This is a genomic window from Acinetobacter sp. FDAARGOS_724 (assembly GCF_013364475.1).
Classification (GTDB): domain Bacteria; phylum Pseudomonadota; class Gammaproteobacteria; order Pseudomonadales; family Moraxellaceae; genus Acinetobacter; species Acinetobacter variabilis.
The window spans coordinates 1,785,100-1,842,770 of the sequence record NZ_CP054908.1 but is presented as its reverse complement, the minus strand read 5'-3'; the positions used below and the strand labels follow the sequence as shown (position 1 = coordinate 1,842,770).

Annotated in this window: 56 protein-coding genes, 4 tRNA genes and 2 pseudogenes (2 of these 62 only partly in view); 27 read left to right on the top strand and 35 right to left on the bottom strand. The window is 41.6% G+C overall.

What is annotated here, in order from left to right:
- Both proB and cgtA read right to left on the bottom strand, forming a co-directional pair.
- Positions 1-961 carry the 5' portion of a glutamate 5-kinase gene (gene proB / locus FOC32_RS10015; RefSeq protein ID WP_034170044.1) on the bottom strand. It extends 173 nt beyond the left edge of the window, so only the first 961 of its 1,134 coding nucleotides appear in the window; the start codon lies at positions 959-961; its stop codon lies beyond the left edge, outside the window.
- Between the two features lie 27 nt (positions 962-988).
- Entirely contained in the window at positions 989-2,194 is a 1,206-nt protein-coding gene (cgtA, locus tag FOC32_RS10010) for an Obg family GTPase CgtA (protein ID WP_004782712.1), read from the bottom strand.
- 554 nt (positions 2,195-2,748) lie between these two features.
- Here cgtA and FOC32_RS10005 point away from each other — a divergent pair.
- A protein-coding gene (locus tag FOC32_RS10005; RefSeq protein WP_087748731.1) for an IS3-like element ISAba22 family transposase occupies positions 2,749-3,914 on the top strand; the annotation gives its coding sequence in 2 pieces (ribosomal slippage) (positions 2,749-3,007 and positions 3,007-3,914; 1,167 coding nt in all).
- Positions 3,915-3,943: 29 nt separating this feature from the next.
- Here the strand turns inward: FOC32_RS10005 and FOC32_RS17025 are convergent.
- The 6 genes from FOC32_RS17025 to uvrB form a co-directional block, all read right to left on the bottom strand.
- On the bottom strand, positions 3,944-4,465 hold the full coding sequence (locus FOC32_RS17025) for a hypothetical protein (protein WP_228761257.1): 522 nt from the start codon (positions 4,463-4,465) through the stop codon (positions 3,944-3,946).
- Positions 4,466-4,494: 29 nt separating this feature from the next.
- The gene (locus tag FOC32_RS09995) at positions 4,495-4,869 is read right to left on the bottom strand and encodes a winged helix-turn-helix transcriptional regulator (protein ID WP_175967269.1); all 375 of its coding nucleotides are present in this window, start codon (positions 4,867-4,869) and stop codon (positions 4,495-4,497) included.
- 209 nt (positions 4,870-5,078) lie between these two features.
- Positions 5,079-6,536 carry a glyceraldehyde-3-phosphate dehydrogenase gene (locus FOC32_RS09990; protein ID WP_175967267.1) on the bottom strand — a complete coding sequence of 486 codons (1,458 nt, stop codon included), beginning with the start codon at positions 6,534-6,536 and terminating at the stop codon, positions 5,079-5,081.
- 246 nt (positions 6,537-6,782) lie between these two features.
- Positions 6,783-7,715 carry an EamA family transporter RarD gene (gene rarD, locus FOC32_RS09985; RefSeq protein WP_175967265.1) on the bottom strand — a complete coding sequence of 311 codons (933 nt, stop codon included), beginning with the start codon at positions 7,713-7,715 and terminating at the stop codon, positions 6,783-6,785.
- 170 nt (positions 7,716-7,885) lie between these two features.
- On the bottom strand, positions 7,886-8,485 hold the full coding sequence (locus tag FOC32_RS09980; protein ID WP_005234914.1) for a lipocalin family protein: 600 nt from the start codon (positions 8,483-8,485) through the stop codon (positions 7,886-7,888).
- Positions 8,486-8,627: 142 nt separating this feature from the next.
- Positions 8,628-10,649: an excinuclease ABC subunit UvrB gene (uvrB, locus tag FOC32_RS09975; RefSeq protein WP_005234910.1), complete on the bottom strand. Its 2,022-nt coding sequence runs from the start codon at positions 10,647-10,649 to the stop codon at positions 8,628-8,630.
- A 339-nt stretch (positions 10,650-10,988) separates the two neighbouring features.
- On the opposite strand from uvrB, the gene FOC32_RS09970 reads away from it, so the two are divergent.
- On the top strand, positions 10,989-11,777 hold the full coding sequence (locus FOC32_RS09970; RefSeq protein WP_034580895.1) for a hypothetical protein: 789 nt from the start codon (positions 10,989-10,991) through the stop codon (positions 11,775-11,777).
- A gap of 56 nt (positions 11,778-11,833) precedes the next feature.
- On the opposite strand, the gene FOC32_RS09965 is transcribed toward FOC32_RS09970, so the two are convergent.
- Positions 11,834-12,013, bottom strand: coding sequence for a hypothetical protein (locus tag FOC32_RS09965; protein ID WP_005234902.1), 180 nt, complete (start codon positions 12,011-12,013; stop codon positions 11,834-11,836).
- 445 nt (positions 12,014-12,458) lie between these two features.
- Here FOC32_RS09965 and FOC32_RS09960 point away from each other — a divergent pair, with 445 nt between their 5' ends.
- From FOC32_RS09960 to FOC32_RS09945, 5 genes and pseudogenes are all read left to right on the top strand, one after another.
- Complete coding sequence (locus FOC32_RS09960; RefSeq protein WP_005234901.1) at positions 12,459-13,538, top strand: OmpW/AlkL family protein; 1,080 nt, start codon at positions 12,459-12,461, stop codon at positions 13,536-13,538.
- 179 nt (positions 13,539-13,717) lie between these two features.
- Positions 13,718-14,932 carry an MFS transporter gene (locus FOC32_RS09955; RefSeq protein ID WP_034170049.1) on the top strand — a complete coding sequence of 405 codons (1,215 nt, stop codon included), beginning with the start codon at positions 13,718-13,720 and terminating at the stop codon, positions 14,930-14,932.
- A complete protein-coding gene (locus FOC32_RS17125) occupies positions 14,925-15,059 on the top strand; it encodes a hypothetical protein (protein ID WP_034170050.1) in 135 nt (44 codons plus the stop codon). The genes FOC32_RS09955 and FOC32_RS17125 overlap by 8 nt, the downstream gene beginning before the upstream one ends.
- Before the next feature lie 185 nt (positions 15,060-15,244).
- A pseudogene (locus FOC32_RS09950) lies at positions 15,245-16,084 on the top strand (TauD/TfdA dioxygenase family protein).
- A 300-nt stretch (positions 16,085-16,384) separates the two neighbouring features.
- Positions 16,385-16,714: a four-helix bundle copper-binding protein gene (locus FOC32_RS09945; RefSeq protein ID WP_005234894.1), complete on the top strand. Its 330-nt coding sequence runs from the start codon at positions 16,385-16,387 to the stop codon at positions 16,712-16,714.
- Between the two features lie 93 nt (positions 16,715-16,807).
- Here FOC32_RS09945 and FOC32_RS09940 read toward each other — a convergent pair whose 3' ends face one another.
- On the bottom strand, positions 16,808-17,824 hold the full coding sequence (locus tag FOC32_RS09940; protein ID WP_034170051.1) for a 2-keto-3-deoxygluconate permease: 1,017 nt from the start codon (positions 17,822-17,824) through the stop codon (positions 16,808-16,810).
- A 152-nt stretch (positions 17,825-17,976) separates the two neighbouring features.
- Positions 17,977-18,414, bottom strand: coding sequence for a UxaA family hydrolase (locus FOC32_RS09935; protein ID WP_267464250.1), 438 nt, complete (start codon positions 18,412-18,414; stop codon positions 17,977-17,979).
- Between the two features lie 97 nt (positions 18,415-18,511).
- Here FOC32_RS09935 and FOC32_RS09930 point away from each other — a divergent pair, with 97 nt between their 5' ends.
- The gene (locus FOC32_RS09930) at positions 18,512-19,375 is read left to right on the top strand and encodes an IS982 family transposase (RefSeq protein WP_034705383.1); all 864 of its coding nucleotides are present in this window, start codon (positions 18,512-18,514) and stop codon (positions 19,373-19,375) included.
- On the opposite strand, the gene FOC32_RS09925 is transcribed toward FOC32_RS09930, so the two are convergent.
- The gene (locus FOC32_RS09925) at positions 19,372-20,478 is read right to left on the bottom strand and encodes a UxaA family hydrolase (protein WP_228761255.1); all 1,107 of its coding nucleotides are present in this window, start codon (positions 20,476-20,478) and stop codon (positions 19,372-19,374) included. The two genes, FOC32_RS09930 and FOC32_RS09925, sit on opposite strands and share 4 nt — an antisense overlap.
- A gap of 160 nt (positions 20,479-20,638) precedes the next feature.
- Here FOC32_RS09925 and FOC32_RS09920 point away from each other — a divergent pair, with 160 nt between their 5' ends.
- Entirely contained in the window at positions 20,639-21,517 is an 879-nt protein-coding gene (locus tag FOC32_RS09920; RefSeq protein WP_034170052.1) for a LysR substrate-binding domain-containing protein, read from the top strand.
- A 52-nt stretch (positions 21,518-21,569) separates the two neighbouring features.
- Here FOC32_RS09920 and sthA read toward each other — a convergent pair whose 3' ends face one another.
- The gene (gene sthA, locus FOC32_RS09915; RefSeq protein WP_005234884.1) at positions 21,570-22,985 is read right to left on the bottom strand and encodes a Si-specific NAD(P)(+) transhydrogenase; all 1,416 of its coding nucleotides are present in this window, start codon (positions 22,983-22,985) and stop codon (positions 21,570-21,572) included.
- Positions 22,986-23,202: 217 nt separating this feature from the next.
- Here sthA and lipA point away from each other — a divergent pair, with 217 nt between their 5' ends.
- The 3 genes from lipA (at position 23,203) to FOC32_RS09900 (ending at position 27,632) form a co-directional block, all read left to right on the top strand.
- Complete coding sequence (lipA, locus tag FOC32_RS09910; RefSeq protein ID WP_175967264.1) at positions 23,203-24,216, top strand: lipoyl synthase; 1,014 nt, start codon at positions 23,203-23,205, stop codon at positions 24,214-24,216.
- A 351-nt stretch (positions 24,217-24,567) separates the two neighbouring features.
- Positions 24,568-27,072 carry an acyl-CoA dehydrogenase gene (locus FOC32_RS09905; protein ID WP_175967262.1) on the top strand — a complete coding sequence of 835 codons (2,505 nt, stop codon included), beginning with the start codon at positions 24,568-24,570 and terminating at the stop codon, positions 27,070-27,072.
- Positions 27,073-27,239: 167 nt separating this feature from the next.
- Positions 27,240-27,632 carry a carboxymuconolactone decarboxylase family protein gene (locus tag FOC32_RS09900; protein WP_175967261.1) on the top strand — a complete coding sequence of 131 codons (393 nt, stop codon included), beginning with the start codon at positions 27,240-27,242 and terminating at the stop codon, positions 27,630-27,632.
- 120 nt (positions 27,633-27,752) lie between these two features.
- On the opposite strand, the gene FOC32_RS09895 is transcribed toward FOC32_RS09900, so the two are convergent.
- The 9 genes and pseudogenes from FOC32_RS09895 to FOC32_RS09855 form a co-directional block, all read right to left on the bottom strand.
- Positions 27,753-28,628 (bottom strand): NAD(P)-dependent oxidoreductase, encoded by an 876-nt coding sequence (locus tag FOC32_RS09895; protein WP_081402636.1) that lies wholly within the window; start codon positions 28,626-28,628, stop codon positions 27,753-27,755.
- A gap of 15 nt (positions 28,629-28,643) precedes the next feature.
- A complete protein-coding gene (rutG, locus tag FOC32_RS09890; RefSeq protein WP_175967259.1) occupies positions 28,644-30,005 on the bottom strand; it encodes a pyrimidine utilization transport protein G in 1,362 nt (453 codons plus the stop codon).
- 33 nt (positions 30,006-30,038) lie between these two features.
- Positions 30,039-30,521: pseudogene (gene rutF / locus FOC32_RS09885) on the bottom strand (NADH-dependent FMN reductase RutF); the annotation flags it as partial.
- 178 nt (positions 30,522-30,699) lie between these two features.
- Entirely contained in the window at positions 30,700-31,080 is a 381-nt protein-coding gene (gene rutC, locus FOC32_RS09880) for a pyrimidine utilization protein C (RefSeq protein ID WP_004646493.1), read from the bottom strand.
- Positions 31,081-31,112: 32 nt separating this feature from the next.
- Positions 31,113-31,874, bottom strand: a complete 762-nt coding sequence (gene rutB / locus FOC32_RS09875) for a pyrimidine utilization protein B (protein WP_175967255.1) — start codon at positions 31,872-31,874, stop codon at positions 31,113-31,115.
- A complete protein-coding gene (gene rutA, locus FOC32_RS09870) occupies positions 31,871-32,977 on the bottom strand; it encodes a pyrimidine utilization protein A (RefSeq protein ID WP_175967253.1) in 1,107 nt (368 codons plus the stop codon). Before rutA ends, rutB begins: the two co-directional genes overlap by 4 nt.
- 349 nt (positions 32,978-33,326) lie before the next feature.
- Entirely contained in the window at positions 33,327-34,118 is a 792-nt protein-coding gene (gene rutD, locus FOC32_RS09865) for a pyrimidine utilization protein D (RefSeq protein WP_034170059.1), read from the bottom strand.
- 80 nt (positions 34,119-34,198) lie between these two features.
- A complete protein-coding gene (locus tag FOC32_RS09860) occupies positions 34,199-34,456 on the bottom strand; it encodes a hypothetical protein (RefSeq protein WP_004810565.1) in 258 nt (85 codons plus the stop codon).
- 134 nt (positions 34,457-34,590) lie between these two features.
- Positions 34,591-35,772 carry a trypsin-like peptidase domain-containing protein gene (locus FOC32_RS09855; RefSeq protein WP_175967251.1) on the bottom strand — a complete coding sequence of 394 codons (1,182 nt, stop codon included), beginning with the start codon at positions 35,770-35,772 and terminating at the stop codon, positions 34,591-34,593.
- 170 nt (positions 35,773-35,942) lie between these two features.
- On the opposite strand from FOC32_RS09855, the gene FOC32_RS09850 reads away from it, so the two are divergent.
- From FOC32_RS09850 to FOC32_RS09820, 7 genes are all read left to right on the top strand, one after another.
- The gene (locus tag FOC32_RS09850) at positions 35,943-36,701 is read left to right on the top strand and encodes a Nif3-like dinuclear metal center hexameric protein (RefSeq protein ID WP_175967249.1); all 759 of its coding nucleotides are present in this window, start codon (positions 35,943-35,945) and stop codon (positions 36,699-36,701) included.
- Between the two features lie 153 nt (positions 36,702-36,854).
- Positions 36,855-37,481 (top strand): superoxide dismutase, encoded by a 627-nt coding sequence (locus FOC32_RS09845; RefSeq protein ID WP_175967247.1) that lies wholly within the window; start codon positions 36,855-36,857, stop codon positions 37,479-37,481.
- A gap of 148 nt (positions 37,482-37,629) precedes the next feature.
- Positions 37,630-37,705, top strand: a tRNA-Asn gene (locus tag FOC32_RS09840).
- A gap of 6 nt (positions 37,706-37,711) precedes the next feature.
- Positions 37,712-37,787, top strand: a tRNA-Asn gene (locus FOC32_RS09835).
- Positions 37,788-38,064: 277 nt separating this feature from the next.
- Positions 38,065-38,140, top strand: a tRNA-Asn gene (locus FOC32_RS09830).
- Between the two features lie 6 nt (positions 38,141-38,146).
- Positions 38,147-38,222, top strand: a tRNA-Asn gene (locus tag FOC32_RS09825).
- A 62-nt stretch (positions 38,223-38,284) separates the two neighbouring features.
- On the top strand, positions 38,285-38,728 hold the full coding sequence (locus FOC32_RS09820; RefSeq protein ID WP_004782760.1) for a DUF2726 domain-containing protein: 444 nt from the start codon (positions 38,285-38,287) through the stop codon (positions 38,726-38,728).
- Positions 38,729-38,733: 5 nt separating this feature from the next.
- Here FOC32_RS09820 and FOC32_RS09815 read toward each other — a convergent pair whose 3' ends face one another.
- The 6 genes from FOC32_RS09815 to glnA form a co-directional block, all read right to left on the bottom strand.
- Positions 38,734-38,994: a hypothetical protein gene (locus FOC32_RS09815; RefSeq protein ID WP_175967245.1), complete on the bottom strand. Its 261-nt coding sequence runs from the start codon at positions 38,992-38,994 to the stop codon at positions 38,734-38,736.
- A gap of 111 nt (positions 38,995-39,105) precedes the next feature.
- Positions 39,106-40,356: an alpha/beta hydrolase family protein gene (locus tag FOC32_RS09810; protein WP_175967243.1), complete on the bottom strand. Its 1,251-nt coding sequence runs from the start codon at positions 40,354-40,356 to the stop codon at positions 39,106-39,108.
- A 106-nt stretch (positions 40,357-40,462) separates the two neighbouring features.
- Positions 40,463-41,341: a 4-hydroxybenzoate octaprenyltransferase gene (ubiA, locus tag FOC32_RS09805; RefSeq protein ID WP_175967241.1), complete on the bottom strand. Its 879-nt coding sequence runs from the start codon at positions 41,339-41,341 to the stop codon at positions 40,463-40,465.
- A gap of 6 nt (positions 41,342-41,347) precedes the next feature.
- The gene (locus tag FOC32_RS09800; protein WP_175968197.1) at positions 41,348-41,806 is read right to left on the bottom strand and encodes a chorismate--pyruvate lyase family protein; all 459 of its coding nucleotides are present in this window, start codon (positions 41,804-41,806) and stop codon (positions 41,348-41,350) included.
- Between the two features lie 55 nt (positions 41,807-41,861).
- Positions 41,862-42,137, bottom strand: coding sequence for a hypothetical protein (locus FOC32_RS09795; RefSeq protein ID WP_005234859.1), 276 nt, complete (start codon positions 42,135-42,137; stop codon positions 41,862-41,864).
- Positions 42,138-42,223: 86 nt separating this feature from the next.
- Positions 42,224-43,639 carry a type I glutamate--ammonia ligase gene (gene glnA / locus FOC32_RS09790; RefSeq protein WP_171064793.1) on the bottom strand — a complete coding sequence of 472 codons (1,416 nt, stop codon included), beginning with the start codon at positions 43,637-43,639 and terminating at the stop codon, positions 42,224-42,226.
- A gap of 692 nt (positions 43,640-44,331) precedes the next feature.
- Between glnA and FOC32_RS09785 the strand changes: the two genes are divergently transcribed.
- From FOC32_RS09785 to trpC, 4 genes are all read left to right on the top strand, one after another.
- Positions 44,332-45,078, top strand: coding sequence for an IS5 family transposase (locus tag FOC32_RS09785; protein WP_175967239.1), 747 nt, complete (start codon positions 44,332-44,334; stop codon positions 45,076-45,078).
- Between the two features lie 332 nt (positions 45,079-45,410).
- A complete protein-coding gene (locus FOC32_RS09780) occupies positions 45,411-45,995 on the top strand; it encodes an anthranilate synthase component II (protein WP_034171526.1) in 585 nt (194 codons plus the stop codon).
- Between the two features lie 17 nt (positions 45,996-46,012).
- Positions 46,013-47,059, top strand: a complete 1,047-nt coding sequence (gene trpD, locus FOC32_RS09775; RefSeq protein WP_175967237.1) for an anthranilate phosphoribosyltransferase — start codon at positions 46,013-46,015, stop codon at positions 47,057-47,059.
- A gap of 20 nt (positions 47,060-47,079) precedes the next feature.
- Positions 47,080-47,886, top strand: a complete 807-nt coding sequence (gene trpC / locus FOC32_RS09770) for an indole-3-glycerol phosphate synthase TrpC (protein ID WP_175967235.1) — start codon at positions 47,080-47,082, stop codon at positions 47,884-47,886.
- Between the two features lie 62 nt (positions 47,887-47,948).
- Here trpC and FOC32_RS09765 read toward each other — a convergent pair whose 3' ends face one another.
- A complete protein-coding gene (locus tag FOC32_RS09765) occupies positions 47,949-48,389 on the bottom strand; it encodes a GFA family protein (protein WP_175967233.1) in 441 nt (146 codons plus the stop codon).
- Between the two features lie 252 nt (positions 48,390-48,641).
- Between FOC32_RS09765 and FOC32_RS09760 the strand changes: the two genes are divergently transcribed.
- The 3 genes from FOC32_RS09760 to FOC32_RS09750 all read left to right on the top strand — a co-directional run bounded on the left by FOC32_RS09760 (position 48,642) and on the right by FOC32_RS09750 (position 50,391).
- Positions 48,642-49,325 carry a Smr/MutS family protein gene (locus FOC32_RS09760; RefSeq protein ID WP_175967232.1) on the top strand — a complete coding sequence of 228 codons (684 nt, stop codon included), beginning with the start codon at positions 48,642-48,644 and terminating at the stop codon, positions 49,323-49,325.
- 93 nt (positions 49,326-49,418) lie between these two features.
- A complete protein-coding gene (gene folE, locus FOC32_RS09755; protein ID WP_175968195.1) occupies positions 49,419-49,967 on the top strand; it encodes a GTP cyclohydrolase I FolE in 549 nt (182 codons plus the stop codon).
- Positions 49,968-50,031: 64 nt separating this feature from the next.
- On the top strand, positions 50,032-50,391 hold the full coding sequence (locus tag FOC32_RS09750) for a cupin domain-containing protein (RefSeq protein ID WP_104427005.1): 360 nt from the start codon (positions 50,032-50,034) through the stop codon (positions 50,389-50,391).
- Positions 50,392-50,557: 166 nt separating this feature from the next.
- Here the strand turns inward: FOC32_RS09750 and FOC32_RS09745 are convergent, their stop codons facing one another.
- The gene (locus FOC32_RS09745) at positions 50,558-51,304 is read right to left on the bottom strand and encodes an IS5 family transposase (protein ID WP_175967231.1); all 747 of its coding nucleotides are present in this window, start codon (positions 51,302-51,304) and stop codon (positions 50,558-50,560) included.
- A 213-nt stretch (positions 51,305-51,517) separates the two neighbouring features.
- Between FOC32_RS09745 and FOC32_RS09740 the strand changes: the two genes are divergently transcribed.
- Complete coding sequence (locus FOC32_RS09740; RefSeq protein WP_175967230.1) at positions 51,518-52,072, top strand: DUF4385 domain-containing protein; 555 nt, start codon at positions 51,518-51,520, stop codon at positions 52,070-52,072.
- On the opposite strand, the gene FOC32_RS09735 is transcribed toward FOC32_RS09740, so the two are convergent.
- From FOC32_RS09735 to hemE, 5 genes are all read right to left on the bottom strand, one after another.
- Complete coding sequence (locus tag FOC32_RS09735; RefSeq protein ID WP_175967229.1) at positions 52,069-53,466, bottom strand: diguanylate cyclase; 1,398 nt, start codon at positions 53,464-53,466, stop codon at positions 52,069-52,071. The two genes, FOC32_RS09740 and FOC32_RS09735, sit on opposite strands and share 4 nt — an antisense overlap.
- A gap of 204 nt (positions 53,467-53,670) precedes the next feature.
- The gene (locus FOC32_RS09730) at positions 53,671-55,557 is read right to left on the bottom strand and encodes a DUF4105 domain-containing protein (protein WP_175967228.1); all 1,887 of its coding nucleotides are present in this window, start codon (positions 55,555-55,557) and stop codon (positions 53,671-53,673) included.
- A 73-nt stretch (positions 55,558-55,630) separates the two neighbouring features.
- Complete coding sequence (locus tag FOC32_RS09725; RefSeq protein WP_004782788.1) at positions 55,631-56,101, bottom strand: DUF3015 family protein; 471 nt, start codon at positions 56,099-56,101, stop codon at positions 55,631-55,633.
- A gap of 143 nt (positions 56,102-56,244) precedes the next feature.
- The gene (locus tag FOC32_RS09720) at positions 56,245-57,048 is read right to left on the bottom strand and encodes a DUF817 family protein (RefSeq protein ID WP_125278918.1); all 804 of its coding nucleotides are present in this window, start codon (positions 57,046-57,048) and stop codon (positions 56,245-56,247) included.
- A 10-nt stretch (positions 57,049-57,058) separates the two neighbouring features.
- Positions 57,059-57,671 carry the 3' portion of a uroporphyrinogen decarboxylase gene (gene hemE / locus FOC32_RS09715; RefSeq protein ID WP_175967227.1) on the bottom strand. 458 nt of this gene lie beyond the right edge of the window, so only the last 613 of its 1,071 coding nucleotides appear in the window; the start codon falls outside the window, past its right edge; its stop codon occupies positions 57,059-57,061.

Genomic DNA, 57,671 nt, shown 5'->3' with positions numbered 1-57,671 from the left:
CACCACGGTCAAAATGTCCTTCTACCGCTTTGACACCGACAGGCAACAAGCTACGGTGATTTTCTTTGATGGCTTTAACCGCACCATCATCAATCACCAGACGACCTGCAGTTTGCAGATGCGCTGCTAACCATTGCTGATGTGCAGTCATACGATCATCATCAGTGATAAAAAGTGTACCCAACATTTCACCCGCCATCAGGCGCGATAAAACATTGTCACTATCACCACTGGCAATTAATGTCGGACAACCAGACTTGGCAGCCAGACGAGCAGCACGGACTTTGGTCAGCATACCGCCACGACCAAATTTTCCGCCGCCGCCTGCCATATCAAACAGGCTTTCATCCATGGCACGAACGGTATGGAACAGTTTGGCATTCGGATTAGAACGTGGATCCGAGTCGAACATGCCTTCCTGATCGGTCAGGATAATCAGCAGATCTGCATGAACTTGACCTGCGACCATCGCTGCGAGTGTATCGTTATCACCAAAGCGGATTTCATCAGTAGAAACCGTGTCATTTTCATTAATGACTGGAATCACATGCCAGTCAATCAAGTGTTGCAAAGCATCACAAGAGTTGAGATAGCGACGACGGTCTGCCAGATCATCATGAGTCAATAATACCTGAGCGGTTTGAATGCTGTGTTTTTCCAGTACACTTGACCAGGTCTGGATTAAACCCATTTGACCAATGGCAGCACAAGCCTGAAGACTGGGTAGATCGGTGGGTCGATTCTCAAGTTTCATTCGAACCATACCTTCAGCCACAGCTCCGGAAGAAACGAGAATAATCTCGTGTCCGGCATTGTGTAGATCCGCGATTTGTCCCGCCCAATGCGAGATCGCATCTAAATCTAAACCTTGCCCGTTTGCTGTGAGTAAAGATGATCCGATTTTAACAACGATTCGTTTACAACCCTTGAGCTGACGTTGCCCATCTACCACTTCTATCATCTTGTCCTCAGACTTATCTTTAAAAGATTAACGTACGTAATATACTTCTACGTCGCTGTCGTCATCATCTTCATCATCAAAGTCATCGCCACCCAGACGTTGAGCGCGACGCATTTCACGATAAGCTTCTTTCGCAGCAATCGTTTGTTCACGTGTTTCAGCTTCAAGCTGATCACGGAATTCTTTCATCTCTGCTGCGTATTCAGGATCTTCAACTTCGCGTTCGCGTTGCTGCTCGATTTGATCCATCAGGTAATACACCACATCCTTAGTGCCTTCAGCCGTTAAGCCTGAAGTTTTAAAGACAGGACCTTCCCACTGCAATTCTTCAAGAATGTGATTACACCATTCGTCACGAGTATCTACAGCAAGCTGATCGACCTTGTTTAGAACCAATACCACTGGTAATTTTGAAAGTGTTGGGGAGAATTTTTGCAACTCATTCAAAATCGCTTTGGCATTGTAAGCTGGATCTGAACCGTCAATCGGTTGAACATCTACAATGTGAAGCAGAATACGGGTACGTGCCAAATGTTTCAGGAAGCGAATCCCGAGACCTGCACCTTCTGCCGCACCTTCGATCAGACCTGGAATATCCGCCATCACGAATGAACGGTGACGATCCGCATCCACTACACCCAGGTTAGGCACCATGGTTGTGAATGGATAATCCGCCACTTTTGGTTTTGCAGCAGAAACTGCACGGATAAAGGTTGATTTACCTGCGTTTGGCATGCCGAGCAAGCCAACATCAGCCAACACTTTCAGCTCAAGACGGATTTCACGGAATTCGCCTTTGGTACCATGCGTACATTTACGCGGAGAACGGTTGGTTGATGATTTGAAGTGGGTATTACCCAAACCACCTTGGCCGCCATGTGCCACTAATACTTTCTGGCCGTCTTCAACCAGATCTCCAATAATATCGCCAGATTCAGAATCGACGATAGTTGTTCCCACAGGAACTTTTAAAATAACTGATTCGCCACCACGACCAGCACAGTTTGCGCCAGCACCGTTTTTACCACGTTCAGCGCGAAATTTACGGGTATAACGATAATCTACAAGGGTACTCGTGTCGTCGTCAGCCTGAATATAAATGCTGCCGCCACGACCACCATCACCACCATCTGGACCACCAAATGGTACGAACTTTTCACGGCGAAAACTGGCTACGCCATTGCCACCGTCGCCAGCCTCTACGGTAATGACTGCTTCATCAACAAAGCGCATAATGCCAATCCTCTAAAAACTTTAAAAACCGCCTATTCTGCCATATTTTAAAGCATTTCTCGACTATATTTATTGGGCTTTCCATGAAGAAGACCCAATTTAAGATTATTTTATATTATTCAAGCAAAAAGCTGATACAGATTGACGATTTATCAAGAAATTATTGTGAGGAACTTATACAAAATAAAGATCAACAAAATATTTGTACTTGGCTTAGATTTGAGTTAGGTCTTTTCTTATAGTTGAAGTGATTTACTGCTTTAAGCTTAATTTTCTTGATTGTGTTTTACTCTTTGATTGAGTTGATTTTGAAAAAATAACTTATTTGTAATCCAAAAGAAAATTAGAAACTGTCTTATTAAGTTTTATAAAAAACAAGGTTGATGAGATAATTTCTAAGCTCTTGATTCGATTTATTAGCTTCACCTACTGTCATATCAAGATCATTTTCATATTTTAAATAATTAGCTTTAAAGTAAGTATCATCGTGATGTGTGCTGAAAAAACAGGAGGTTTTAACTTGGTAAACTAAACACACTCATCAGGAGTTTACCATGAGCAAGAAATACAAGACTTACACCACAGAATTTAAAGCTGAAGCCATCAAATTAATTGAAGCCAATCAAGGCAATGTCTCGGAAACAGCTAGACAACTTAGCATTTCAATGCAAACTCTTTCAAATTGGAATACCAAAGCAAAGGCTGGAACTTTAGCAGGTACAAAACAGTATTCACCTGATCTAAACGCTCTACTCGAAGAAAATAAAAAACTCAAACAACAGCTCAAAATAGCTGAAATGGAACGTGAATTTTTAAAAAAGGCAGCAGCGTACTTTGCCAAAGAAAGTCAGTAAGGTACGCCTATATGAAACAAAAAAGATATTCATTTCCAATTACCTTAATGGCTCGATTACTTCATGTTTCAGTTTCATGTTTTTATGATTGGCTCAAGAGAGGCGTGAGCAAAAGAACGATTCAACGAAATCAACAGACGATATTGGTGAAAATAGCCCATGAGGAGACAAGGCAGAGCTATGGTTATATTCGATTAACCAAATACTTACAAGCTCAGGGCATAAAAATGAGTATGTACGCTGTACGTCAGATAAAAGCGCTGAACCACCTGTATTGTAAGCGACACAAGCGTTTTAAAAGGACTACGAATAGTGACCATAATCGAGCGATCTATGAAAACCTGCTGGAGCAACAATTCTCAATGACTAGACCAAATCAAGCATGGTCAAGTGATATTACGTACATATGGACTGTTGAAGGATGGCTGTACTTAGCAGCGGTAAAAGACCTTTACACGAAGCAAGTGGTTGGCTATAGCTTAAATGAGCGCATGACAACACAGCTTGTTTGTAATGCGCTAAATATGGCTATTCACAATCAAAAACCAACCAAAGAACTGATTGTGCATTCAGACAGAGGAAGTCAATATTGCAGCCATGAATATCGAAATATACTTGAGCAATATGGTTTTCAAGGTTCAATGAGCAAGCGCGGAGACTGTTACGATAATGCACCGATTGAAAGCTTTTGGGGAATACTGAAAAATGAGTTAGTGCATCATTACAACTATCAAACCAGAGAAGAAGCCAAAGCAGATATTATAAAATACATTGAGTTATTTTATAATCATCGAAGAATTCAAAAGGGTTTGGGTTTTAAGACACCAAATCAAATGGCCGAAGACTTTTATAAGTTGGCTGCCTAAAATCTCCCAAGGGAAAGTCTCCTGATAATTCAGCGTATATCACAGGGTTCTTTTATACCTTCATTCACCAACTCACATTCAGAATTAAAATTATTTACCAATGTCTTTAATTCTATATTTTCCTTTTGATACCGAACTATCATATCCAGATTCTTTTTGAGTGAAGACGTTCGATCTTTTAATTTTTCAATTTCAAAAAGATACTGGTTATTAAAAAGTTTTTCTCTATTTTCACTTAATTGCCATGATCTAAACTGATATTTCACGCTATTTGCTACATCTATCAAATGACTCTCTAATTCAAGCAAAGATGCGTAATTGTCTTTAGACATACTAGATAGAATTTCACTCCCTTTCTGCTCTCTCCAGCTTGTATAAGTCATTAATACGGCTATTGGAGCAAAGATTGCAGCTGACCAAAGTAAAAGATTAGTCGCTAAAGTGAGATCAACTTCTAAAAGTTGAAAGATCGCATAAATAGCGATGCATAAAGTTAGGATAATTGCGTACACTGCCAATAATCGAGCAACTAAATTTTCTGATTTATCCATTTATTGCTTCCCCAAAAGCAATTTAAGTTTTATTTAGCAACACGCTCTTTATTTTCCAAAATCTCTGGCAAACTCCGCTCTACCCAGCCAATCAAATAATTTATTTTTTCTGCCGCTTGCGAACCGGTAATGGTCAATTGATATTCCACTTTAGGGGGTACAACCGGATATACCGTTCTTAAAATAAAACCATCTTGTTCCAGCATTTTTAAGGTTTGTGCCAGCATCTTTTCACTGACCCCTTCAATTCGCTGTTTCAACTCACTAAAGCGATGTACGCCCTCACTTAAACAGCGCAATACCAGCACTGACCATTTATTGGTGAGATGTTCCAGTATTTCACGCGATGCACATTCATTAGATAGCACCTGTCCCAACAATGGACTGATTGCATACTTGGTCATTGAAGAGTTCCTTTCTTGATCACAGTTTTTAGTTATTACTTACTATTTTTAATGTACTTACCATTTGTAAGTTAACAGATTCATATGGACGTATCAAGGTGAATTTTCCATCAATTAATGCAATGGTTTTATAAAGCTGATTTGCCACCTTTATCTTCCACAATAAAAAAGAGCCTCAAAAGAGGCTCTTTTTAGATGACTTCTACAAATTATGCATTTGTTTCAGCAGGAACTTTTGGATAGCTTACGCCGCCCATTTGTTCAGCAATGCGAAGTACCTGGCAGCTATAACCTACTTCGTTATCATACCAAACGTAGCAAGTTAAACGGTTGCCTGAAGTGATTGTCGCTTGAGCGTCGAATACACCTGCAGTACGCGAACCGATAAAGTCAGAAGATACAACTTCAGTAGAGTTTGTATAACCGATTTGACCTTGAAGGTTAGAATTGATTGAGATTTGGCGAATGTATTCATTCACTTCATCACGATCAACTTCTTTATCTAAAGTCAGGTTCAGGATCGCAAGAGATACGTTTGGTGTAGGAACACGTACAGAGTTACCAGTCAACTTGCCTTTCAGTGCAGGAAGTGCTTTCGCAACTGCTTTAGCGGCACCAGTTTCAGTGATGACCATGTTCAGTGTTGCAGCACGGCCACGACGGTCAGCTTTGTGGTAGTTGTCGATCAGGTTCTGGTCGTTTGTGAACGAGTGAACTGTTTCAACGTGACCATTGATCACTGTGTATTTGTCGTTTAACACCTTCAATGTTGGAGTGATCGCATTGGTTGTACAGCTTGCAGCAGAGATGATTTGATCTTCATCAAGGATGTCAGCCTGGTTCACACCAAATACAACGTTCTTCATGTCACCTTTACCAGGTGCAGTCAAAATTACACGAGCAGCGCCTGGGCATTTAAGGTGTTGAGCAAGACCTTCAGCATCACGCCATTTACCAGTGTTATCGATCACTAATGCATTTTCGATACCGTATGCAGTGTAATCCACTTCAGATGGATTAGATGCATAGATCACTTTGATGAACTGACCGTTTGCAATAATTGCTTCGTTTTCTTCATCTACAGAAATCGTACCCGCGAATGGACCATGGATTGAGTCACGACGTAATAAAGACGCACGTTTTTCAAGGTCACCGTCAGATGATTTACGAACTACGATTGCTTTCAGGTTCAAGCCACGGCCTAGACCTGACTGGCTGATCATCAAACGGGCAAGGATACGACCGATACGACCGAAACCGTAAAGAACAACGTCTTTACCTTCAACAGAAGTTGCATTGCCTTCAAGAGATTTCACAGCGTCAGCAACGAATGCGTTAACATCACCACCTTTCGCTTTGAATTCAACAGCAAGTTTGCCTAGATCAATTTCAGCAGTACCGATGTTGTCAATTTTCGCCAATGCTTCAAGGATTGGGAAAGTGTCTACAACAGAAAGCTCAACGTCCAATACGCGAGTACGACGATGCGCTTTAAGGATCTGAATTACAGAACGGTTAATTAAAGAGCGACCGTAAACTGTAGCTACGATATTTTTTTCACGATATAACTGACCTACTAGGGCAATCATACGTTCCGCAAGTTCTTCACGGTTTTTCCAACGACCTTGGTGCTCTGCATGGAGGGCAACGATAGTGTCTTTGCTCACAGATACGTCCTCTAATTAATTGTAAATCTAAGCATAAATTTCAAAACCCGATAATTGTAATGGAATTGGCCGCAAGTTTGAATCAAAAGCTGATTAACTCTGGCCGAAAATCCGATATATTCACTATAAATTTTGAAAATAATTGTAATTAGTCAGATGATTTTGCATTTAAAATTTGAAAGTTCCTCTATTCCCTGTAAAAACCAGATTTTTGTTAAATGTTGTTTATTCAGTCAAATTTATCATTCAAGAATCTAAACGTTTCTGATAACGCTCTAAATTTTGTGCTAGTGCCAATCGTCTTTTTCGTTGTTCAATAATGTGTAGTATACCTTCAATCACCAACAATACGACGGCCAGCCAGATCGGAAGATAAGTCAGCCATTCGCCAGCTTCAACCCGCTCCCCTAATGCCATAGACGCAAAAGCCAAAAGTACTGGTTCTAAATAGCTCAATAATCCAAAGATGACAAAAGGCAAATAGCGACTCGCCAGAATATAGCTTCCCAATCCTAACGCACTTAAAAAGCCTAGACCCAATACCGCAAAAATCAAATGCTGTGCATTAAGAATTAATTGCATGGAATCGCTATGAATAAAGCCTAGATAAATCGCGACAGGCAGAATGATGAAAAGGTCCCACCAGAAACCGCCCAAATGATCCGTCTGGAATTTACGGCGCATAAAGAAATACAGCGGATATGCCAGTGCTACATACACCGTTTCCCACGCGATCGAACCGATCCTCCAGATTTCATGTGCTACACCTAATATGGCCAGTGCGACTGCTGCCATTTGCCAGCGAGACAACTTCTCTTTATAGAGCACACATCCGACCAAGACCATGACTAAAGGCAACAGGAAATATCCCAGGGATACCTGTAAACCGCGGCCATTAATTGGTCCCCATAAAAAGAGCCACAACTGTGTCGTACATAACAGGGAACTGATGATCAACCAGATCAGAAAAGCAGGCTGTTTGAGAATGCGTTTAAAAATATGAGTGATATGACTCAAATCGCCTGACCACCACATGAACGCAGTCAAAAATGGAATGGTCGCCAGCATCCGCCAGGCAAAGGTTTGTTCACTGTCTAAAGGCTGCAACAATGGCGTGAATATATAAAGAACACCAAATACCACTGATGCCAATACCGATAATGCAATACCTTTATACATGCTTCAAATCCAAGATCATTCCAGCACATTATAACGATTAGTCTAAAATAAAGCTTGAAGATTCATCTGACCAAAGGTAATAGCAAGGCAAAATATATAATTCAAAAAAGAGATGGATTAAAAAAAACCATGCCGAAGCAGGTTTTTTTATACATAACCCGATTGGCCTTTTATTTTCTTGCCTGTTGGGTCTGTTTGGTATGTATCACATCACTCAAATCATAACCCACAGATTGCGCATATTGCAGGTATTCATTCACCACGTTCTGATCAAGTTGAGGGTCACGTGACAATACCCACATATATTTACGTTTAGGCTCGCCTACCAGTACGGTTTGATAATTATCATCCAGTTTCAATACCCAATAATCGCCACGGCCCACTGGCAACCAGCGAATAAACTCTGGTAAGAAACTTACTTTGAGCTTGGTGTTATAAGGTGCATTCTGAATGTATGCCTCACCCACTGATTGGGTCACCTGACCATTTTTCTGGATACAGCGGTTATCTACATTAACGTTACCATTTTCATTTAATGTATACGTCGCCGTAACATCACGATCACACTTGTTCTGGAATGTAAGTGGTTTACGAGCCACTTCATACCAGGTGCCCAAATAACGGTCCAGTTCAACTTTCTCTACAGTGGGTAAAGAATCGTTCTTGGCATAAGCCATGGTTGCAGCCCCGAGTCCAAGTAGAACTGCACCACCCACTGCAATTTTTGCAAGTTTCAATCCCGCATGAGGGAGATTATTTTTAGTTGCCATACAATACCTATTTGATCAGGACAAAATTTTCAACATGAATATTTCGTACTTACAATAGCGACATCCGCAGACATACTTTGTAGCATTATGTTAGGTTTGTGATTGATTTTGCGTAATTTAAATCTGTAATTTACACACAGACCTAACTTAACATCTGCGCTTTTAAACGTAAAATTTCATCCCGTATACGTGCAGCCTGCTCAAATTGTAGCTCTTTTGAAGCCTTGAGCATTTCTTTCTCCAGTTTATTGATATGCTTCGCGAACATCTTTGGATCGGCCATGATATGGCGCTCATCTGCACTGATCGCACGGGCCTGATCCGAAGCTTTCAGCTCAATAGTTTCATCATCCAGCACTTCACCCGTATCAATTTCCTTAATCACCTGACGTACTGCACTACGTGGTGTAATACCATGCTCTTCATTGAACTGAATCTGTTTGGCACGACGGCGTTCAGTCTCATCAATGGCTTTTTGCATTGAATCGGTGATGCGATCCGCATACAAAATCGCTTTACCTTTCAAGTTACGCGCAGCACGACCAATGGTCTGAATCAATGAACGTTCTGAACGCAGAAAACCTTCTTTATCCGCATCCAGGATTGCAACCAGTGAAACTTCTGGCATATCCAGACCTTCACGCAGCAGGTTAATGCCGACCAGAACATCATACACACCGGTACGTAGCTCATGAATAATCTTCACACGCTCAACGGTATCAATATCGGAATGCAAATAGGCAACCTTGATTCCATATTCTTTTAAATAGGATGTCAGGTCTTCTGCCATGCGCTTGGTCAAGGTCGTCACCAGCACACGCTCATTCATTTCCTTACGGATATTGATTTCAGACAGTACATCATCGACCTGAGTCAGGACTGGACGGATTTCAATTTCCGGATCAATCAGACCGGTTGGACGAACCACCTGCTCGACCACCTGTTCAGATTTTTCCAGTTCATATCTTGCAGGTGTGGCACTGACGTACACGGTCGTCGGTACAATACGTTCCCATTCCTCAAATTTCATCGGACGGTTATCCAGCGCACTTGGCAAGCGGAAACCATAATTCACCAGATTTTCTTTACGGGAACGGTCACCTTTGTACATGGCTCCAATTTGTGGAACAGTCACGTGCGATTCATCAATAATCAGCAAGGCATCATCAGGTACATAATCAAAAAGCGTCGGCGGTGCTTCGCCTGCCGGACGACCCGATAAATGACGTGAATAGTTTTCGATCCCGTTGGTATAACCGAGCTGCTGCATCATTTCCAGATCATAACGGGTACGCTGCTCGATCCGCTGAGCTTCCAACAACTTGTCATTTTCACGGAAAAAGACCAGACGTTCTTTTAACTCATCTCGAATCGTTTCAATCGCGCGAGCCAGATTGTCTTTAGGTGTTACATAGTGACTTTTAGGATAGATCGTGACACGCGGCACTTTACGGATCATTTTCCCGGTTAAAGGATCAAACCAGCGAATGGAGTCGACTTCATCATCAAACAGTTCAATCCGGATGGCATCCTGATCCGATTCGGCTGGGAAAATATCAATGATCTCACCACGGATACGATAGGTACCACGCAGGAATTCCAGTTCATTACGTGAATACTGCATTTCGACCAGACGACGGATAATATCATCACGACCAATGCGATCCCCTTCCACCACATGCAGCAGCATGCTCATATAAGCATTCGGATCACCCAGACCATAAATTGCAGACACCGAAGCAACAATAATCGCGTCACGTCGTTCTAAAAGTGCACGAGTGGCCGAAAGACGCATCTGGTCAATGTGGTCATTAATCGCCGCATCTTTCTCGATAAAGGTATCTGAAGATGGCACATAGGCTTCTGGCTGATAGTAGTCATAATAACTGACGAAATATTCAACCGCATTATTCGGGAAAAATGCTTTAAATTCGCCATAAAGCTGTGCAGCCAGCGTTTTGTTATGGGCCATGACAATAGTCGGACGCTGGGTACGGGCGATGACATTGGCCATAGTATAGGTTTTACCTGAACCGGTAACCCCCAGCAAAAGCTGATCGTGATAGCCTTTTTCTATACCCTTGACCAGCTTTTCAATGGCCTGTGGCTGATCGCCAGCAGGTTGATAATTAGTCACCAGTTCAAAGGGTTGTTTATCACTCATAGCTTTAATAATTTCACTGCGGATATCGACTCAATTTATTATGGGGGTAAAATTGAATTACTCAATCCCTATCCAGGTTTCTGTTTAGTAAAATAAATCGAGTGAAATATTATGCTTTCGTAGCCTAAAACCATTTTAGTTCTAATCTTTTCTATCAAAATTGAATCAGTATAAGTTTTGATTCGGTTCCTTACCTTATTCTGGCTTATTCAATATTTAGCCAAAATTTCTGTATAAAGTTCTGCTTTATCTGATGATGTAATAAAAATTAATTTCACCTTGACCCTTATAGCGTTCAAAGGCAACATGAAGCTAATCAGGACATCGAATAAAAAAGCCATGACTTACCATTATCACGATGAAAGTATTGTTAAATCTCTGCCAGAAAATACGGTATTTGTTTTCGGAAGCAACTTGGCTGGACAACATGCCGGAGGTGCAGCTCGAACAGCTTATGAGCATTTTGGGGCGGTTATGGGGGTTGGTCGTGGCTGGGCAGGTCAAAGTTATGCCATTCCGACTATGAATGAGCATTTGCAACAGATGCCTCTCTCACAGATCCAGCACTATATTGATGACTTCAAGATTTACACCAAGAACCATCCTAAAATTAAATATTTTATTACTTCGGTTGGTTGTGGCATTGCAGGCTATAAAGTTGAAGAAATTGCTCCTATGTTCAAAGGCATTTCCCACAATGTCATTTTTCCACAATCTTTCCGGCCTTTTGTAGAAAAAGCGCTTCCAAAAATTACGTCGCAATTCCTGCATACCATCTTCCGGGATTCAGTGATTTTTACTCCGGCGACAGATGAGCTGATTGATGTTCTGGCACTGACCGATAATGAAAAGAGTCTGGCCAAGATTCTGCTCAATACTCAGATTTATCCGGTCGATAGCAATGGTCGTGATCGTGTATTCGAGATTGAAGATATTCTGCATAACCTGAATGGCAAGATTTTTGACTTTCAGAATAATTCTGAAGGTTCCATGCTGTTTGGTGCCGTAATTCTGGCGCTACTGGAACTTTATAATATCAATGAAAAAGACTTTATTGATGTCTGGAAAGGCGATCGTGAGATTGCCCCGCCAAAACCTGAAAATAAGGCGCGTAAAACAGTTCGCTAAGAAAATCTCAAATTTTACTCATAAAAAAGCCATGAACTTCATGGCTTTTTTATTTATTAACGTTTGCCCATTGAACGGCGTGTACCACGAGGTGGCATCCAGGTCCGATCAGCATAACGTTGCGGTTTAGGTCGCAGATGTTCCAGAACTTCATCTGAAGCAGATTGTTCTGCCTGTTTTAATGGAAACGGTAAATTAACCAGTGGCTTTTTCTTGGGAGAATTTTGGGAGCTCATGCGCAATACTCAATAATTTATGCGGCTATTGTACAAAAAAACTCTATCTGCAGTGTACCATCGGTTAGCTAAATTTATTAAAGCTTTTTCTAGTAAGTTTTAAGCGGAAAATTTGCTGATTTCTTGTATATATCACGTCCGGAACAGAAAGCTTAAATCATTATTTAAAACTTAGATTAATGATAAAAATGTTACCCACTTATTATTCTATTACTTCAATAAAATTGAAAATTTTATAAAAATTAACATCCTATTTATCTTCACTATTCATGATAATTTTTACATAAATATATATTTTATTAATACAATTTATACAAATTTTGGCATTTTTTACTTTCTGTTAACTTTTTACTACTCGTTCTGTAACTGTGTAAATTGGTGAGATTTAACTAAATTGTCCAATAGAAAAAAAAATAACTAGCACGGACAAGGAGTCCTCTGAACAATGAAGACAATCATGGTATGCATGGCAGGTCTAGCCACACTACCCCTGCTTGCACATGCAGAATCCCCATATTTCAGCCTACAGGATGGCGATGGCTTTAAGCGATTTTCCGTTTCAGTTGGTGCACTGCATGTCATGCCACAAGGAAAAGCTCAGCCTTTTCAAGTTAATACTGCTGTAAAAAATGGTGAAGTTGCCAGAAATGGTACTATTCAAGTCGATACTGTATTGAATAACTTGAATTCTAATGTTGACCAAGAGGGTCTTGCAGCAGCATTAGAATTCCTGGGTTTTTTTACCGGTGGTGAATTAGGTAGTGGACTCAGCGGTAGTTCACGAATTCAAGGGTTGGAGGAGTGGAATAATCCGGGCACCGGTCTGGAAGCAGATGATGTCACTACCCTTGGGATTTTAAGTAATTACTTTTTTACCGATCACGTATCACTTGAAATGAAAGCCGGCATTCCACCCAAAGTGGACTTACAAGGCAAAGGAAAAATTTATGCTCCTTTCGCTGCGATCGCTACACCTCAAATCGGTAGTTTGCCTTTAGAATTTCTAAATATCGATCTGCAAAATGATATTTTTATTACTGATTTAGAAGCTCATGGTCCTGCAGCGTCAGCACGTGCTTGGACGCCTGCCTTTGAATTACAATATCATTTTGGAAAAACCGGAGTTAATAAGTTTCGCCCTTATGTCGGCTTAGGGATAATGTACGCTTACTTTAATGAATTGGAGATTAACCCGCGTACTGAACAGGATTTGATTGCAGCCGGTCATATGATTGCCAATATCAAAGAAGGCAATGCCGGAGCTTCACTGGAAGGTAAACCGAGCAATGCCAATCCTACAGTAGATCTTGAAGCAACCGATGCATTCGCTCCGATAGCCACCGTCGGTTTCACCTATGATTTTAATCATACTTGGTTCGCGGTAGGTTCTGTATCTTATGCTCATCTGAAAAATGAAACCACTATTACTGTTTCTGATGATAGTTTGGGTGAATTAATTACCTCCAAAGCCGATATTGAAGTCAATCCAATTCTGGCCTATGCAGGATTCGGGATGCGTTTCTAATCAATTACAATTTCTATTCAAACCTCAAAATTCCAGAACAACGGCTACGGCCGTTGTTTTATTTTCTGACGTTCTATACAGCTATAAAAAAAATTTATCGTTTGATTAATTTTTATTTTATCGCCTCTCTAGGTTGAATCGAATACTATACCTATCAACTTTATATGCATGAATGACTTATGGCTGACAGTCAATTTTCCAGAACCCTGATTTTTATGCTGATTGGCGCTGCCATTATTCTGGCCTTATCTTTGGGGATTCGTCATGCATTTGGCCTGTATCTGGTGCCAATGAGTGAAGAATTTGGCTGGGGTCATAATGTCTTTAGTTTAGCCATTGCCATGCAGAACCTGATCTGGGGTGCTGTTCAGCCCATTACTGGTGCCTTCGCTGACAAATATGGCAGCAAGATTGTCGTTGCCGTTGGCGGTGCCTTATATGCGCTTGGTCTGTTATTGATGGCTGTCAGTTCAACCGGATTACTATTGAATCTCAGCGTCGGACTGATTTTAGGTCTGGCTTTGTCTGCGACTTCTTTCCCGGTTTTATTGTCTGCGGTTGGACGAGCTGCACCACCTGAAAAACGCAGTCTGGCAATGGGGATTGCCAGTGCAGCAGGCTCCTTCGGCCAGTTTATTATGCTGCCTTCAACGCTGTTACTTTTACAGAATGTCGGCTGGTCAGCAGCACTTGTTGTCAGCGCAATTTTAATCGCTTTGATTGTACCTTTGGCCTGGATGCTAAAAGCCCCGATGTATGTCGATCCGAATGCGACTCCTACACCGAATAAAGTTTCACTAAGCTTTAAAGAGATTTTAGTGGTAGTCAAAAACCATAAGCCATTCTGGTTTCTGGCGATGGGCTTTTTTGTCTGTGGCTTTCAGGTGGTCTTTATCGGGATTCACCTGCCGGGTTATCTGATTGATCATGGGTTCAATGCTACAACTGGCACGATTTTCCTGGCGCTGGTGGGCCTGTTTAATGTTGTCGGTACCTATACGGCTGGCTGGCTCGGTGGAAAGTATTCCAAACCACGTCTGCTAATGGGCTTATACGGTCTGCGCGGGATTGCGATTATCGCCTTTCTGATGCTGCCTTTAAGCACCTGGACGGTCTATGCGTTTGGTGTCATCATGGGATTATTATGGCTTTCTACCGTACCGCTCACCAATGGTATTGTTGCCAATATGTTTGGCGTGAAATATCTGACCATGCTCAGCGGGATTGTATTCTTTACCCATCAGGTCGGTTCATTCTTTGGCGGCTGGCTCGGCGGTGTAAACCATGACATGAGTGGTAACTATAATGCAGTATGGATGCTGTCGATTGCCTTAAGTATTTTTGGCGTACTGGTGCACTTATGGGTAAATGAGGAGCAAATTGTACATGACTGATTCCACTTTTCTGCTCAAGCTTTCCATTGCGGTAGCGATGGTACTTCTCCTCGCTATTTCTCTATTGCTCTGGAGCCAGACTCCAGAACTGTTTGAGTACTTTAACCAGGCTTTTTGCGCACACTGATTGTCAAATATTTGACATTTTTCAGCAGCTTTAGGACTTTGTTTTGCCATATTAATTAAAAGATTTCAATTCAATCATTTAGATATTTTTATCCGAATTTTCATAAGTTTAGCAATTCTTGTGATTTTATTTTTGCTCTGGATTTTTTTAGATTTTCTACAACAAGAAAATTCAGAGACTTTCCAATGACAAGCTTGACCCAACTTTCACAAGCCATTCACGATGCACCACGCTGGCATCAGCAAGATCAGTTCCAGAATACTGATGAAATTAAAATTGTTCCGCAGGCAGATCAAGCGCTAGGCGCAGTGGTTTATGGCCTCGATGCCCGCAAAGCCCAATCTGGTGAAATCATCCTGCGTCTGAAGCAAGCTCTGGCCGAACACTTGATCCTGATCTTTAGAAACCAAAGTCTGGATGATCTACAGTATCTTGCCTTTGCAACCTATTTCGGTTCAATCTTCCGTCCAGATGCTGACACGCCAGTGCTAGCTTCTAAAACCGATACGGGCCCCCCACCTGATGTCGTACCAGTTTCCAATGCAGTCGGTCAAGGGGATTACACCGGCCATGGTGAACTTGCACCGCATGCCGATCACCAGTGGACACCCCTACCAGTTACAGCTCATTACCTATAATCCATTTGTGCGCTTCCAAAGCAATAAAGGTGGTAATGCTTATGCGGGTAATATGCCAAGGTATCGCTTTAAAGATGAGCCAATTTTAGGTCACGCCTACCCGCACCCACTGGTACGTACCCATCCTGAATCTGGCGTAAAGCGCTTTGGTTAAATACCCATACCGAAGTTGAGCTGGTGAATTATGACGATCAGGCAGGCAGTGAACTGATTGCAAAATTACGTGAACATGTCTTAAAACCTGAATTCGCTTATGAGCACAATTGGGAAGCAGGCGATATCGTGTTCTGGGATAATCAGGTTACTCTACATTCACGCCGTCCTTTCCCCGCTGATCAACGCCGTTTATTAAAACGGATCAGCTTGGCAGGTAGTCGTCCATTTTAATCTCCATAAAAATATAATAAAGAGAAAGGTTATTTAAGCCTTCGACAATAACGACTCATCATGTAGATTTTCCGCCATTGAGGAATGACCACCTCAATGGTTTTATTTTTAAATCTTCAATCATCCTATTTTGGCAATATCAGGAGAGATGCTTTGAATTAAATTTTTTAGAAATACAGCTTTTAACAAAATCGGTAATTAGATTACTTTTTCTCACTCAAACTGCCTAGTGTATTTTTCCTTTTCTGCTTAGCGTATTAAAAAACAAGCGATTGCTATAGCTGCAAAAAGGAGAAGAAAATGAACGAGATTCAATTTTCAGATTGTGTCCGCGCATGTATGACTTGCTCGCTGGCCTGTACCAACTGTGCCAGTGCCTGCCTGAAAGAAGAAGATTTAGAAATGATGCGGGAATGTATTCAGCGCTGTCTGGACTGTGCTGATCTGTGTCAGCTCTGCGCCCGCATGCAACAAAAGCAATCTCCATTTATGAAAGAGATTTGCGAGCTATGTGCTAAAGCTTGCGATTATTGTGTAGAAGAATGTGGCCATCATGAGGATGATCATTGCCAGCAATGTGCAGAAGCTTGCCGTCGCTGTGCTGAAGAATGCCGCAAAATGGCAGCTTAATTTCCAGCATTACTGGCTAGATTGAACTTTTTCAATTTAGAAAATAAAAAACCCGCAAATCGAACTTGCGGGTTTTTCTTATTATTTAAGATTTTAGGTATCTGTAATTTTGGAAAATTCTGCTTTAAACTCAGTTTTTTTAGCTCTTATATCATCAATTTTATAAGCAAACTTTTTAACCCATAAAGATGTAAGTAAAGGCACGATAATTGCTGAAATAACTACGCAGGCTGCAATTAAAGTAGTTGCTGCTGGTGCCACAACCTCAAATTGTGGGGCTACCTGAGCAATAAGCATTGGTGTAGCGGCTGCAGAACCTGCTGTACTAGATGCTGCTATTCCTGCTGTACCATTACCTTTGGCCAAAAATATATCTGCTGGTATTAAAAAGAGAGCCGAAATCAAGACAACAGTAACACCTAGAATAATTCCAGGTAATCCAGTTTCTAGAATTAGTCCAAAATTAATACTATTACCCAGAGCAAAACCAAAAAATGGAATCATTACTTTCGCTGCAGGAGCAAAAAAGTCTCTCATTTTTTCATCTAGATTGCCTAATAAGAAACCACACAAAAATGGTAGAACCACTCCTACTAGAGCGGCAGGATGAAAAGAAGCAACACCAGCTGAACCTAAAATAAGCATAGTAAATAAAGGGCCAGACTCAATTCCAATGAGTGCGCCTGCTGCTGCCTCTTCTTTAGTTCCATATTCTGACGTTAATGAAGAGTAAAGACCAGCATTGGTCATATCAAATGCAACCACTATAGCTAAAATAGAAAAACCCGCAAATAGCGGAGTATTCAACATTTCATCTGGCTGCATGAGAGAACCTAAAACTAGAGCTAACATCCAGGCAATAAATAATTTTGCACCGATAACGGCTCCTGCTTTTCTGACGACAGTGGCAGTAGCACGAACATTAATAGAAGCCCCTAAGCAGAAAGTCCAGACTCCTAAAATTGGTACAGCCCCTGTAATAATTCCCTTAGTAAATGAACCAAAATATTCAGCAGTATCTGGTGCAAATGTATGAATTGTTGCACCAATTAAAAGTGGAATTAGCATCATTCCACCAGGTACTTTATCTATAAATTTTTTAATTTCCATTTTAAAAACTCCCTCGAATTCCATCCTGAAGAGTTATGGTTTTGATAAAGCAATACTGATCTTAATTATTTTGAAACTATTTTTTAAAATAGAAAGATATTTATTGCGGCTGTGGAGATCAAAACCATTACTCTTATTGAGCAATTTCCTTTTTACATTTGTGCACCGATCATCCAAGGTACAAATTCTTCTCCACCAATTCCTAACGCTTCACTTTTACTTTTCTCACCCGAGGCTACACGAATAAACATTTCAAAAATTTCTTGACCTTTTTCTGCCACATTTGATGTTCCGTCCATAATATTTCCACAATTAATATCCATATCATCTAGCATCCGATCATACATAGCAGTATTCGTTGCAATTTTGATTGAGGGTGAAGGTTTAGCACCAAAACAAGAACCACGTCCTGTCGTGAAGGCAACTAAATTTGCCCCACCGGCAATTTGGCCAGTAGCTCCCATAGGGTCATAACCTGGTGCATCCATGAATACCAAGCCTTGTGTGTCAATAGTTTCCGCATAACGATACACACCTTTTAATGGTGTTGAACCACTTTTTGCTACCGCACCCAGTGACTTCTCTAGAATAGTAACCTGAGTTCGATATAAAAAAAGAGTAGAAAAAAGCCCTGTTTTTGTAACATATTGGTTCTCAAGACAAAATTTTATAAAACAAGGCTTCTCAATGGATCATATTACCGAATTATTTTGTATTTTGGATGATTTCTGCAAAAAATTTAATGAATCTTTAGAGAAAGCTTTAATTTCTGATCAAAAAACCAAGTTGAAAAAGTCAGCTTTAAGCTTGTCTGAGGCAATGACCATTGTCATTTTATTTCATCAATCCGGTTTTAGATTCTTCAAATATTTTTATTGCCAAATGATCATTCCATTCTGGAAATCTGCTTTTCCTAAACTGCTTAGCTACAACCGATTTATTGAAATCATGCCCCGTTGTTTGCAAGCTCTGAGTAGTTTCTTCCACCAAGTGAAAGGAAAAGATACGGGAATCAGTATCATTGACTCCACTAAATTGGTAGTTTGCCATAATCTTCGGATTAAAAGGCATCGTGTATTTAAAGGCTTGGCCGGTCGTGGAAAAAGTAGTACGGGTTGGTTTTATGGCTTTAAATTACATCTCGTTATCAATAATTTAGGTGAAATTATTAATCTCAAACTGACATCGGGAAATGTTCATGATGTTGCTATATTAGAATCTTTAACTCAAGAATTAAAAGGAATCCTACTCGGAGACAAAGGCTATTTGAGTAAAGCAAAAGCCGAAGCTTTAGCAGCAAGAGGACTGAAAATATTGACCCCATCACGTCGGAATATGAAAAATAAACCTATCCAAACTGAAGAAGAAAAACAATTACTTTGTAGAAGAGGATTGATCGAAACCGTGAATGATCAATTAAAAAATTTACATCAACTTGAACATTCACGTCATCGTTCGGTAAATAACTTCATGGTGAATATCATGGCTGCTGTAGTGGCTTATTGTTTGAATCCCAATAAACCAACTTTCCAAAATATGCTAAAAGGCTAAGCAGATTTCGTCGAACTCAGGTTAGTAGTAAGACCGCCCGCCTTATTTCCAGGAGTAGGATTATTATCAATACTACCTTTTTCACGATCAGCATAAGCTTCCCAAGAATGAATCAACTCTACTAATTTATGACCTACTTCATTATTCACCGCCCGACGTGTTAATAGATGTTCTGCACCGTAAATTTCTGGAGTTTCCGATAAGATTGCTGTACCGCCATGTGCAACCAAATGATCAACAGCTACACCTAGGGCAGGATTAGCAGTAATTCCAGAGTATCCATCGGAGCCACCGCACTGCAGAGCGACACATAAATGAGATAATGGTAGCGGCTCTCGGCTCACTTGATTTGCTTCAGGTAAAATTTCTTGCACTAACGCAATCGCCTTATCAATAGTTTTTTGTGTCCCCCCTTCTTCCTGCATAACCAGTGATTTTATTTTACTAGCATATGCTGGATTTTTTGATTGAAGAAGTGGTTTCAACTGATTGGCTTCACACCCTAATCCTATGATTACTACCGCTGCAAAGTTAGGATGCTCCATATAACCTGCAATAGTACGACGTAATTGCTTGAGCCCTTCACCATGATGATCAATACAACAACCAAAACTATGTGATAATGCTACTACGCCATCTACGTTAGGATAATTGTCTATGATTTCTGGGTGGTCAAAATACTGAGCAACTTTTTTTACCACTGTTGCTGAACAGTTGACTGTACTGATTACTCCCACATAATTCCGAGTAGCTACACGTCCATCTGCACGTTTAATTCCTAAAAAATTTCGAGGCTGCAGCGCAGTTGCTATTGGAATTACATTTTCTCCAAACGCGTAGTCACGATCAAAATCAGCTATGGCCAAATTTTGTATGTGAACATGCTGACCCGCTAGAATATTCTGGGTAGCAAAACCAATAATCTGACCATAACGTAATACAGCTTCACCTTTGAAAATATCTTTTAGTGCGACTTTATGGGCAGCAGGGATATCTTCTAAAGTAGCAATCTCTTCTGTAATCGGTGTGCGTGATATCAAAGGGCTTTTGGCAATTGCAATATTATCATTCGGATGCAATTGAAGAATATAAGATGTGTTCACTGTTTGCTTCCTTTCTAGTAGCTGGCTGAGTCCATAATGTCTTTATATTTTGCTAGTGCTATCAGATATTAAAATGTCTGATTGAATTCATCATAGTCTTTTTATTTTTGACAATCTGTGATATTTAAAAGACACATTGTTGAATAGGATTGGACAATTTATGCCAGGAAGGATTCCTCCTCTTCATCTTATTTATGCTTTTGAAGCTGTAGTTAGGCATTCATCATTTTCCAAAGCAGCTGATGAACTTAATGTTACCCGTAGTACAATTTCACATCGGATTCAGACCTTAGAAAAATTACTTAATACTGTTTTATTTGAGCGAACTACACGCAAGTTAAATTTAAGTGCTACAGGTGCATCCTATTATCAGTCAGTAAAAAAAGCCCTACATTCACTAGATAGTCTTAATAAAATTAACTCGAATAACCCTCATCAAAAAACAGTTACGCTATCGTCTCCTCCTACTTTCGCAAATATTTATTTACTTCCTCGTTTAAAAGACTTTTTAGAACAGTATCCAGATATTGAGATTGCTATAGAAATTGCAAAATCACAGCTTGATTATGAAATTAGCAAAGTTGATTTTGATATTAGATATGGAACTGGAATCTACCCTGGTATGCAAAGTTATCAGATTAGCCGAGATACTATTTTCCCAGTTGCATCGCCTTATTATGTAAAAATAAAGAATATTCGTTCACCTAGGGATCTTAAAAACTGTGACCTTTTAAGGAGCTATTTAGAGCCTTGGTCACCTTGGTTTACGCAAGCACATTTAGAATGGAAAGAACCTATACAAGGACATCGCTTTGAAGATTTATCTTTACTTTATCATGCAGCACAAAATAACTGGGGTATAGCGTTAGCTAGAGAATCACTAGTAAATAAACTCATTAATCAAGGATCACTCGTACAACTATTTGATATTACAGCGCAGCCTCAATTTCAATATTATGCAATTGTAGACCCGAGGAAAAACATATCTGATGAAGCCCAACTGTTTATTCAGTGGTTATGCCAAAATTATGATAAATAAAAAACCCACAAATCGAACTTGCGGGTTTTTGATCTAACCTGAATAAATCAAATTAGAATAAACGGTTCATACCATTCAAGGTTGCCACACGATAAGCTTCTGCCATCGTTGGATAGTTGAATGTGGTTTCCACAAAATACTTAATCGTATTGTTCGGGCTATTCATGACTGCTTGACCAATGTGGATAATCTCCGAAGCATTATTACCGAAACAATGCACACCTAGAACTTCCAGCGTATCGCGGTGGAACAGGATTTTTAATTCACCAACCGTATCACCGGTAATCTGTGCACGCGCCAGATGACGGAAAGAAGCCTGACCCACTTCATACGGGATTTTTTCTTCAGTCAGCTGCTGCTCAGTTTTACCGATCGAAGAAATTTCTGGAATGGTATAAATACCAGTTGGAATATCTGTCACAGGTGCAACGTCTTGCTCACCGCTCATGTTGGCACCTGCGCAACGACCTTGGTCATAGGCAGCAGAAGCCAATGATGGCCAGCCAATCACGTCACCTGCAGCATAGATATTTTCGACTTCAGTCTGATACTGTTCATTCACGGTTAATTGACCGCGGCTGTTTGGTTTCAGGCCAATATTTTCAAGGCCTAAACCGTCAGTATTCCCTGAACGGCCGTTACACCACAGAATAGCATCTGCCTTAATTTTCTTGCCGCTTTGTGTATGCAGAACGACATAATCATCAGAAGTTTCAAGGAAGTCGATCTGTTCATTATGACGGATCAATACACCCTGTTCACGTAAGTGATAAGACAGCGCATCGGAGATTTCATCATCCAAATAGCTGAGCAGTTTTGGTTGGGTGTTGATCAGGTCAACCTTATGTCCCAGACCAATAAAGATCGATGCATATTCACAGCCAATCACACCTGCGCCATAAATAATGATTTTTTGGATTGAGAAATCCAGATCCAGAATTTTGTCTGAATCAAATACACGTGGATGATTGAAATCAAGAATTTCTGGACGGTATGGACGTGAACCCGTCGCAATCACCAGTTGCTGGAACATAATGGTTTCTTTTATGCCATCTGGTGTAAATACAAAGATCGTATTTTCGTCTTGAATGTAAGCACGACCATGATAGATATCAATCTTGTTACGGTCATAAAAACGTGAGTGAGTATCCACCTGCTGCTGAATCACTTTATGTGCATTGCGCAGTACCTGTTTCATAGTGAATTGTTTCCATTCACCTACTTTTTGAAACATTGGATCACGTTGATAACGGATGATGCTGGATACCGTTTGACGCAATGCCTTACTTGGAATCGTACCTACGTGAGTACAGTTACCACCCAGCTGTTCACGCATATCTACAATTGCAACACGCTTACCAGATTTGGCAAGTTTCATTGCCGCGCCTTCGCCCGCAGGGCCTGAACCTAGAACTACCGCATCGTACTTAACGAAAGTTCCACTAACGACCTCTTTTTTACGTGGCATTCAACGCTCCTTAAAATTAAAAAATTTTGCTTTAATCTACGCTATATTATGACGTAATTGCTACCAATTTGGTGTATTTAACTTACATATATTGTGTGATAAGAACATTTTTTAAATGAATAATCCTTTTCGCCCTATTTCACTCGAGTTTCGTTATAATTAAAAAAGTGTTAACTTTGATTTATCTCCCTCCTTCAAAACAGTGGAAAAGTTATATATGTCTGAAAACCGTAAACCTGAACAGGGTATCAAACTTCGCGGCGCAGAAAAGGTCGCCCGTATTCCTGTAAAAGTTGTTCCTACGGTTGAAACGCCACGTAAGCCGGACTGGATCCGCGTGAAAATGGCCGCTCCCGAGGAAGTTCAGCGTATTAAAACTACACTTCGTCAGCAAAAACTGCATACCGTATGTGAAGAAGCTACCTGTCCGAACCTGCCTGAATGTTTTGGTGGGGGTACAGCAACCTTTATGATTATGGGTGATATTTGCACGCGTCGCTGTCCGTTCTGTGATGTGGCACATGGTCGTCCAAATGCGCTTGATCCGGATGAACCGCGTCATATGGCAGAAACGATTGCCAACCTAGGTCTGAAATATGCAGTCATCACTTCAGTAGACCGTGATGACCTATTGGATGGCGGTGCACAGCATTTTGTAGACTGTATTAAAGAAGCTCGTGCTTTGAGTCCAAAGACTTTGCTAGAAATTCTGGTACCTGATTTCCGTGGTCGTATGGACATCGCTTTACGCATCATGACTGAATGTCCACCAGACGTGTTTAACCACAATATCGAAACTGTGCCACGTCTGTATAAAGCGATGCGTCCAGGTTCAGATTATCAGCACTCTTTAAACCTGTTAAAAATGTTTAAAGAATACTGTCCGGATATTCCAACCAAATGTGGTTTGATGGTCGGCATTGGTGAAACTGAAGAAGAAGTCATTGCTTTGCTGGATGACTTGAAAGCACATGAGGTCGATTATGTGACGATTGGTCAGTACTTGCAGCCTTCTAAACAACATGCGCCAATTGACCGCTTTGTAACGCCAGAAGAATTTGAGCGCTACGCAGAACATGGTCGTAAACTTGGCTTTAAGAATATCTGGTCGGCTCCAATGGTACGTTCAAGTTACTTTGCGGATCGTCAATACTATGGTGAACCGGTTCCAGAAGTACGCCGTAAAGTTGATCCAGCAAAAAAAATCGCTGTACAGGCAATTGAAGCTTAAAATGACTTAGATCAAAGCCCTCTCAAGTAGAGGGCTTTTTTATGCCTAACTAAATTTATATTTGTTCACTTTTTAATTATTTTATCTACCCTCTCTTGGAGATTAAGTTATTACTTATCTTCACATTTCTTTGCGTGTTCTCACTTGAAGACTGCGCATTTTTCAAACAATCTCAAAAACAGATAAAACACTTCAATATATCGTTGAAATATTTAATAACGATTGTTCTCACAAGAACAATTGTGAATTTGCCAATTGCTTAAGCGATGTAAAAAAACTGATCAAGTCTTATGAAGACACCTTAGGGAGATCGGCAGCATCACAATTGTATGACCCTGGAGAAATATAACAATGCTATTTATTTTCGCCGTACTTCTTCTCATTGCCAGTTTATGGGCGATTTTCTTTTTTCAACTCTCCCGTACCACTGGTACAATTACCCTGATTGTCATGTCAGTGGTTTGTGCCTTTATCAGTCCTTGGTCACTGATTCTGGGCATTCCTTTGATCCTGATCAGTTTGGTCGTCATGATCGAACCTTTGCGCATGTCTTTCATTTCCAGGCCAGCCTATAAAGCTTTAGCGGATGCCATGCCGAGCATTAGCCCGACAGAACGTGAGGCTCTTGATTCCGGCACCAGCTGGTGGGAAAAAGAACTCTTTATGGGTGCGCCGAACTGGGAAACCTTTAATAGCTATCCCTATCCAAAACTTTCCGTTGAGGAACAGGCATTCTTGGATAACGAAGTTGAAACGCTCTGTAGCATGCTGGATGAATGGGAAATTCATGAGAAGAAAATGCTGCCTGAACATATCTGGCAATATATTAAAGATAAAGGTTTCTTGGGACTAATTATTCCTAAAGAATACGGCGGCCGTGCCTTTAGTTCATTTGCTCAAAGCCGAGTGATGAGCAAAATTTCTTCACGCTCTCTCACTGCTGCTGTGAGCTGTATGGTGCCTAACTCTCTCGGGCCGGGTGAGTTGTTACTACATTATGGTACTGATGAGCAAAAAGATCGTTATTTACCCGGTCTGGCCAAAGGTGAAGAAATCCCATGTTTTGGTCTGACCAGTCCTGAAGCCGGTTCAGATGCCGGTGCAATTCCAGATACCGGTGTGGTCTGTTATGGGCAGTTTGAAGGTCAGGAAGTTCTCGGTTTGAGAATGAATTTTTCTAAACGCTGGATTACCTTAGCACCGATTGCCACTGTCGTCGGTCTGGCTTTTAAAATGTATGACCCTGATCATCTACTTGGTGATAAAACAGATTATGGGATTACTTGTGCCTTGCTACCGGCCAATCATGAAGGGGTAAAAGTCGGTCCACGACATAATCCTGGCTCCCCTTTTATGAATGGTACTGTTGAAGGTAAGGATGTATTTATTCCTTTAGACTGGATCATTGGTGGCGTGAAAAATGCCGGTAAAGGCTGGCGTATGCTGATGGAATGTCTGGCGGTTGGCCGTGGTATTTCCCTACCGGCTTTGTCTACCTCCAGTGCCGAAATGACTTACCTGAATGTCAGTGCATTCTCGCGAATCCGTCAACAATTCAAGATTTCGGTGGGTAAATTTGAAGGCGTACAGGAAGCCAATAGCGAAATTGCCAGTGATGCTTATATGCTGGAAGCTTTCCGTTATTTAGTGACTTGTGGTCTGAACCAAGGTGGTAAACCGGCAGTTATGACCGCGATTGCCAAATACTATGCCACTGAGACCATGCGTAAAATCGTCAATCATGGTATGGATGTCGTGGGTGGTCGCGCCATTCAGATGGGGCCTCGTAACTTCCTGGCTCTCAACTATCAAGCCATTCCAGTATCCATTACAGTTGAAGGCGCCAATATTCTGAGCCGTTCATTAATGATCTTTGGTCAAGGTTCGATGCGTTGCCATCCTTATCTGTATGAAGAATTACAGCTTCTGCAAGCTGAAGATCCAAAAGCCGCTCTGAATCCATTCGATACTATGTTGTTTAAGCATCTGGGTTATACCTTTAACCGGACTGCCCGCTCTTTTGCCTATGCTTTTAGCGGAGGTTCAAGTGCTGCGCCACAAAGTGCAGTTGATTTTACCCGTCCCTATTACAAGATTATCAACCGGCTCAGTGCCAACTTTGCCCTGACTGCAGATATGTGTTTAGGTTTATTAGCAGGTGATATTAAACGCAAGGAAATGCTTTCTGGCCGTCTGGCTGATATTCATGCCCATCTGTTCATTGCGACGGCAATTCTGAATTTTTTTGAACATAGTAAAAAAACTGAAGCTGAACGTCTGCATGCACAGTTGGCAATTGAGAAATCTTTATATACCGCTCAGGAAGCGTTTTATGACCTGTTTGCGAACTTCCCGGTGGGTGTTGCTGCTGGCATGGTCAAACTCATCTGTTTCCCATTTGGCCGCCCTGTCGCGAAACCATCTGACCGACTTAAACAGGAAGTCGCAAATGTCATGATGGAAGATAACGCTTTCCGGAAGGTACTGAAAAAGCATGTTTTCTATAGCACAGCGGAAGATGATGTAAATGGTCGTATGGAATCAACCTTCACCATGTTATTGGAAATTGAGCAGCTTTGGGATCGCTTTAAAAAAGCTGAAAACAAAGGTCAATTTAAGGGACTTAGTTTTGCTGATCATGTGGCTGATGCGCATGGACAAGGCTTTATTAATGAAGAAGAAGCCAATAAGTTACTGCACTATAATGCGCGTCGTTATGACAGCATGTTGACTGATGTCTTTGATCTACATTTACAGGAAGTATTGGAACTGGAAAATCCTCATATTTCGAAAGCAGATGCAACAGGTACTGATACCTCAGTTCAAAGTGCACCTTCACATTCAACCAGCCCTTAGATAAATTTTTTATCTAAATCGAATCTTGCTTTCCAAAGTGAAGTTATTTCCTGATTTCACTTTGGATATCTCAAGTGGCTATTCAGCCACTTTTTTACGACTATTGCACGATGGTATTTAAGAGATAAAACGTTAAGCTACACCCATAATAAAATTGAGGGTCAATGATGTCACAACAAGATTATGAAAATGGCTTGAAAGTCCGTACTGAGGTGATGGGTGCAAGTTTTGTAAAGCGCGCTCAGGACAATACGGTTCCTTTTACTCAGCCTTTGCAGGACTGGATTAATGAACATGCCTGGGGTTCAACCTGGCAACGTGAAGGGGTTTTACCACGTAAATACCGTTCTTTAATTACCATTGCTTTTCTTACCGCGCAAAAAAGCCCGACTGAATTGAAAGGCCATGTTCGTGGCGCTTTGAATAATGGTGCAACAGTTGAAGAAATTCAAGAAGTGCTACTGCATAGCCTGCCTTACTGCGGTGCCCCTGCCACACAGGAAGCCTTCCGTGCAGCATTTGAAGTAATTCAGGAATATCAGGCAAATCAGCAGAATTAAGAATTACCTAGGCTATTTAACTGGCTTATCAATAATAAAGCCGGGAATTAAAATTCCCGGATTTTTAAATTTTAAACTGATATATCTATAGCTATACTTCTTTAATATTGTTTGAAAAGATTATCCTCTTAATTCAATTTGAGTCCGCTGTTCCAGTCCTTGCACCGCAGCGGAGAAATCCAGCTGACTGGCCTGTGGTTTGGCAATCTGCTGAAACTCTTGCTGAATCAAAGACATCACCGATAAATCCAGTTGCTGTTGCTGTACCAACTCCAAGGCAATGCCAATATCTTTCTGTAATAGATCCAGTGCAAAGGTCTTATTAAATTCACGGCTTAGTACACGCTGTGCCATGATATTTTCCGACATGCTGCTTTTACCACTGGAATGATTAATACAATTTAGTGCACTGCTTAAATCAACACCCTGCCCTTTCAGTACCGTCAGTCCTTCGGCCAGTGCCCATAAATGGGTAGCCATCAAGGTATTGTTGACAGCCTTGACTGCAAAACCAGCACCACTTTCTCCGACATATTCGATTAATCCGGCAAACGCATGAATGATAGGTTTGGCTTGTTCAAAGGCTTGCTCATTCCCTCCCACCATCACGGTTAAAGTACCTTTTTCTGCGCCAACGGTTTGACCAGAAACCGGTGCATCCAGATAAAAACTGCCTTGTTGCTCCAAGAGCTTCGCCAGTTTCTGGGCAGATTCCGGTACACCGCTGGTACAGTCAATCCAGATTGCACCTTGTTTGGGTGGATAGGCTGCAATTAATGCTTCCACATCCTGACTGGTCGGCAAACAGGAAAAGATAAAATCTGCCTGAACCGCCTGCTTAATACTCACTGCTTGAGTTGCAAAAATTTCAGCATGCGTTACAGCTTTCTGTTCAGTTCGATTCCAGACCCAAACCTGATGCCCGAGTTTTGGCAAATGGGAGGCCATATGCCAGCCCATTGCCCCGAGTCCTAAAAATGCAATTGAATGACTCAAAAAATGCTCCTCATATTAAGCGACTGGCTTAGCCTCAACCTCAGTTACGGTTTCAGCTGGTTCAGATGCTGGCAATTCTTTATCTTCACCACGGTTCAGGAACAGATTGAGTAAGATCGCAGCTAAAGTTGCAGTACCAATACCGCCCAGATCAAAACCACCGATCTGCAAGCTATAGTTCCCTGTGCCCATGATCAGACAGACTGCACCAATAATCAGCGTACTGTTCTTGGTAAAATCAACACGGTTATCCACCCAGATTTTCGCACCAGCCACAGTAATCAGACCAAATACGACAATCGATGCACCACCCAACAAGGCCACTGGAATGGTACTGATCACTGCACCGAATTTAGGTGAAAGCCCAAGTAAGATGGCGAAGATACCAGCAAAGACAAATACAGTGGTTGCATAAACTTTGGTGACTGCCATGACACCGATATTTTCGGCATAAGTGGTCATCCCCGTACCACCCACAGAAGCTGATAATGAAGTACACACCCCATCAGCAAAGAAACCACGACCCATATATGGAGACAGGTTTTTACCGGTCATCGCAGAGACTGCCTTAAAGTGCCCTAGATTTTCTGCAACCAAGATAATTGCTACTGGTGCAATCATCAGCATGGCATTCATTTCAAAGACCGGACTTTGGAAATTTGGCAAACCAAACCAGGCTGCTTCACTGACCTTAGTAAAATCAATCGCAGGTCCGAAGCCCATCACATTGGTGAAAAGGAAATAAATCAGGTAGGAAGATAATAAGCCCAATAACAATAACAGACGGCGTACCATTCCTCGTGTAAATACAGCAATCACACTGATACAGATAATAGTGATTAATGCCATCCACGAATCAAACTGGTTCGCTGAAACGCTTTTGATTGCCACTGGAGCCAGGTTCAAACCGATAATCATTACGATCACGCCTGTCACTACAGGTGGCATCAGCTTTTCAATCCATGCGGTACCGGTTTTCATGACCAGCAGCCCAATCAAGGCATAAATAATACCGCAAGCAATCGTACCGCCAAGTGCCAGTCCGATATTAGGATTCGCTCCAACTCCGGAATACCCCGTCACTGCGACGACCGCACCAATAAAGGCAAAGCTGGATCCCAGATAACTAGGCAATCGACCGCCCGTGATCAGGAAAAATAAAATGGTACCAATCCCGGTAATAAAAATTGTGAGATTGGGATCAAACCCCATTAATAAGGGTGCCAGCACGGTTGCGCCAAACATGGCAAACACATGCTGTAACCCGAGAATAATACTTTTTCCAGCAGGCAGATATTCATCTGTTTGCACGGGTGTGGTATCGAGATTGCCTTGGTAAGGCTTAAATTTTGGAAACCACGTTTCTTTTTCTTGCATCGGCTTCCCCTCCTTGATTAGGATTGAATTGAATTAGCACATTTTGTGTGGCTCACAGTAAGAACGGTTGAAGTACATCAGCGCATTGCCTTGACTCTGGCACATGGCTTTCACCTCACAGAACAGCACGTCATGACTGCTTACGGATAAACATTGGACCACCTCGCAGTCAAAACTGACTAAAGCATCCTCAAGTACAGGTGACTGGGTCACCAAGGTTTTCCAGTTCCCCTGGCTGAAACGCTCTGCCATTGGTGTCTTTCCACCAAACAGATTGGAGAGATGTTGTTGATGTGATGCCAAGGTATTCACACACAACACCTGATTCTTTTTAAAGGTTTCATAGACTGAAGCAGAACGGTTCAGGCACACCAGCAACGTTGGTGGTGTATCCGTCACGCTACATACGGCCGAAGCGGTAAATCCAGCCATTCCTGCATCGCCTTGCGTAGTAATCACATTCACCGCAGCACCCAGATTGGACATGCCCTGACGGAAAATCTGCTGATCGACTTGGGTAATGATGTCGCCAGATGCGTTAGTCGCCAAAACCTTATTTAATGCGTTATTTTCTGCAACTGTCTCTGTGATGATTTTAGATAATTTGGCATTCATGCTGTTCTCCCGACCCCAAGTCAATATTCAGTTTTAGACTTGGGGCATCTAGTAATGAGATTGAATCAGGTGGATCGGCTTATACATGGGCAATCGAAGCAATTTCGACTAGCGCATCAGGTTTGACCAAACCTGTCTGTACGCAATACCGTGCCGGCTTATCTCCCGGGAAATACTCTGCATACACTGCATTAATCGCAGCATAATCTGCCCAGTCTTTGACAAAGACATGGTTAAACGTTACGTCATCCATGCTGCCACCGGCTTCTTCAATCACACGCTTGATGGTTTCCAGAATATGACGGGTCTGTGCTGCGGCATCACCGACATGCACTACATTATTATTTTCATCAAAGGCCAATGTACCGGACACATACACAATATTATCTGCCTTAGTTGCCGGTACATACGGTGCGAGTGGTTTTGATGTTCCTGCGGGAATAATGATTTCTTTAGGCATACTTTTTTTCCTTAATCCTGATCTTTAATTCTTTATACGCTTACAGCTAATTTAGTTTCTTTTAGTGACTCACTTTCTTTTTGAAAGATATCGACAAAATTTGCGGTATCGGATACCCAGCCAAAGAAGGTCTTGATGTTGTACAGACTGGCTTCATGGGCCTCGACTGGGCCGGCTTGATGGCAGGCATCCGCCAGCACCACGCCGAAATATTCCAGAAAGAAACCATCACGCAGGGTCGATTCCACGCAGACATTGGTGGCAATTCCGACAAAAACCAGATTGCGAATGCCGCGGACACGCAACATGCTGTCTAGTGCGGTATTAAAGAAACCGCTATAACGTGGCTTTTCAATGACCAGGTCCTGTGGCAATGGCTTTAACTCATCAATCAGTTCAAAATCCCAACCGCCTTTTGCTAATAATTTCCCTTGTAATTCAGGACGTTTACGCATGGTCTTTAGGGCATTTGATTTATGGAAATTTGGAGAATCGGTTCCACCCGCTTCCTTATATTCTGTATCCCAGCCATTTTTGAAATAAATCACCTGAATACCGGCTGCATGCGCTGCATCAACTGCCTTTTTAATATTTTCAACCACTGGCTTGGTTTTCGAGACATCAAAGCCCGCCAGATCCAGATAGCCCCCCTGTGAGGTATAGGCATTCTGCATGTCGATCACAATCAGCGCAGTCTGTTCAGGTGCAAGACAAATTGCTTCAGGTTCAGCCTTTAGGGTTCTTCCGGTGCCGAGTTTTTCAGTAAACCCAGCGGTAACTACTGATTCACTCATGCGCTTTTCTCCAGAACCGGTGCTTCGCCCTCAATCACAATATGCTCACGACATTTCATCAATGGCTGGATTTTCTGACCAAAATCTTCGACACCCTGAACGAAATCATCAAAAGTCAGCAGCACACCTTCAGTGCCTTTGATTTCGCCAATTTCATCCAACATTCGTGCCACATTTTTATAAGAACCGACCAGAGTCCCCATATTGATATTTACAGGAGATACGCTAGACGCCATTTGACGGATATTGGTATCTGCACCAGAAGTCGTGTCTTTCCCACCCTGATTCATCAACCAGTTAATCGCTTCCATGTCGGCACCATCGTTATAGTGCTGCCATTTTGCTTGCGCTTCTTCATCGGTCTCAGCTGCAATCACCATAAACAGCACATAAGTCTGTACATCACGGCCAGTCACATCTGTTTTTTCTTTTAGACGGTCATTAATTTCTGCATAAGCTGTTGGAGTATTCAGGCCTTTACCAAATACGAAGTTGTAGTCGGCATATTGTGCAGAAAACTCTAAACCTGCATCAGACTGACCTGCACAGATGATTTTCATATCGGCTTGCGGGCGCGGGCTAACACGGCAGTCTTCCATCTGGAAATGTTCGCCTTTAAAGTCTGATTTTCCGGTTGTCCAAAGCTCACGCAGGATTTGTACGTATTCAGATAGGTATTCATAGCGCTTAACAAAATACTCATTGCCCGGCCACATACCCATCTGGGTATATTCCGGTGGCTGCCAGCCGGTTACCACATTCAGACCGAAACGGCCATTGGAAATAGAATCAATGGTAGATGCCATGCGCGCTACAATTGCAGGTGGCATGACTAGAGTTGCAGCTGTTGCATAAATTTGAATTTTGCTGGTAACAGCAGCAAGACCGGCCATCAGGGTGAAAGTTTCCAGGTTATGTTCCCAGAATTCGGTCTTGCCACCAAAGCCACGCAGCTTGATCATGGAAAGTGCGAAATCGAAACCATAGTGCTCAGCACGCTGTACGATTTGTTTGTTTAACTCAAAAGTCGGCATATATTGTGGTGCATTTTCAGAGAGTAACCAACCGTTGTTTCCAATTGGACAGAAGACACCTATTTTCATTTTCACACCTCATTATTTTTTAACACTTATTCAAAATCCTGGTTCCGCTACGGGAATCTTATTTACAAGATAAACATTGCAAACCGTGTGCCAAATATTTTTATTAATTATTTATCAAATACTTAATATTTTATTTTTTGAATTTTTAGTAAAATAACTGTTTTCAAACATGAGTCAATTTTGCTCACTATGTTTCATTCAAGTGCATTTATATAAATTCATGCGTGTGCAAGCCCTGTATAAATTCGCAGTAAAATTCCTGCTCATACCATAGAAATGATTCATTAGAAAAAATAAAAAGTCAGACCCAGGGTCTGACTTAAATAAACAGATTTATTGGCTGAAAATATCAGGCTGATTTTAAATAATGCAGTATGTTTTGGTTGATCAGGGCAGTTTCAGTCACCGTAGAAGCATGTGCTCCCGTTTCGAGCAGGTTAAACCGGCTATGTGGCAATAACTGCTGCAATTTTTGTGAACATTGATATGGCACCAGAAAGTCATCCCGATTGGCAATCAGATGTACAGGAACATTTTTGAGTGCCTGCCGATGCACTTCTTCTAGTTGAAAAGCTTGTACTGCCTGTATACGTGCCAAGACATTTTGAATCGGTGGAAAGTCAAGGAGCTGCTTATTTTCTGCATCAGTCAACTGTTCAATATGTGTAGAGATCCATTGCGGTGGATACAGAAATAAAGCCTGTGCCCGCACATAGGCCTCAGTCCCGCTATTCAGCAATAAAGAAGTCCTTGCCTGAAAACATTTTTGGGTATGTGAATCCAGTTCCCCCCAGGCATTCAACATGGTCAGGCTAAGTAACTTCACACCCTTTTCCGTCTGACAGGTCGCCAGTTGCATGCCAATATGTCCGCCTAGGGCATGTCCAATAAAATGAAACTCGCAAATATCCTCATTGATCAATAAATCCAGAATCTGCCGAGCCATATGATCTACGGAATAAGGCGTTGGCAAGAGTTCAGAATCCGCATGACAACCTTCCTGATCATAGGTCACCACATGAAAATCTTGCTGCAAAACCTCAATTTGTGGATTCCAGAAACTTGCATGTCCACCTAAACCAGAAGAAAGCACTATATAAGGCGCATCGGCCCGTGCTGCAGGATAAATAAATAAAGACATAAAATTCTCATAGTTTCGCTATGAGATGAGTGCAGCAAAATACATGCCTGAATAGGACTATTTTTGAACAATTGATAAAACTATAACCAATAGACATTAAAGCTATAATAAAATTCCTGCACCTCAAAGCGCACGTTATAGCCCAGTTCAGTCAATTCTGCCGAAAGACCACGGATCTCTTCTAAAGGCAAATGTTTTGGAAATACCGTTAATACAGCAGTATTGCCTTGTCGGGCATTGTCCTCAATTAATTGAGCCAAACGGGGCTTATACATTTCAATATTCAAGTTGGCTACATTCGATAAAACTTTGGCCTGATCAGCAGTCATAAAACTCATTGTTTTTACTCTTTTTTGATTTTATTCAATGAAATTAAATGATTTAAATCACATAAAATATTTTTGTTTTGTATCTAATTAAATAAATCGTGCATAAAAAAATCCCTCACATGGAGGGATTTTCTTAGAAAAAATTACTGATCTGGTAAAGGAATATATTGTGAAGAACTGCTTTGCGTTTTACGTTCACTAATCACCACATCCAGTGTCATGGTTTTTCCAGCGCGCTCTACTTCAATCTGAACGGTACTGTTTGGTGCCTGTAAAGCGACAAAATTAATCAGATGTGAGGCAGAAGTAATCACTTCATTATTTACTTTGATAATTTTATCACCACGCTGGATGCCAGCTTTTGCTGCTGGTCCATTTTCCAGCACTTCAGCGACCACTACACCTGATTCTTTAGGTTGCAGTACATCATTACGTTCTGTCGGCAACAGACTGATACCCAGCCAGCCACGAACGACACGGCCATCTTTCAGGATTGCATTCATCACCTGTTGACAGATTTTAGCGGGAATCGCAAAACCAATCCCCAGTGAGCCACCTGTTTGCGAGAAGATTGCTGTATTCACTCCGATCAGGTTACCGGCAACATCAATCAATGCACCACCCGAGTTGCCTGGGTTAATTGCAGCATCTGTCTGAATAAAGTCTTCATAAGTATTGATGCCCAGATCAGAACGGCCTGTCGCAGAAATAATCCCCTGAGTCACGGTTTGACCGACACCAAACGGGTTACCAATTGCCAGAACAACATCACCGACTTCATTGCCACTCAGCTTGAATGGCAAAACTGGTAATTGTTCAAGTTCGATCTTAATTACAGCCAAATCCGTATCCGGGTCTGTACCTACAACTTTAGCTTCAGCACGGCGTCCATCATGCAAGGCCACTACAATCTGGTCTGCTTGTGCAATCACGTGATTATTGGTCAGGATATAACCATCAGGACGAACTATCACGCCTGAACCTAAACTGTTTTCATTTGGACTTTGACCAAACTGGTCTGGTAACTGATCACCGAAAAATTCACGGAAGACTGGATCTATCAGTAAAGGATGTGCCTGCTGTTTTACTTTTTGTGTGGTAAAGATATTTACCACCGCAGGTGCTGCGACTTTCACTGCGGCACTATAGGAGACAACGCCTCCAGAACGCGAAGTATCGATCAACGGTTCTACTTTTTCAGCAGGCATTTTTACGCCATCCGGCGCAATCGGTGATTTAGGTTTCTGCAGCTGCTGCCACCCCAAAAAACCGATAATGACTAAAATCAGTAACACCCAAGGTAACCATGTAAAGGTACGGCGCACTTTGCTATCCTCTAAAATATTTTAATTCGTTGATGACTAAGTAATTTGTATCCTATTGTAATGCCAAATACATAACTAAACACAAAAAAATCCACAGAGATTTGTGCTGCTTTAGTTACAATTGGACATATGAATAAGAATTGGCAAGTTCATAAACTGACAGGAATTTTATGGCGAATTTAAACGATATTATCCGCTGGTGCGATCAGACTTTAGCATCTTCCGAATTTAAGGACTATGCACCGAATGGCTTACAGATCCAAGGCCGCGCTGAAGTCAATAAAATTTTATGTGCCGTTACTGCCTCCCAAACTGCGATCGAAGCTGCGATTGAACAAGGTGCTGATTTACTATTGGTTCACCATGGTTATTTCTGGAAAGGTGAAGCCTACCCGATTACCGGGATGCGTGGTAAACGAATTAAAAGCCTGATCCAAAATGATATTTCGCTTGTTGGTTATCACCTGCCTTTAGATAGCCATCCAACTCTGGGAAATAATATTGCGATTGCAGACCTGCTGGAACTGGAAAACCTGGAACAGCTTGATCCGAGTGAGCGCCGTCCAATTGGGAATATTGGTTATTTAAAACAGGCCATGACGCCAGAAGGATTCAAGGCCTATGTATCAGAAAGACTGGGCTATGATGCGTTGCATTTACCTGCCGAAAAAAGCCTGATTCAAAAAGTCGGTTTCTGTACTGGTGGTGCACAGGATTATATTCATAAAGCAGCGGCACAAGACTGTGATGCTTATATTTCTGGCGAAGTCAGTGAGCGTACTTTTTATGATGCTCAGGAACTGGATGTGCATTATTATGCCTGCGGCCACCACGCCACTGAAAAATATGGTGTACAACGTCTGGCTAAAGCTATTTCAGAACAATTTAATATTGAGTATAGTTATTTCGAATTAAACAATCCGATTTAATTTCGATTGGCAAGTAGATGAATGGCTTTATCTTTAAATTTTCAGGCTTTATTCTGTATTGTTATTTATACACAGTGCCCATTTTTGCCTAAGAATCTATTACAATAACGCCACTTATTGTCAAAACCCAGCAAAATGCAAGGAATTGAAAACATGACAACCATTACTTTACCACCATTACCATACGACTACGACGCTCTTGCTCCACACATCAGCAAAGAAACTTTAGAATACCACCATGACAAACACCACAATACTTATGTGGTTAACCTGAACAACCTGATCGCTGGTACTGAGCTTGAAGGCAAAACTCTAGAAGAAATCATCAAAGCAACTGCTGGTGATTCATCTAAAGCAGGTGTATTTAACAACGCTGCGCAAGTATGGAACCACACATTCTACTGGAACTGCTTGACTAAAAACGGTGGCGGTAAAGCAAATGGCGCTTTGGCTGCAAAAATTGACGAAGCTTTCGGTTCTTACGAAAAATTCGCTGAAGAGTTCGCAACTGCTGCTGCAACTCAGTTCGGTTCAGGTTGGGCTTGGTTAGTTGCTGATGAAGTAAACGGTAACCTGTCTATCCTTAAAACTTCAAATGCTGACACTCCAATGGCACACGGTAAAATTGCTGTGTTGACAATCGATGTTTGGGAACACGCTTATTACATCGACTACCGTAACGCTCGTCCTAAATACATCTCTACTTTCCTAGAAAGCCTGGTGAACTGGGATTACGCAAACGCGAAATATGCTGGTCAACCTGCTGGTGTTGAGAAATAATTTTTTATTTCCAGCTTAAAAAATCACCCTTCATGGGTGATTTTTTTTATTTTTAGGTCTAAGATGCATATTAAAAAAGCAAATGATTCATTTCTTTACAGGAATTGATTGACGGTCTTTGTTTTCCTGCCTAAAATGCGCATCAGATTCTCCAATAGCTCAGTCGGTAGAGCGACGGACTGTTAATCCGCAGGTCCCTGGTTCGAGCCCAGGTTGGAGAGCCAATCTATTCTCCCATAGCTCAGTCGGTAGAGCGACGGACTGTTAATCCGCAGGTCCCTGGTTCGAGCCCAGGTGGGAGAGCCAAGATTCTAAAAAAACCCACTCATTGCGAAGTGGGTTTTTTTATGTCTGTCTTTTTGGATTAAATATCTATATTGGTCCTGTTTGTAGTTTTAGCGACTCGCAACCATGGCAGCGAATAATCACGCAACCTCTCTACCTTTAATCTAGGTTACATAAACATAACATTTTGAACTACAATCATTTTTGATTATTTTTAAAACACTTGGTTCAGTTTTTTCAGCTTTTTTATAAAAGTGCCTTGACCCCTTTTTAAATCTCTCTATAATCGCTTTCAGATTCTCCAATAGCTCAGTCGGTAGAGCGACGGACTGTTAATCCGCAGGTCCCTGGTTCGAGCCCAGGTTGGAGAGCCAATCTATTCTCCCATAGCTCAGTCGGTAGAGCGACGGACTGTTAATCCGCAGGTCCCTGGTTCGAGCCCAGGTGGGAGAGCCAAGATTCTGAAAAACCCACTCATTGCGAAGTGGGTTTTTTTATTCTTTTCTCTTTTATGATCCGTGTTTGATTTGAGTCAGTTTATATTCTTTGTGATTGGCTGTCTGGCAAGCTTTGCCTTAATTTGCCTGCTCTTCCCTCATCTGTTTACCCGCCAGAAGAAATTCTATCCCAAGCGTGTCATTACAGCTTTCGAAAGCAAGATGTTTACTCGCCTGAAAGATGCTTTTCCGCATCATCACATTCTGGCACAGGTCGCATTTAGTGCTTTGATTACGCATGACAATATGAAAATGCGCAGCAAGTTTAACCGCAAGGTGACCGATTTTGTGGTGATGGACCGGGAATATAATGTGGTGGCGATTATAGAACTGGATGACCCCACCCATATTGGCAAGGAACAGGAAGATGCGGAACGCGATGCAATGCTGATTGCTGCCGGCTATACAGTCGTCCGCTACACTGAAATTCCAACAATCCGGCAACTTCAAAGGGATTTGAGATAAATAGTTTAATGAGAGGAATTTGTTTCAGCTTCTGAAGCAGCTTGAATTGCTTGAACCTCCTGCTCTGCCTTTGATTTTTCAGCCGCTTCGCGCGCTTCAATCCGGGCAATCATATCTGCCTGTTGCTGCTTATATTTTTCCTGATTTTTTGCATCGCTATTAACTGCCAGAAATGCCATCGTCACTAAAAAAATCGGCACACATAAAGCCAGGGTTCCAAAGATAAGCAGTTTTTTAATACTGCGGGGTTTTGTCTGTTCCGACATAACAAGCCTATACTGATAACCTATAATCCTGAGTCACTATAACAAACTTAAATGATTGCTCAAGGCCTAGCCTTACAAGGAATAGAAAAGGAGCCGAAGCTCCTTTTAGGATTAAGGACTGACAGAAATACCTGAAGGCATATAGGTATTGATGAAGGTCAGCAGCTGGGTTCTGCTTTGTACAATAGCCTCGGTATGTGATGCGTCTTGTACCGGTACAAAAGTCACTGTGGTTCCCATATCTTTCAAGCCTTGTTGTAAAGTATTTGTCACTGGATATGGAACAGCCATATCTGCAGTACCTTGAATGATCATCACAGGAACATTAATTTTTTCAGTTGCAGGCTGATTATTCTCAAGGAACTTTTCAACCGACGAATTATTCTGGAAGTTTTCTACTAATCCTGGATAGTCTACAACCGCTTTTTCCGGATTATTCACCAGATAATCATCAATATCTTGCACATATTCAGTAATCAATGGCCCTAAACAAAGTCCATTTTCTCCAGTTGTGCCTTCCGCCTTTTCAGCCACAATCCCTGCACGGCTTGAAAATATATTGCGATAGTTAAAGCCTGGTTCATAAGCTTTAATCCCGACAGCAACATAAGCCGCATAAGCCAGTAATTCTGCATAGACTGCTTTCGCAGCATTATCTTGCCCAGCCTCAACCAAGGCACTAAGCGCTTGCGGTGCTACTTCACTGATAATATAACCCAGACTTGAAGCCGGAGCTGCTGCAACTGCTGCCTTATAATTTGGATCTTCATCGGCAAACTGGGCTGTGGCAAGTGATGCGTGCCCTCCCTGGGATTGTCCCACTGAGACCCAGGCACCATTAAATCGATTTCCCTGTTGTTCCTTAAAGGCTCTTACTGCATAGATAGCCGATTGTGCCGCACTTTTTAAATTTAAATAAGGATGGATCCCCCGAGTACCTAATCCTTCATAATCGGGTGCAACAATCACATATCCCTTTGCAAGCAAGCTGCTGGCCAATCCTCTAAAATTATTATTCAGCTGGTTATTACTTGGTGCACAAGAATCACCGCTACCCACCGTGCCATGTTCCCAAACCACCACCCGCCATCCGTCTTGAGGTTGAGGTGTATTTGGATAAAACACCATGGCTGTCGCTTCAGCCCGCTCACCATTTACGTTTGGCATATTATAGCGTATGACTTGAATATCCGATGCTTCAGGCAAGGTATCCTCATCATAAGATTGTTGACTTAAAAATACCCTTTCCTGTGGTCGGAACGAATCATTATCATCGTCATTACACGCAGTCATGAACAATGACATGGAACATACCAGTGCTAGACAGGTTTTTTTGAAACCGTTTTTCACTACATTATTCATATTCTAATCCCTTATTGTTGTTTACGATTTTCATGAAGAATCTTGAATTAAGCATAAAAAAAAGCACCCTTATAGGATGCTTTTGTTATGAATCGACAAGGTGCAGTTACAGAAGCGCGGCAAAGATTCCAAGGAAAATCATCAGCCCCACCCAACGGTTATGACGGAAAGCCCAGAAACAGCGCTGTGGGTCCTTATCTCGAGTTTTGGACCATTGATAAATAAAATCAATTGCGACGGCTAGAAGCCCCATCAGGCCAAATGGAATCAGCAAATCCTCAATCCATAATGCTGCGCCAATCAAGACCAGACTTAAAGCCTGTAAGGTACTAATGATCTGAATATCATGCTGACCAAACAAAATGGCTGTGGATTTCACACCAATTTTCAAATCATATTCACGATCAGTAATCGCATATTGCGTGTCATAGGCCACGGTCCAAGCCAGATTGCCAAAATAGAGAAGCCAACAAGTTAAATCTGGCGTCTGCCCGACGGCAGTATAGGCCATTGGAATTGACCAGGAAAATGCAGCTCCCAAAAATACCTGCGGCAAATGGGTATAGCGTTTCATAAACGGATAAATGAACGCTAAAAACAAGGCTCCAAAGGACCAGTAAAAGGTTTCAATCGGCAGGAAAAATAACAGGCAGGCACTGGCTGCGACGAGCACCAGAAAGACCATCACTGCTTCTTTAGCACTAATAATACCAGTGGCTAAGGGACGGGTTTTGGTACGCTCGACATGCGCATCCACTTTACGGTCGGCAAAGTCATTAATGGCACAGCCCGCTGCGCGCATAAAAATTACACCTAGAATCATCAGCACCAAAATACTGAGATCAGGTATTCCCTTTGCTGCGACCCATAGCGCCCACATGGTCGGCCAGAAGACCAGCTCTGTGCCAATTGGCTTATCAAAACGACAAAGATAATAATAGGCGCTCAGACGTTCACGCCAAGTAATTGCTTGTGCAGTTGCCATATCAAGTTAAGCCTGTTGATTTTGTATAAAGTGTTCAAATACCGGTAAAAATGTTTCTTGTACGATAAATTTACAACCATGCCAAGTATAGCAGCTCTGGCGGGTCCAGCCCTCTTCCAGATAAATCACACGTCGCTCACACTGTGGATTGGTACGCTGGAATAATAGCCAGCCAATCGGCTTCGATCCAATATGCTGGAATATCCGCGCACGTTTTTGCAGGCTTAAAATTGGAAATATACTTTTGGCTTTGACCCAAGGCTGTTCTTCACAGCCATATAAATAGCTTTCCCGTACCCAGGACGTATGCTGATGTGGCATCTGCATCCACCGAGCATCCACAAATTCCAGACGCTGAAAATGTTCCTGCTGTGGTTCTACCCGGAACTGACCACCAGCCAGATCTGTTAACTGTTGCGTCAATGATCCTGAGGCATACAGCCACTCTCGAAGTGCTGTAGGCATCTGCTGTCTATTCGGATTTTTAAATTTTACACTCACAACGTTATCCACTTCACGATTAGGCATTATCTGTCTTGGCAATCACTTCATATTTTCCACTTGGCAGCTTTTTCAAAATCATGCCATCTGTTGTGAGATAAAAACTTTGTGGATAATCATAATCCAGCGCCAACTCAGGATGACGTAATGCCACAAACTCAACCTGTTTATAACCTTCAGGTGTACGCGCAACATCTACATAGGTCACTTCAGAAAAATTCAGTTTAAAGCCTTTACTATGATCTTGAGGATCAATCCAGGGAAAAAAGCCGGTATGTCTTTTACGTTGTGCCATAACTTCATATCTTTGATCAATAACAGCATCATACAAAAAAACCCGCACAAAGGCGGGTCTTTTTTACAGTGAAATTCAGATCAGAATTACAGGCTGTAGTACATGTCGAATTCAACTGGGTGAGTAGTCGTATTCAGACGACGTACATCTTCAGTCTTAAGTTCGATATAGGCATCAAGCATTTCTTTAGTGAACACGCCACCTTTAAGCAGGTAGTCATGATCTTCTTTAAGAGATTCAAGTGCCATTTCAAGGCTGTGCGCCACTGTAGGGATTTTCGCTTCTTCTTCAGGAGGAAGATCGTACAGGTTCTTGTCAGCAGCTTCACCTGGGTGAATCTTGTTTTGGATACCGTCGATACCCGCCATCAACAATGCAGCGAAACCTAGGTACGGGTTCATCATTGGATCAGGAAAACGTGCTTCAATACGTTTGCCTTTAGGGCTAGAAACGTAAGGAATACGGATAGAAGCTGAACGGTTACGCGCTGAGTAAGCAAGCATAATCGGTGCTTCGAAGTGAGGTACCAAACGTTTGTATGAGTTTGTAGATGGGTTAGTGATCGCATTCAATGAACGAGCATGTTTGATCACACCACCGATGAAGTACAATGCCATTTCTGAAAGGCCTGCATATTCATCACCAGCAAACAAGTTCTTGCCATCTTTAGAGATCGACATGTGAACGTGCATACCAGAACCGTTATCGCCTACCATTGGTTTAGGCATAAAGGTTGCAGTTTTAGCGTATTGGTGCGCAACGTTCCAAACAGCATATTTGAACTGTTGTACTTCGTCAGCTTTACGAACCATTGTGTTGAAGCTCACACCAATTTCTAACTGGCAAGACGCAACTTCGTGGTGATGTACTTCTACACGACCTGGGCCCATGATTTCTTCAATTTTTGCACACATGTCTGCACGCATATCTTGATGAGAATCAACAGGAGGAACTGGGAAATAACCACCTTTAACACGTGGACGATGACCTGAGTTACCTGCTTCGTAATCTTTACCAGTAGACCAAGCAGCTTCTTCAGCGATCAATGTGTGGCGAGCGCCAGACATGTCGATGTCCCATTTCACTTCGTCAAATACGAAGAATTCTGGTTCTGGACCGAAGAATGCAGTATCACCGATACCTGTAGATTTCAGGTATTCTTCTGCACGGCGAGCAATCGAACGTGGGTCACGTTCATAACCTTGACCAGTTGATGGTTCGATAACGTCACAAGTCACAACAACAGTTGGCTCTGCAAAGAACGGGTCGATGAAACCTGTTTCTGCATCTGGACGTAAGATCATGTCCGATGCTTCGATGCCTTTCCAACCTGCGATTGAAGAACCGTCAAACATTTTGCCGTCTTCAAACGTATCTTCATCAATACTGTCTGCTGGATAAGTAACGTGCTGTTCTTTACCCTTGGTATCAGTAAAGCGAAAATCGACCCATTTTGCGCCACTTTCTTGTATGAGTTGAAGGACCTTGTTCGCCATGCTCATTTTGCTCCGATGTTTTTTGTTGCACTCGCAAAGTGCGTGTTAGAAGTTGGTATCTATTAAGCAATTAGCGTACCAACTTTTAAAAGTATATCTAAAATCTTGAAATCTTTATAAGAAAACATAGGAAGATAAAAATACCTTGTCGCTATTATACTGTGACTTAAACTAAATGCACTATATTCAAGCATTCTTCCTGAGATTTGTTGCAGGTATTTTTTTAGCGCACCTAAATAGTGCGATGATTTCATATTAGGTAAGAATAGGAGCACTTTTCAGTGAGGAATTGCGTTTTTATGCTAATTTAGTTTAAAAAATATTCGATTTCGTTTAATTCTGGTTAAGTTTTATCAGTTACAAAGCGTGCTCTGTAGGTTTATGTACTTAAAAAGATCACTATTTTGAGTCACTTTTATTCAAATTGTCGATCTTATCGTTTGATTTATCCCATGCATTATTATTCAAATGATGTTTTTTTCAGCATCATTAGACCTCTTGCGAAAGTATCGTTTTACCTAATTTTTGAATTGGCTAAAACCTTATAAAATGTAGCTTTGGGCTGTTTAAATTTTGACTAACGCAAGAGGTCTATTATTTTAATCATTTAAAACTTATTTAGGGTGTGTTGACACTTTTAGCTTAAAAAATAGCGAAGTAGTAAAATCAAATCGCCAAACCCAATTTTACTATTCGCTATGCCTCGTACCATGCTGACAGATCAACACTGGCAAAAGTTGAAAACTATTTTGCGTAATTTATCTATTCATCACAACTCAAATTTACGTAATTTTATTGAAGCTATTCTCTATAGAATTAGAATAGGCTGTCCGTGGCGAGATATTCCTTCCTATCTCGGTCAATCAAACTCTATTTTCAAACGTTTTAATCGTTGGTCAAGCAGTGGTAAGTTGCTTAGATTATTCAAATTATTAGCATCATGCCCCGATATGGAGTGGATTTTTATTGATGGCTCTCACGTACGTGCTCATCAACATTCTGCCGGTATAGCGAATCAATCCATTTCTAAAAGTGTAGGAGGAAACTCCTCAAAAATACATTTGATTGTTGATGCAAATGGCAATCCTGTTGATTTCATGATTACCGATGGAACCACACATGACGTCAAAGTTGCACCTGATTTAATATCAACATTAGACTTAAAAGAGACAAAAGTGGTCTGCGCAGATAAAGGCTATGATTCAGAACCACTGCGTGAACAGGTCAGAAAAACAGGGACAAAAGCGAATATACCAAAGAAAATAAATAGCCAATCGAACAATGATCATATGGACTGGTATTTATATAAAATCAGGCATTTAGTTGAAAATATGTTTTGTAGATTAAAGCAATTTAGAGGAATAGCTACTCGATATGACAAGCTCAAAAGAAATCATCAAAGTTCTGTTGCCTTAGCCTGTATATTTTTATGGCTACCTTTATAGGTTTAATTATGAACAGTAAATGTCAACAGACCCTATTTTTAATTTAAAAAAATAATAACTGCAATATTTATTTAAACTTACTTTTCGTCAGTTAATTACTTATACGCACATTTAAAATGCCTAAAAGGCTGTGAGCTAATCACCAGCCTGAAAATTGAAAAATTATTGCGCCCGATGTGGCTATTTTTTGCTATGATGAGGGGTGCTTTATTTTCACACAATGAAATCAACGATTTAGTCGTGTATTCCCTAGACTTGCAACAAGTCCCGATAAAGCTCAATCTGGATCACTTTAGCACAGTTAAGTGCAATAATTTCAATAGGTTAAGCTCATGCTTCTAATGATCGACAACTATGACTCCTTTACTTATAACATCGTCCAGTATTTTGGCGAACTGAATCAAGAAGTAAAAGTAGTCCGCAATGATGCCGTGACATTGGAGGATATTGAGCGATGGCAACCCAAGTATCTGGTGATTGGCCCTGGTCCATGTTCGCCAAGTGAAGCTGGAATTTCGATTCCTGCCATTCAGCATTTTGGTGGCAAGATTCCCCTGCTCGGTGTTTGTCTGGGGCATCAAAGTATTGGTCAGGCTTTTGGTGGCGATATTATTCGTGCCAAACGCGTCATGCATGGGCGTTTGTCTGATATGTATCACAGTGATAAAGGTATTTTCAGCAATCTGCCAAATCCTTTTTCTGCGACGCGTTACCACTCGCTGGTGATTGATCAGGCCACTTTGCCAGAATGCCTGGAAGTGACCTGCTGGACCAATGAAGAAGATGGCTCTATGGAAGAGATCATGGGGGTTAAACATAAGACACTACCGATTGAAGGTGTGCAGTTCCATCCGGAATCAATCCTGAGCCAGCATGGTCATCAGATATTTAAAAACTTTCTTGAAATTTACGCATAATGGGTAAAACGCAAGTCATGAATATTCAACAAGCTTTAAGCAATATTACTAAAAACATTCACCTGACTCAGGAACAAATGGAAGACGTGATGCACACCATTATGTCTGGCGAAGCAACCGATGCCCAGATTGGTGCTCTGCTCATGGGTCTACGCCTGAAAGGTGAAAGTATTGACGAGATTACCGCTGCAGCACGTGTCATGCGTGAACTCGCAACCAAAATCGATGTCAGTGATGTCCCTCATCTGGTGGATATCGTCGGTACAGGCGGTGATGGACAAAACCTGTTTAATGTATCTACCGCTTCAGCCTTTGTAATTGCAGCAGCTGGTGCAACCATTGCCAAACATGGTAACCGTGGTGTTTCTACCAAATCAGGCTCTTCTGACCTACTGGAACAGGCAGGCATTAATCTTGATTTGAATATGCAGCAAACCGAACGCTGTATCCGTGATATTGGGGTTGGCTTCCTGTTCGCGCCTAACCATCACAAAGCCATGAAATATGCGATTGGTCCACGTAAAGAACTGGGTATTCGTAGTATTTTCAACCTGCTCGGCCCGCTTACGAATCCGGCCGGTGTAAAACGTTTGGTCATCGGCGTATTTTCTAATGAATTTTGCCGTCCAATTGCAGAAGTGATGAAACAGCTCGGTGCTGAACATGTGATGGTCGTACATTCACGTGATGGTTTAGATGAAATCAGTCTGGCTTCTTCTACCCATGTGGCTGAGCTGAAAAACGGTGAAATCACTGAATGGGAAATCATTCCTGAACAGGTCGATATTGAATCACAAACCTTAACTGGTTTAATTATTGAAAGCTCAGCAGAAAGTCTGGCTCTGATTAAAGATGCCTTAGGCAAGAAGAAATCTGAGATCGGTCATAAGGCTGCCAATATGATTGCTCTAAATGCCGGCGCAGGTATTTATGTATCAGGCCTGACTTCAAGCTATAAACAAGGTGTGGCACTGGCACACGACATTATTTATGGTGGCCAGGCGCTGGAAAAAATGAGCGTGCTCTCTGAATTCACCAAAACCATCAAACAATACGAAGCTTAATACGGTCAGGAATTTGAATCATGGTTGATATTGCAAATACAATTTTGGGTAAAATTGTTGATCGTAAGAAAGAAGAGTTCGCTCTCCGTCTTAAGCAGAAAAGCTATAAGGATATAGAAGAGTTAGCTCAAGGCGCGACACCTGTACGTGGTTTTGCTCAATCTTTAATATCTAAACGTCCGGGTGTAATCGCTGAAATTAAAAAGGCTTCTCCGTCCAAAGGCGTGATTCGTGAAAACTTCAATCCTGCAGAAATTGCGGCGCAATATCAGGATGCCGGCGCTGCCTGTTTATCTGTACTAACTGACGTGGATTTTTTCCAGGGTGCTGATGAATATATTCAGATTGCCCGTTCACACTGTGATTTGCCTGCGCTGCGTAAAGATTTCCTGATCGATCCTTATGGCGTGATTGAAGCGCGTGCCCTGCATGCAGACTGTATTTTGCTGATCGTGGCCTGTCTTTCTGATCAGCAGTTAGAGGAAATGTCTAAAACTGCGTTTGAGCATAATCTGGATGTACTGGTTGAAGTGCATGATGAAGAAGAATTAGGGCGTGCTTTAAAACTTTCTGATCGTTGTCTGCTGGGTGTGAATAACCGTAATTTAAAAACTTTTGATGTCGACCTGAATACATCATTACGTCTGAAAAAACTACTGGATCCTTCACGCCTGCTGGTCACTGAAAGCGGTATTGCGACCCCTGCTGATGTTGCGATGATGCAAGAACATGATATTCATGCTTTCCTGGTCGGTGAAAGTTTCATGAAACAGCCACGCCCGGATCATGCTTTCCGTGATTTATTCGGTGAGCCTGAATCAGTTTAAAATATTAAGTATAAAAAAGCCCCAGCTCAGCATGGGGCTTTTTTTTCTATTAACTAATTCATTTAATACTGAGTTGAATGATCAAAATAAGAGATTAATTTTTCAAATTCTGGCAGTTCAGAATAGTACTCATCCGCCTTGATTTCATCTGCCCAATCTACTTTAGAGTTCAGACAAAAATTCAGTCTGTGCTGAATTTTAGGTACTTGATCCAGAAGCCCTAAAGGAACCCAGATCAATGCAATTGTACCTACATGATTCGGTACAGGCGAGCCACAGTGTTGACAAAAATGAGAACGAAATCCGGTCTCTTTTTGATAACAGGAAATTGAAGCGTGTCCTGAGGTCCATTCAAAATATTGCTGATGAACTAAAGTTGCTGCATTCGCGGCCGTACCACTCTGTTTACGACATAAACTGCAGTGACAATGATACATGGTCTGAATATTCGTATTTATTTTGAACTGGACATTGCCACACAAACAACTGCCTGAATAACTCATTTTTAATTTTCCAGGTTTGATTGATTTATATTTAAAGAGAGATGTTCCATCGAGGCAACTGTTAAAATAATAAAAGGAGAATATTCATGAATTATTTTCTATTTAAGGTTCATCAAGCTATACAATATTAGAAAACCACCCAGAAATTAAAGCTGGGTTTAGGATATGTTGTATTTAGTGCAATTCATTTCTCCTTTCAGTGATTTAAGACTATAATTTAATAGAATTCAGTATCTCCCCCGTTTCCAGATTATGAGCAAACACGATTCTTCGCTTTCTAAAGATCAGTACAATTTACTGAAAGATCTTAAAAAGCAAATTAGTTATCCTCAGCCTAAGGCTGAACCTGTTGCCCCTGTCGTGAAAACAGCGGAGCAGGAACAGGCGGAAGACCTCGATCTATTTCGCAAACAGATGCAAGGCGTACAAAAAATTGATGCCGGCAATATTGCGAAAATTGAAAAATCTCCCAAGAAAAAAGTCGATGCACAAACCTTGGCCAAGCGTGCCGCTGCCGAAGGTCCAATGCATACCGATGAAACTGTTCTGTCTGATACTCAAGCTATGCTCAATCCGGTTGGCAGTCAGGCGAGCTTAAGCTACCGCATTGCGACGTTACAGCATAAGGTTTTTGAAGATCTGAAAGCGGGAAATCTGCGCTGGTTTGAAGCTGTCGACCTGCATGGTTGTACGGTAGAAGAAGCACGTCAGGCTGTGCTTCAGATTATCCAGATCGCCAAAGATGAAAACCAGAACGTGATCAAGATTGTACATGGCAAAGGGCCAGAAGCAATCTTAAAAACTTATGTCAACGGCTGGCTACGTCAGCACCGTGATGTTCTGGCCTTTGTCAGTGCTCCTGAAAAACAGGGTGGCACTGGTGCAGTTTTAGTTTTGCTAAAACGTGCAGAAAAAAATCCAAAGTTTAAACAGTAAGCGGATTTACCCCCAAAACAAGGCATTGTAAAAGATTTCTGCTACAATGCCGTCCTTGTTCATTCTCAGTTTAAGTGAATACGTCATATGACTATGCAGCAATCTTACGCAAACATTCTTACTGCCGTTGGTGAAGATCTCAATCGCCCTGGTCTCAAAGATACGCCCGTGCGTGCTGCGAAAGCGTTTTCGTATTTAACCTCAGGGTATAGCCAGACTCTGGAAGAAGTGACCAATAGTGCGGTTTTTCCATCAGATAACCGTGAAATGGTTTTAGTGAAAAATATCGAATTTTATTCACTCTGCGAACACCATTTATTGCCATTTTATGGTCGTGTACATATTGCCTATTTACCTGAAGGCAAAGTATTGGGGCTGTCTAAATTTGCACGTATTACTGAAATGTTTGCCCGTCGTTTGCAGATCCAAGAAAATCTGACCCAGCAAATCGCAGAAGCGGTTGCTGAAGTCACCAATGCACGTGGTGTAGCCGTGATGATTGATTCAGCACATATGTGTATGATGATGCGTGGTGTTAGCAAACAGGAATCAACAACGCGTACGGTGTCATTTATCGGTGACTTTAAAACAGATAAAGAAGTCCGCCGTGAGTTTTTAGGCGCTGTACCAGAAAGTTATTAATATAGATTCATAAATGAAAGCCTCAATTGATATTGGGGCTTTTTTACACGATGAGGTTATGAAAATGTCATCTATTTGGATTGCGGGTCGAGGTTTAGGTCAGGCTGAAGAAAGTATCGATTATCCACGTCCAGACCGGCTGGTTAAAGGTAATCCTAAACGCTTGACCCAGAGTGCCTATCAACATCCCAATATGGATTGCGGGATCTGGCAATGTGAAGTGGGTGCCTGGAATATCGTATTCGCTGAAAATAAACAGGAATTCTTTCAGATAATCGAAGGGATCGTCCGTTTACATGATGCTCAAGGACAATCCTTTGTTGAAATCAAGGCAGGTGAAGCTGGCATTATTCCACCCGGTTTTGTTGGCACTTTTGAAGTGGTTAAAGCCGTTAAAAAATATTATGTCGTGGTAGAAAGTTAAAACATAAGTACGAGTTTAATATCTTCATCAGTTAAGGAATTTTGCGATCAATTCCTTAACTTTTCTACGTATTCACTCAATTTCTTAAAATTTAATTCCTACATTCTTTTCAAAAATTTATCTTATTAACTTAGGGTCTGTTGACATTTACTGTTCATAATTAAACCTATAAAGGTAGCCATAAAAATATACAGGCTAAGGCAACAGAACTTTGATAATTTCTTTTGAGCTTGTCATATCGAGTAGCTATTCCTCTAAATTGCTTTAATCTACAAAACATATTTTCAACTAAATGCCTGATTTTATATAAATACCAGTCCATATGATCATTGTTCGATTGGCTATTTATTTTCTTTGGTATATTCGCTTTTGTCCCTGTTTTTCTGATCTGTTCACGCAGTGGTTCTGAATCATAGCCTTTATCTGCGCAGACCACTTTTGTCTCTTTTAAGTCTAATGTTGATATTAAATCAGGTGCAACTTTGACGTCATGTGTGGTTCCATCGGTAATCATGAAATCAACAGGATTGCCATTTGCATCAACAATCAAATGTATTTTTGAGGAGTTTCCTCCTACACTTTTAGAAATGGATTGATTCGCTATACCGGCAGAATGTTGATGAGCACGTACGTGAGAGCCATCAATAAAAATCCACTCCATATCGGGGCATGATGCTAATAATTTGAATAATCTAAGCAACTTACCACTGCTTGACCAACGATTAAAACGTTTGAAAATAGAGTTTGATTGACCGAGATAGGAAGGAATATCTCGCCACGGACAGCCTATTCTAATTCTATAGAGAATAGCTTCAATAAAATTACGTAAATTTGAGTTGTGATGAATAGATAAATTACGCAAAATAGTTTTCAACTTTTGCCAGTGTTGATCTGTCAGCATGGTACGAGGCATAGCGAATAGTAAAATTGGGTTTGGCGATTTGATTTTACTACTTCGCTATTTTTTAAGCTAAAAGTGTCAACACACCCTAGTTTCCTTCCTTTAAAAAATAAACAGATTGATGCTGCATAATTAATTTCCTGACTACATTTCCTGCCATGTTTAAATACAGACCTTTTGTTTAGAAGTCTGCATGATCCAAGTATATAAATTCTGGAAACAGCCATGAGTAAAAAGCAGCCTGATCCGCCTAAACGCCCTTCACGTGTTCATTCAAATAGTTTTGACTATAGTCTGGATTTTAAGAAAATTGATTTCCGTAAACGTCCGGACTTATACCGGATTGGACGCGGTGAGCAAGGCGTGCTTTTAGTAGAACCTTATAAGTCGGAAATCCTGCCCCACTGGCGTTTTGCAGATGCTGAAAAAGCCCAAGTCAGTAGTGAAAAAATTTATGCTCTATTTCTGGAATATTTAAAACAGGAAGATTTTGTCGGGGCCGATATGGCACGCAAGTTTTTACAAATGGGTTATACCCGCGCCCGGCGTTATGCCAATCACAAAGGCGGCAAAAAATATGATGGTCCAGTTCCAGATGATAAAAAAGGCTTAAGCGGTGCACATGGGCGTGAGGAATTGCCGCGCAGTTCTGAAGATCCGGTTAAAGCTGCTGCAGCCAAAATATTTAAACAAAAATGGGATGAAGCCAAAATCCATCCCGAATATGTGCGGCAAAAACAGCAATTTCAGGCTGCGATTCAGCAGCAAATTTTAAATTAGACAGACGCTTTTTGTGCGCCCTGAATTTGAGAAGGTTGCGCCAGATAGACCCGGTTACGCCCCGTATTTTTAGCCATATACAATGCAGCATCTGCAGCATCCAGAAATCTTTGGTAATCCGGATGACCATCAAATAACGCACAGCCAATACTAACTGTGAGTCTGAATTGCTGTCCTTGAGCCGTATTGATCAAGCCATGCTCTACATATTTACGGATATTTTCAGCAATGTTCAGCGCGCGTCTTTCATCGGAATCGACCAGCAGCAGCAGGAATTCCTCACCACCGACACGGAATGCATAGTCACTACCCTGAATGTATTTCTGTAGGGCATCAGCAATAAATTTTAAGGCCAGATCGCCGGCTGCATGACCATATTTATCATTAATGGCTTTGAAGAAATCGGCATCAATCGCTAGCAAGGATAATGGTGTCTGGTTATCACGAGAAAAGTTAATTTCACGTGAAATAATGGTATTTAAATAACGGCGATTCAATAACTGGGTTAACGAGTCATTTCCAGATTCGATATAATCTGCAACCTGAAATAATTGATCGATCAGGTGCTGTATTTCACGGTTTAAGTCACGAATACTTTGAATCAGATTCAGCATCTGATCTTTTTCAGTACATTCCAGTACTGCCTGATTTAGCGTATCGATCTGATAAATTTGCTCGATAATTAAATCGACCTGATCAGAACCGGTAAAAGCATAAGACGCCTTATGAATAAACCATAAGCCAAATTCTGACTTGGACAGCATTTGATGTCTAATGCCTGTAGTGCCAGAAAAGACCTTGAACATCAGTTCATTTTCCCAATCCAGCAATGAACTGCGCTGCTTATCTTTTTGTACCGCGACATCCTGCATTGCAGAAAATACCCGGTAACTGTGCTTCATTTCCTGATTCTGAACTGATTTCGCCTCATAGGAACGACACATAATTTCAGTGGCAAACCCCATGATTTGTACAATATAACTACAGGTAGTGAGCATGTTTGGCTGCGGATTTAAACTTAGCAATTCAAACATTTTGCGCTGAATTTCTCGAACACCACGCATAATCAGCCAGGATGGAATCCCGACGCGTGCATGCACATGTCCAACGATATTCTGTTTTTGCACGGCCTCTGCATAACGCTTATTCAGCGCCACACTAAAACTTTCTGAAAGCCATTGATGTAAAGTATCTCGTAAACGCTGCTGAATCAGCTCATCAGTAAAATATTGAGATGCTTCTTTTTCCAGAAGCATATTTTTATAGAATTCTTCTACCAGTACCAAAGAGTGGTCTTGAATAAACTGAAATGCGTGTAGCAAATCATCCGATGAATAATTTTGACAGATCTGCTCCCACTGTTCCGCCAGCATAGCCATACACTCATTATTCATATAACTTTTCCCGATACTTTGCGATTCGCAGTGATATTATGTGATAAATACAATAATATTCAGGCATTTTAACCCAATTATTGAATACAATCTTTGATAATATCGGTAGAAGTCTCCGAACATGAATTTATTTTAAACATTCAAATATAAGTCATTTGATCTATAAACTTCATTTACTCTATATTCGAGGTTATGTTAGCTAAATTAAAAATAATGGACTAAGCCCAGACTCCATTTTTCCCAGTCTTTCGATTCCTGTTGCTGATATTCCCAACCCGCCCGAATGGCATTTTGTGTATTCCATGCATATTGCAGCTGGCTTTTCAACTTTAGCTGCCACTGATGAGAGTCTTCCCAATATGGCAATTCCACCTGTACCAGACTATTGATCTGATCCGTCCAGATATTCTGGCAACCCACCATTGGCCCCATACCGATACGCCATCCTTTGTCTAGCGCTTTTCCGGCCTGCACATGATTTTGTAATTGCACATAGCAGAGATGTTCACGTGCTTCATTTGCCCAGCTATAGCCACCCTGAACCTGAAAATTGGCTACACCATGCTGTTGCTCGGTACTAAACTGGCCATGCTGATCCAGTGCTTCCTGTTTCCAGCCCAAACTAAAACCCCAAGATAACGGCGCTTTAAACGCATTGATCGGGTTATAGGAATTCACTGTAAGCAGATCCAGGTGCTCCAGCTTCACGCGGTCATCACGGTATTGCAATGCACCATCCAGGAATAATAATTGGGTTCCTGTACGCAGCCCGCCTTGCGGATCCATAAGGTCATGATAAGCCTGACGATGACCAAGCTGCACAAAAGTCTCACCCTGTACTTGCCCAGTTTCAAGAACGATATTTCGGGCATGATGGCTTTGAACCGGATCTATTTTTGGACGCTCTGGCTGCTGACGCTGTTTGTCTATCGCCAACTGACTTCTTAGGCCCAATAATTTGCGAAAGCGTGGCTGGGCAAAAGATTCATCTACTTCTTGACGAAGAAAATCCAGATATAAATGGTCGTAGGCCATTTCCAGAATCTTGGCCTGATCTTCAGCCGGATAATTTTGCAACATGGCTTCCATTTCAGAGGTTTCTGCATACCCTACCTGATGTGCAGTTTTTGCCAAGGATTCGCCATGTTGCTGGGCTTGAGCCAGCAATTGAGTTTCCAGGGCCGGACGGTAAGTCTTCTTCCTGATCAGTCCCTGCTGTTCCACTACTTTTAAGGTTTCGACTGGAATTGCGGCGGTATCGAATTGCTGCTGCAAGTTCAGTTCAGGACGCACCAGATCAAAAAGCCCTAATAGACGATAGGCACAGTTATCATTAATGAAATAATAAGGGAAACTTACCTGTTGCATTTCCCAGAGATGCTTCACCAAAAATCCGGTTTCTTCAGGCGTCAGATTAAGTTCATATTCCCATAAATCACGGCTTTCAAAGTCACCATATTCCTTGACTTTTCGGTAATAAGGCATCAAGGAATATTCACCCGGATATTGGCCGGTCAGCCCTTTCCAGGCAAAGGACCAGTTATCATTGCTGTCGACTGTGGCTGCATAATTGACCGCATAAGACACCAGATTCAGTTGCTGCTGGTCTTTGGGATCCAGACGCAGCAAAGTATGACCAAACATGGAGCTGGGATTGCCCATATAATCGGTGGCATAAATCAGGGTCGCCTGATAAGGCTTAACTTCATTCATCCAGCGCTCAAAATCCGGGCAACTCGCTTCAGGCAATTGCTGTTCAGAAATATTCAGCTGTTGCATTAACCACTGACTACGTGCCGGGAATTTACATCGTACAGATTGATTGGGTTCTGCGGGCTCAAACAATGCCTGTATATTTTGCTTTAATTCAAGCTGCAGATCTGTCTTGCCCTGCTTTGCCAGAAAATAGCCAGCATAACTGACTTCACTTTTTCCTTCAGCATTGGCATACATCAAACGTTGCCAGGTCGCGGTCTGGTGCAATTTTTTTTGTGTGGCTTGTTCTAGATAAGCTTGAATATCTGGAGAAATTTCGGACGCAAAACTCAGGGGACTCCACAGCAAAGCTGAGAGCAAAAAAGCATATTTCATTCAGTCTACGGTTCTTTTCAATTTTTATTTACAAGAAAACCCTGCCAGGACAGCAGGGTTTTTACAGCGATACTTAGATATAAGCTTTTAATACTTCATCTTTAGCCATGACTGTTTGTAGAGTACTTAACACTTGTAAAGTATTTTGGTTTTCTTCTGAATAGATTTCAGAGAAATTCTGCTTGGATACAGTGAAGAAACGTGCTTTGTCTTCTGCCTTGATATTTAGCAGTTCAGCCAGTACGTTCAGGCTTTCACCTTCACCTACGGCCATATCACGTGCCAATGCTTCAGCATTTTCATTGGTGAAAGTCACGACTTGAGCCGTTACTGTACCGCCCTGGCTACATCCTAAAGTACCGAAAGTAATACCTAGCCACTGGTTAGTGAATAGCACGTTTGTTGTACCTGCAAGCAGCTTAGGAATAATGCCTGACTGGCCTGCCCATACCTGGCTACCAATACCACAACCTACATCTCTATCCGCCATCGCCATACCAGAACCCGTTGCCAATACCACAGCGAGCATAATCTTTTTTAACATACTTATTCTCCGGTTATTCTCATGCATCTTTTGTTATTACGCTAATGATGTAATCTTCATTACACATTCAGAAGAGTAGCGGGAAGTCTAATTTGGCGCAATGAAAAAACTGTGTGATTTACATAAGGATAAACAGAATAGTTTTACCGGGTTTTTAGGCTCCAGTTACCTTGAGAATTACGCTGTCCTAAAATCTTTAATACCAGCACCAGACTGAGCAATAAAAGTAAATACCAGGAACCGAGTTTGCCCCAACCGACCATATGCCATTTTTCTACCTGGCTTGGATATAACCAGATCTGATAAAAGGTACTGATATTCTCTGCCACCCAGATAATAAACGCCAAGATCAACAAGACAGGCAACATCGGTAGCTGAAAAGCGTGCTGATTCAACTGAAACCGAATTCTGGTTTTCCAGAACATCACTACACTCCAGACAAATAACAGCAAGCGATAGTCCGGAATGAAGAATTTACTCATAAAGTTGATGTAGGACAGTACTGCCAAAGCCAGCATATGGCTAAAGCGCGGCAATTTTTCAAATGAGACTTGGTATAAGCGTAAGGAACGTGCAAAAAAACTGCCGACAGCTGAATACATAAAGCCAGCAAATAAAGGCACAGTCAGTATTTTAAAAATTGCAGGTTGTGGATATTGCCAGGATGCAATTGCCGGATGGGTCAGGAAAATTTCCATGACCATCGCCATGATATGGAATAAGGCAATTACTTTGGCTTCGGCCCAGGATTCTAGTTTGGTATAGAGCAATACTACCTGAATCAGTAAAGCGAAAAATAATAGATAGTCATAGCGGTAGAAACCGTAAAAAAGTTCACTACCCATTGATGCAGTTTGTGCAAAAGCAAGCAGGAGCAGAATCCCAAATAAGGCAGCCGAAGCTGCCTTATAGGTAAATTCAAACCCTGATTTAAAAAAGTCGATCAAGGTTTACATCCTAAAGATATTTAGCGCTGTACTCATGTACGGTATCAATAAATACTTTAGGATTGGCTGGATCCACCCACTGGGTAATGCCATGACCTAAGTTGGCTACATAACCGGTTGTTTCACCATTGGCATAGGCATCATCCAGCATCAACTTGGTCGCTTTAGCAATCGCGTCCGGAGTGCCATATAAAGTCGCCGGATCCAGGTTACCTTGTAACGCAGCACGACCTACAACAGTCTGGCGTGCAACATTGAGCGGTGTGGTCCAGTCCAGACCAAAAGCATCTGCACCGGTCGCAACCATTGGCTCTAGCCATTGACCACCACCTTTAGTAAACAGAATCACTGGAATCTTGCGGCCATCTTTTTCACGCTGCAAACCTGCCACGATTTTTTGCATATAATTAAGTGAAAATTCAATATATTCACGATGAGCAAGTGCTCCGCCCCAGCTATCAAAGATCTGCACTGCCTGAGCACCGGCATCAATCTGTGCATTCAGATATTCAGTCACGGCATCTGCTAAACGCTCTAATAAAGCATGCAGAACTTCTGGCTGTGCGTACATCATGTTTTTAGTGAAGCGGAAGTCTTTGCTCGAACCCCCTTCAACCATATAC

What these genes read in the sequence shown, in the direction of transcription:
- FOC32_RS09810 (WP_175967243.1), bottom strand. Translation starts at nt 40,356, where the DNA reads ATGAATAATGTAGTGAAAAACGGTTTCAAAAAAACCTGTCTAGCACTG.
- FOC32_RS09730 (WP_175967228.1), bottom strand. Translation starts at nt 55,557, where the DNA reads ATGAAATATGCTTTTTTGCTCTCAGCTTTGCTGTGGAGTCCCCTGAGT.
- FOC32_RS09905 (WP_175967262.1), top strand. Translation starts at nt 24,568, where the DNA reads ATGCTATTTATTTTCGCCGTACTTCTTCTCATTGCCAGTTTATGGGCG.
- FOC32_RS17025 (WP_228761257.1), bottom strand. Translation starts at nt 4,465, where the DNA reads ATGGATAAATCAGAAAATTTAGTTGCTCGATTATTGGCAGTGTACGCA.
- FOC32_RS09740 (WP_175967230.1), top strand. Translation starts at nt 51,518, where the DNA reads ATGAGTAAAAAGCAGCCTGATCCGCCTAAACGCCCTTCACGTGTTCAT.
- FOC32_RS09760 (WP_175967232.1), top strand. Translation starts at nt 48,642, where the DNA reads ATGAGCAAACACGATTCTTCGCTTTCTAAAGATCAGTACAATTTACTG.
- lipA (WP_175967264.1), top strand. Translation starts at nt 23,203, where the DNA reads ATGTCTGAAAACCGTAAACCTGAACAGGGTATCAAACTTCGCGGCGCA.
- ubiA (WP_175967241.1), bottom strand. Translation starts at nt 41,341, where the DNA reads ATGGCAACTGCACAAGCAATTACTTGGCGTGAACGTCTGAGCGCCTAT.
- FOC32_RS09750 (WP_104427005.1), top strand. Translation starts at nt 50,032, where the DNA reads ATGTCATCTATTTGGATTGCGGGTCGAGGTTTAGGTCAGGCTGAAGAA.
- FOC32_RS09860 (WP_004810565.1), bottom strand. Translation starts at nt 34,456, where the DNA reads ATGAGTTTTATGACTGCTGATCAGGCCAAAGTTTTATCGAATGTAGCC.
- FOC32_RS09795 (WP_005234859.1), bottom strand. Translation starts at nt 42,137, where the DNA reads ATGGCACAACGTAAAAGACATACCGGCTTTTTTCCCTGGATTGATCCT.
- rutB (WP_175967255.1), bottom strand. Translation starts at nt 31,874, where the DNA reads ATGAGTGAATCAGTAGTTACCGCTGGGTTTACTGAAAAACTCGGCACC.
- rutG (WP_175967259.1), bottom strand. Translation starts at nt 30,005, where the DNA reads ATGCAAGAAAAAGAAACGTGGTTTCCAAAATTTAAGCCTTACCAAGGC.
- FOC32_RS09850 (WP_175967249.1), top strand. Translation starts at nt 35,943, where the DNA reads ATGGCGAATTTAAACGATATTATCCGCTGGTGCGATCAGACTTTAGCA.
- FOC32_RS09900 (WP_175967261.1), top strand. Translation starts at nt 27,240, where the DNA reads ATGTCACAACAAGATTATGAAAATGGCTTGAAAGTCCGTACTGAGGTG.
- FOC32_RS09930 (WP_034705383.1), top strand. Translation starts at nt 18,512, where the DNA reads ATGGATCATATTACCGAATTATTTTGTATTTTGGATGATTTCTGCAAA.
- FOC32_RS17125 (WP_034170050.1), top strand. Translation starts at nt 14,925, where the DNA reads ATGACTGATTCCACTTTTCTGCTCAAGCTTTCCATTGCGGTAGCGATG.
- FOC32_RS09725 (WP_004782788.1), bottom strand. Translation starts at nt 56,101, where the DNA reads ATGTTAAAAAAGATTATGCTCGCTGTGGTATTGGCAACGGGTTCTGGT.
- FOC32_RS09970 (WP_034580895.1), top strand. Translation starts at nt 10,989, where the DNA reads ATGACTTACCATTATCACGATGAAAGTATTGTTAAATCTCTGCCAGAA.
- rarD (WP_175967265.1), bottom strand. Translation starts at nt 7,715, where the DNA reads ATGTATAAAGGTATTGCATTATCGGTATTGGCATCAGTGGTATTTGGT.
- FOC32_RS09945 (WP_005234894.1), top strand. Translation starts at nt 16,385, where the DNA reads ATGAACGAGATTCAATTTTCAGATTGTGTCCGCGCATGTATGACTTGC.
- trpC (WP_175967235.1), top strand. Translation starts at nt 47,080, where the DNA reads ATGGTTGATATTGCAAATACAATTTTGGGTAAAATTGTTGATCGTAAG.
- FOC32_RS09940 (WP_034170051.1), bottom strand. Translation starts at nt 17,824, where the DNA reads ATGGAAATTAAAAAATTTATAGATAAAGTACCTGGTGGAATGATGCTA.
- FOC32_RS09780 (WP_034171526.1), top strand. Translation starts at nt 45,411, where the DNA reads ATGCTTCTAATGATCGACAACTATGACTCCTTTACTTATAACATCGTC.
- FOC32_RS09765 (WP_175967233.1), bottom strand. Translation starts at nt 48,389, where the DNA reads ATGAGTTATTCAGGCAGTTGTTTGTGTGGCAATGTCCAGTTCAAAATA.
- FOC32_RS09955 (WP_034170049.1), top strand. Translation starts at nt 13,718, where the DNA reads ATGGCTGACAGTCAATTTTCCAGAACCCTGATTTTTATGCTGATTGGC.
- FOC32_RS09965 (WP_005234902.1), bottom strand. Translation starts at nt 12,013, where the DNA reads ATGAGCTCCCAAAATTCTCCCAAGAAAAAGCCACTGGTTAATTTACCG.
- rutD (WP_034170059.1), bottom strand. Translation starts at nt 34,118, where the DNA reads ATGTCTTTATTTATTTATCCTGCAGCACGGGCCGATGCGCCTTATATA.
- FOC32_RS09745 (WP_175967231.1), bottom strand. Translation starts at nt 51,304, where the DNA reads ATGCCTCGTACCATGCTGACAGATCAACACTGGCAAAAGTTGAAAACT.
- uvrB (WP_005234910.1), bottom strand. Translation starts at nt 10,649, where the DNA reads ATGAGTGATAAACAACCCTTTGAACTGGTGACTAATTATCAACCTGCT.
- FOC32_RS09920 (WP_034170052.1), top strand. Translation starts at nt 20,639, where the DNA reads ATGCCAGGAAGGATTCCTCCTCTTCATCTTATTTATGCTTTTGAAGCT.
- FOC32_RS09995 (WP_175967269.1), bottom strand. Translation starts at nt 4,869, where the DNA reads ATGACCAAGTATGCAATCAGTCCATTGTTGGGACAGGTGCTATCTAAT.
- folE (WP_175968195.1), top strand. Translation starts at nt 49,419, where the DNA reads ATGCAGCAATCTTACGCAAACATTCTTACTGCCGTTGGTGAAGATCTC.
- rutA (WP_175967253.1), bottom strand. Translation starts at nt 32,977, where the DNA reads ATGAAAATAGGTGTCTTCTGTCCAATTGGAAACAACGGTTGGTTACTC.
- FOC32_RS09815 (WP_175967245.1), bottom strand. Translation starts at nt 38,994, where the DNA reads ATGTCGGAACAGACAAAACCCCGCAGTATTAAAAAACTGCTTATCTTT.
- FOC32_RS09800 (WP_175968197.1), bottom strand. Translation starts at nt 41,806, where the DNA reads ATGCCTACAGCACTTCGAGAGTGGCTGTATGCCTCAGGATCATTGACG.
- FOC32_RS09735 (WP_175967229.1), bottom strand. Translation starts at nt 53,466, where the DNA reads ATGAATAATGAGTGTATGGCTATGCTGGCGGAACAGTGGGAGCAGATC.
- cgtA (WP_004782712.1), bottom strand. Translation starts at nt 2,194, where the DNA reads ATGCGCTTTGTTGATGAAGCAGTCATTACCGTAGAGGCTGGCGACGGT.
- rutC (WP_004646493.1), bottom strand. Translation starts at nt 31,080, where the DNA reads ATGCCTAAAGAAATCATTATTCCCGCAGGAACATCAAAACCACTCGCA.
- FOC32_RS09785 (WP_175967239.1), top strand. Translation starts at nt 44,332, where the DNA reads ATGCCTCGTACCATGCTGACAGATCAACACTGGCAAAAGTTGAAAACT.
- glnA (WP_171064793.1), bottom strand. Translation starts at nt 43,639, where the DNA reads ATGAGCATGGCGAACAAGGTCCTTCAACTCATACAAGAAAGTGGCGCA.
- trpD (WP_175967237.1), top strand. Translation starts at nt 46,013, where the DNA reads ATGAATATTCAACAAGCTTTAAGCAATATTACTAAAAACATTCACCTG.
- FOC32_RS09960 (WP_005234901.1), top strand. Translation starts at nt 12,459, where the DNA reads ATGAAGACAATCATGGTATGCATGGCAGGTCTAGCCACACTACCCCTG.
- FOC32_RS09845 (WP_175967247.1), top strand. Translation starts at nt 36,855, where the DNA reads ATGACAACCATTACTTTACCACCATTACCATACGACTACGACGCTCTT.
- FOC32_RS09980 (WP_005234914.1), bottom strand. Translation starts at nt 8,485, where the DNA reads ATGGCAACTAAAAATAATCTCCCTCATGCGGGATTGAAACTTGCAAAA.
- sthA (WP_005234884.1), bottom strand. Translation starts at nt 22,985, where the DNA reads ATGCCACGTAAAAAAGAGGTCGTTAGTGGAACTTTCGTTAAGTACGAT.